The sequence below is a fragment of the Aquipseudomonas ullengensis genome, from assembly GCF_014174475.1.
Taxonomy (GTDB): Bacteria; Pseudomonadota; Gammaproteobacteria; order Pseudomonadales; family Pseudomonadaceae; genus Aquipseudomonas; species Aquipseudomonas ullengensis.
This window is the reverse complement of record NZ_JACJUD010000002.1, coordinates 706266-761229: the sequence shown is the minus strand read 5'-3', so window position 1 is coordinate 761229 and position 54964 is coordinate 706266. Positions and strand designations below refer to the sequence as shown.

The window sequence follows — 54964 nt, the reverse complement described above, 5'->3', positions numbered from 1 at the left end:
ATGCCCCCGCATTGGGCGCAACGCGGCGGCAACGGGCGCAGCAGGTGCGCCGCCAACTCAGAGTCTTCAGCGCCGCAAGACTGGCAGTACAGCGGCGCCAACTCGCCATGGATCTCGATCAGACGCTCCACCGGCGAGCCGGCCTGGCGGTGATAGCCGTCGATGTTCTGTGTCAGTACCCAGCAGCCGGGTTTACGCCGCTGCAGTTCTGCGATGGCCGCGTGCCCGGCATTCGGCTGCGCGCCCAGGCAGGCCTTGCCCAGTTCGGCCAGGTACTTCCAGCACAACGCCGGATCACGCTGCAGCATCGGCCCGGACAGTGCCGCTTCGATCGGCAAACCTTCCGCCGTCAGGCCGTTGTACAGGCCGCCAAGGCCACGGTAAGTCGGCAGGCCGGAGTCGGCCGACAGTCCGGCGCCGGTGATGATCAGGATGCGCTCGGCCTGCTGGATGGCCTGGGCGACCTTGAGGATGTCGCTGCTCACGCCTGAATCTCCGTAGGAGCGAGCTCTGCTCGCGAATGGATCCATGCACCGCCGCTTCGCGAGCAGAGCTCGCTCCTACCGGGCTGCGTTAGTGATTGACCGTATGCGCCAGCATCACCGACAGCTGGCACAGCGGCCGGCCGCTCTGTTGGTGCCAATGGTTGAACGCAACCTGCACGGCCGCCAGGTCCTTGAGGCTGGTGGGTGCCTTGTCGATGATTTCCTGGGCCTTGAGCGCGGCGACCATGTCGTCGGTGGGAATAAAGGTGTCCTTGCCGATCATCCGCAGCAAGCGCGGCGCAGACAGACCACCAAGCTGGCTGCCGTGTTTGGCCAGGTACTTCCACAGGCCGACGATATCGGTCACCGGCCAGTCGGCGATCAAGGCGCCGAAGCTGCCCTTGTCCTTCTGCACATCCAGCACGAACTGCGCGTTGCGCGGCACACTCTTGAGCTTGCCCAGGTGGCGAATGATGCGGGCGTCCTGCATCAGCCGCTCGAGGTGCTCGGCGCTCATCAGTGCGACCTTCTCGGGAACGAAGCCGAAGAACACTTCTTCGAATGCCAGCCACTTGGCGTCCACCAGGCTGTGCTTGAGGCCGGCACGGAATACTCGCAGGGCAATCAGCGACAAGTAGCGGTCATCGCTCAGACTGCGCAGCGCGGCGTCGCTCTTGACCTGCGGCAGGCGGGCTTCCAGGGCGGCAGCCGAACCGAAACGGTTCAAGCAATACTCATGGAGCCATTGGTAGTCACGCATGCACGGTCCTTATCAATACGCCCTGCCCGGCCATTGGCACGAGCAAGGCAAACGGGATCAGAGGCTCATCACGTCGAGGAAGCGCGGCGTGGCGCTGTCGTCGATCTTCAGGCTCTGAAAGTCGAACAAATCGCGGTCGGCCAGTTGCGAGGGCACCACGTTCTGCAGGGCACGGAACATGATCTCGGTACGCCCCGGCGACTTGCGCTCCCATTCCAGCAGCATCTCCTTGACCACCTGGCGCTGCAGGTTTTCCTGCGAGCCACAGAGGTTGCACGGGATGATCGGGAACTCCTTGAGTTCGGAATAGGCCTCGATGTCCTTCTCGCTGCAGTAGGCCAACGGGCGGATCACCACGTTGCGACCGTCGTCGGAGAGCAGCTTGGGCGGCATGGCCTTCAGCGTGCCGCCGTAGAACATGTTGAGGAAGAAGGTTTCCAGGATGTCGTCGCGGTGGTGACCAAGGGCCATCTTGGTCGCGCCGATTTCGTCAGCGTAGGTATACAGGGTGCCGCGGCGCAGGCGCGAGCACAGCGAGCAGGTGGTCTTGCCTTCCGGGATCTTCTCCTTGACCACCGAGTAGGTGTCCTTCTCGATCACGTGGTACTGCACGCCGATCGACTCCAGGTAGGCCGGCAATATGTGCTCGGGGAAGCCTGGCTGCTTCTGGTCCATGTTCACCGCGACGATCTCGAACTGGATCGGCGCGACCTTCTGCAGGTACAGGAGGATGTCGAGCATGGTGTAGCTGTCTTTGCCGCCGGACAGGCAGACCATCACCTTGTCGCCGTTCTCGATCATGTTGAAGTCGGTGACGGCTTCGCCGGCCAGGCGGCGCAGGCGCTTCTGCAGTTTGTTCTGGTTGACCGAAAGGCTGGAAGACATGGTGCTTGGAAATCCGGTGAAGGGCGAAAAGCTGGCTATTTTACGCACAAAGCCGGCGCGCGGCAGCCCGTGATAGGCTCTTTGGATGAACGACCTCAACCCCGCCCTCGACCTTGCCGAGCAATTGCATGAACTGCTGCGCGAAGCGCCCGCCGGCATCAGCGAATTTCACCTGATCCAGCAGCTCAAGGCCCGCCACTCCACGCATATCCCGCATCTGGAGCTGGCCGACAAGCTGGTGCTGTTCCGCACTCACTTCCTGTTATTCAACGCCCTGTATGTGTTGCGCGATCGCCTCTGGCAGCAACAGAGCGCGCACCTGGAAATCGGCCCGCTGTGCGTGCAGCTGCAACTCTGGCGCCCCGGCAGCAATGCCCTGGCCGAACACGATCCGTTGCGTGACTACTATCTCAATCTGCAACATTTGCGCGAGACCACCGAAGACGATGTGGAAAAGCTGCTGGCCAGCTTCTGGACCCGCATGCAGGGCGGCGATGAGAAACGCGCCGCCCTCGAACTCTTCGAGCTGAACGGCGACCAGCCGCTCAATCTCGCCACCATCAAGCTGCGCTACCGGCAACTGGTGAGCCAGCACCACCCGGATCGGGGCGGCAGCACCAGCCGCCTGCAATCGATCAACCTGGCCATGGAAATACTGCAGCGTTATTACGGATAAGCTGTAGAGAGCAATTCGCTCTAAAGCCACGGCTCACGCGGGCTCCAGCCTTCTCCTATACTGCGGCATACGGTCGCAGTGATTCGGCCTGCACCCGGCCCCGCTGACCATGCGGGCCGGGCGTTACGCTCGGGGGCGATCGACAATAACAAGAGGAGGTGTCTGCATGATCCACCACGTTTGGGGGCTCTTCACCCATCCCGATCAAGAGTGGCAGGAAATCCGTGGCGAGGAGGAATCCATCAGCCACATGTACCTGACCCACGTTCTGATTCTCGCGGCAATCCCTGCGCTCTGCGCCTTCTTTGGCACCACGGAAGTGGGCTGGAGGATCGGCGACGGCGAGGCGGTGAAACTCACCGCCAGCAGTGCATTGCAAATGACCATCATGTCCTACCTGGCGATGCTAGCCGGCATTGCCGTGATGGGCGCGTTCATCCACTGGATGGCCCGTACCTACGACTCCAGCCCGACCCTGACCCAGTGCGTGGTGTTCGCGGCCTATACCGCCACTCCGCTGTTCATCGGCGGCCTTTCAGCGCTCTATCCGAGCCTGTGGCTGGCCATGTTCGTCGGTACCGCGGCGATCTGTTACACGGTTTACCTGCTCTACGCCGGTATCCCGACCTTCATGAACATCCCGCAGGACGAAGGCTTCATGTTCTCCAGTTCGATCCTGGCCGTAGGCCTGGTGGTGCTGGTGGCGATGATTGCCACTTCGGTCATCCTGTGGGGCATGGGTGTAGGTCCCGTCTACACCAGCTGAATTTCCCGGCCTGCCGCCCTTTATGAAGCCGCCAATTGGCGGCTTTTTTATGCCTGAAGGGAAAATAACCTGAACCCCATGCCCGCAACCCCGCCTCTAAATGTGAAGCCGGCGCAGCTACGTCGCCCGATACCGCTTTTGCATAGAGAGGAGAATTGCCATGGCTCCGCACTTCGTGACCCTGTTTACCCGACCGGACGATGCCTGGCACCAGATCCGCTCGGAAGAAGAGCACAACAGCGCCCACTACCTCGGCCACCTGTTCCTGCTCGCCCTGATCCCGGCCGTCAGCCTGTTCATTGGAACGACAGAAGTCGGCTGGAGCCTGGCGGAGAATGAACAGGTTACCCTCGACACCCGCAGTGCCCTGCTGCTCAGCATCACGGTGTATCTCACCGGCCTGCTCGGCACGTTAATCATGGGCGGATTCATTCGCTGGCTGTCGCGTACCTTCGATGCCCGCCCGACGTTCAACCAGTGCATAGGCTTCGCCGCCTACACCGCCACACCGCTGTTTCTCTCCGGGCTCGCCGCCCTTTATCCCAGCCGCTGGCTAGCCGTAGCCGTGCTAGGGGCGGCCTGTGCGTACTCGACTTTTCTGCTGTTCGTTGGCCTGCCGACATTCATGCGCCTGCGCCAGGAGCAAGCCATGGTCTATTCCGGCTCCGTGTGGGCAATCGGCGTGCTGGTACTGGTTACCCTGCTTGTTTCGGCGATTCTGCACTGGCAGTTCTATATGCAGCCGACCTATAAACGCACGCCTAGTGCCGACCAGAGCTACCCGACGCACGAGGAACGACCTTCGGTTGAGCGGCAGCAGGAACAACGTGAGTGATACGACCAGCGGTGCGTTTGGCCGGCCCGGTGAATGCGGCATAATCTGCCGCTTCCCGGAGGAGCCGAATGCCCGAGTTGCTCAATACCCGTGTCGAAGCCTGCTACCAACTGGCGGAAGACTTCTTCAAACGCCGTTTCCCCCGTCCCGAAGTCAGCTTCAAGCTGCGCGGGCAGAAAGCCGGGGTGGCGCATCTGACCGAAAACCTGCTGCGCTTCAACCCCAAGCTGTACGCGGAAAATCGCGAGCACTTCCTCAAGCAGACAGTGGCCCACGAAGTGGCGCACCTGATCGCCCACCAGATGTTCGGCGGGCGCATTCAGCCCCACGGCGAGGAATGGCAGTTGATCATGCGTGGCGTCTACGAGCTGCCGCCGGATCGCTGCCACACCTATGACGTGGGCCGGCGCAAGAGCACGCGCTTCCTATACCTGTGCCAGTGCCCAAGCGGCGAGTTCCCCTTCTCCGCCCAGCGTCATCGCCTGGTAGCCCAGGGCCGTCGCTATTTCTGCCGGCGCTGCCGCGCCACCCTGGTATTCAGCGGCGAACAACGCGTCGAGTAAACCCGCGCTCGCTCCTACAGGCCTCGGCGCTAGCCCAGCGCCTTGCTGGCCTTCAACTCGGCAATCTGCGCCTCGCTGAAACCCAGCTCACCCAACACCTCGACACTGTGAGCCCCCACGGCTGAACCAACATGCCGCGGCGGCTCCACCCCATCTGAGAAGCGGATCGGGCAAGCGATCTGCGCCTGCGCCGGGCGGCCTTCGCGCGGCACGTCAGTGACCACGCCACGGGCCTTGAGCTGCGGGTGCTGCACGGCTTCAGCCAGGCTGAGCACCGGTTCGATACAGGCATCCACCGCCGCGAAGCGCTGCTGCCATTCGGTCAGATCGTGCTTCTCGATCTCGATCTCGATCTCGCGCTTGAGCGCCGCCTGCTCCTCCGGCTTCGGCGAAAGACCCCGCGCTGCCAGCTCCGGGCGCCCGATCACCGCGCAGAACTGCTGCATGAACTGCGGCTCCAGGCTGCCCACCGACAGCCAGCGGCCATCGCGGGTGCGGTAGTAGTCGTAGAAACTGCCGCCATTGAGCACCTGGTTCTCCATACCCGGTTCCACCCCGGCAGCCAGGTAACCGGCCCCGGCCATACCGTGCAGGCTGAACGCACAGTCGGTCATGCTGATGTCCACGTGCTGCCCCAGGCCTGTGCTCTGTCGGGCGATCACCGCGGCCAGCAAGCCGATTACCCCATGCAGGGAGCCCCCCGCGATATCCGCCAGTTGCACGCCCAGTGGTAACGGACCGCTGTCGCGGCGACCGGTGTAGCTGGCCACACCGGCCAGGGCCAGGTAATTGAGGTCATGCCCGGCGCGGTCCTTGTACGGCCCGGTCTGCCCGTAGCCGGTAATGGAGACGTAGATCAGTCGCGGGTTGATCGCCTTGAGCGCCTCGTAGCCGAGGCCGAGTTTTTCCATCACCCCAGGACGGAACTGCTCCAGCACGATGTCGTACTGCGCCACCAGCTTGTGCACCACCTCCAGCGACTCTGGACGCTTGAGATCGAGGGCGATGGAGCGCTTGTTGCGGTTGAGGTAGGCATGACTGGCCGACACCCCATCGACATGCGGTGGCAGCACACGCACCAGATCCATGCGCGTCGGCGACTCGACCCGCAGCACCTCGGCGCCCATGTCGGCAAGCAGCAACGAGGCGAACGGCCCCGGCAGCAGGGTAGAAAAGTCGAGAACCTTAAGTGAGGACAACGGGCCTTTCATTCATACACCTCTTCTAAGTCGACGAATCCGGCAAGTGCTATTTCAATCTTCCCAGTGCAGCGACTGACCGGCTGGCAAGGTGCCGATCAATTCGGCATAGCGGCTTTCCAGGACATTGCGACGGATCTTCATGGTCGGCGTCATGCAGCCGTTGTCCACCGTCCAGGCCTCGCGCACCAGCACCAGATGGCTCAGTCGTTCATGCGCCTGCAACTCGCCATTGAGCTGAGCCAGGCTGGCCTGCAGGTCCGCAGCGATTCGCTCGCGGGGCTGGGCGCGGGCGGCCGGAGACAGTTCGATCAGCGCCAACGGCTGGTCGAGGTTGCTGCCCATCAGGCAGACCTGCTCGACCCAAGTGTTCTTGGCGATCTCGCCCTCGATCGGCGCCGGCGCCACGTACTTGCCCTTGCTGGTCTTGAAGATGTCCTTGACCCGCCCGGTGATGCGCAGGTAACCGTCGCCATCCACCTCGCCCTTGTCGCCGGTGTGCAGCCAGCCATCGGCCAGGGCCTGAGTGGTGAGCTCCGGCTCGCGGTAATAGCCCTGCATCAGGGTCGGGCCACGGAACAGCACTTCGCCGTTGTCGGCGATGCGCAGCTCCAGGCTCGGCATCGGCCGGCCAACGCTGCCGAAGCGCACCTGCCCTGGCCGATTGAAGGTGCCGTAGGCAAAGTTTTCGGTCATGCCGTAGCCCTCGCAGATCACCAGGCCAAGGCGTCGATACCACTCCAGCAGCCCCGGCGAAATCGCCGCCGCGCCGGAGACCAGAATACGTGCCCGATCCAGCCCCAGGCCGCGCTTGATCTTGCGCGCCAGCAGCCCGCCCAACAGCGGAATACGCAGCAACAGGTCGAGTTTGCGTTGCGGCAAGCGCTCCAGCACGCCCTGCTGGAAGCGCGTCCACAGCCGCGGCACGGAGAAGAACACCGTCGGGCGGATGTGCTGCAGATCGCTGGCGAAGGTCTCCAGCGACTCGACAAAGGCCACCTGGGCGCCGCTGTACAGGCTGTTCATCTCCACCAGGAAGCGCTCGGCGGCATGGGATAGCGGCAGGAAGGAAAAGAACTGGTCCGCCTCACCGATGCGCAACTCCGCGCACGAGCTGGCGGCGGCGCAAGCCATTGCCTGGGCGGAGAGCATCACGCCCTTGGGCTGGCCGGTAGTGCCGGAGGTATAGAGGATGCTCAGCAGTTCATCCGCCTGCTGCACGTGCGGCGACTGCAGCGGTGTGTGGGCCTGCAATTCGTGCCACTGGTAATCCGCACGCAGGGTCGGATACGGCATGGCGATGCGCAGCACCTGCGGACCGATGCCGGCCTCGAGCTTGGCCGGCTCATCCAGCTTGCCGAGGATGATCGCCTTGCAGGCCGCATGTTCCAGCACATAGGCGATGCTCTCCGCCGACTGCAACGGATAGAGCGGCACGCTGACCAGCCCGGCCATCATGATCGCCAGGTCGCTGATCAACCATTCCGCACAATTCTTCGCCAGCAATGCCACGCGATCGCCCGGCGCGCAGCCCAGGCTCTGCAGTGCCGTGGCCAGGCGCCGTGCCTGGTCGTCGACTTGCTGCCAGGTGAAGTCATGCCAGGCTCCGGACACGGGTTGGCGCAGCCAGACGCGGTCGGGGCACTGGGCAACCCAGTGGTGGAAACGTTGCAACGGCAGTTGTTCGGTCATGCGGGGCTCTCGTTCTTGTTATGGGGGCGTAGAGCTGCAGCTTGAAAGTACGTCGTGCATTGTTGTGGGGAGCCAGGCTTTCGATGGTGCATCGCGGCCTCAACGCCTTGGGCGGGTCCTTAACGGCACTGGCCTCAGCCATCCGTTGCTGCCGTGCTGAACGACAGGGCGCAACTCCCTCTCTGGCGACCCCGTCAGGTTAGGCAGCCCTCCGCCGCGTCTCAATGACCCAAGCGCTCGGCGCCATTGACCCAATCGCCCAGCGCGCGTCAGGCAATACGGTTATCGCGCAGGAAGGCCTGGAGGTAGTCGATGAATGCCACCACCTTGCCCGTGGCACGGCGGTAGCTGGGGTACACCGCGAGAATGTGCGGGCCGAAGGCATCCGGGTCGATCTGGTAGTCGGCCATCACCTGCACCAGCCGGCCATCTGCCAGGTACGGCGCAGCGCTCCACAACGGCGTGTGCAGCACCCCGCCGCCAGCCAGGGCCGCGGCCAGCAGCAGGTCATAGTTATCGCTCTCCAGGCGCGGCACGCGCGGATGCGGCAAACCGATGCGCTGGCCATCGCGCTCCACCCACCAGATGCCGCGATCCAATGCCGGGTGCTGGTACATCAACCAGTCGTGCTCGTTGATCGTCTCCGGGCCCAGCGGCAGCGGCTGCCGCGCCAGGTAAGCCGGGCTGACGCACAGGGCAATGCGGTTCTGCCCCACCACCCGGGCGATCAGCCCCGGCATATCGCTGCGGCCTTCGCGCAGAGCCAGGTCATAGCCGCTTTCCACCAGATCGACGAACGAGTCGTTCAAATCCACGCGCAACTTGATCTGCGGGTAGTGGGCCAGAAAGCCGGCACACACTTCATCGAGAAAGGCACGCCCGTAAGCCAGCGGCGCGGTGATGCGCAGGTTGCCGTGCAGGCCATGCTGCAACTGGCCGATTTCCTCGCTCACCTCATGCAGGCGCTGCAACACCTGGCGCGCGGTTTCCAGGTAGAGCTTGCCGGCCTCGGTGAGCACCGTGCGCCGGGTGCTGCGCTCGAACAGGCGCGAGCCGAGTTCGGCTTCAAGATGGCTGACTGCCTTGGTCAGTGCTGAGGGCGTCTTGCCCAACTGCTCGGCCGCACGACTGAAACTGCCGTGCTCAGCCGTGGCGACAAACATGTTCAGGGCACCGAGCTTGTCCATTGCAATCTTTCCAATCAGGCAAAAGGGTTTTGCGCAGCGTGACCGTTCTGCCAGCTCAGCACAATCGCTAGTCTCGCCCCCAGATCAATAAAAACAAGGGGCTCATAATGAAAAAGTTCATCCCGAACCTGTTGGCAACAGCAATCGCTTTTTCCTCAATGGAAGCCATGGCCGCCGCCGATCTGGTGCTGATCAATGGCAAGGTGTTCACCGCCGAAACCGGCCAAGCGTTGCAGCAGGCGGTAGCGGTCGAAGACGGCAAGATCCTCAAGGTCGGTAGCAATGCCGAGATCAAGGCACTCGCCGACACCTCCACCCAGGTGGTCGACCTGGCCGGCAAGGTGCTCATGCCGGGGATGATCGACGCACACAGCCACCCGATCATGGGCGCCCTCGACAGCATGGGCTCCACCCTGCTGGATGAAGTCAAACCGCTGCCCGAGCTGGAGCAGTGGATCCTGGCCGAAGACAAGGCCGGGCGTGCGCGCCGCGCCGATGTGATCAGCATTGCCGGGGTCAGCTCGGCGTACTGGGAGAAGAGCCGCGAGCTCGGTCAGCTGTTCAATCAGGGCCGCTGGGCCGCGCAGCCGCTGGTGCTTAATGGCATCGACGGGCATACCGGCTGGGCCAACAACGCCATGCTCAAGCGCCTGAAGATCGACGCCACGCTGGTCAAGAGCCTGCCGGAGAAAGAGCGCAACTACATTGGCCATGAGGCCGATTTCACCCCCACCGGCTACCTTGCCGAAAACGGCTGGGACCGCGTGCGCAGCCAGCTGCCGGAAGTCAGCGAAGAAACCATGCTGGAAGCCACCCGCCAGGCGGTGAAGATCAACAACCAGGTCGGCATCACCGCCTGGATGGACGCCGCCTCCAACGCCGGCAGCGAAGATTCGGTGTTCGAGCTGCGTCCGACCGAGCAGAGCGTCGGCGTACTACCGCTCTACCGCAAGCTGGCGGAGCTGGGTGAGCTGAATGTCCACGTCGCCGCCCTGCTGATCGCCTACCCGCAAAGCAAGCCGGCCGACCTGGAGGCCCAGGCCAAGGTCATGCAGCAGTTCAAGGGCGTGCCCAACCTGACCTTCCCCGGCCTGAAGATCTTTGCCGACGGCATCCTCGAATTCCCCGGGCAAAGCGCCGCCGTGCTGGAGCCGTACAAGAACAGCCAGAAGAAAGGCGAACTGCTGATCGACCCGGCGAACTTCGGCAAGCTGGTTGCTGCAGCGGAACAGCGCAACTGGATCATGCATGTGCATGCAGTTGGCGACCGCGCCGTGCGGGAAGCACTGAATGGCTTTGAGTATGCCCGCACGCTCAACCCGAAACCGATGGCGCACAGCATCGGCCATATCCAGCTGATCGACCCGCAGGACTTCCCGCGCTTCAAGCAGCTCGGCGTGATTGCCGACATGCAGCTGCTCTGGGCCACTGCCGAGTCCTACACCGAGGAGCTGGTCAAGCCGTACATCAATGCATCCGCCTACCGCTACATGTACCCCGCGCAATCCCTGCACAAGGCCGGCGCGGTGATTGCCGGTGGCAGCGACTGGCCGGTATCGAGCCCCAACCCGTGGAATGCAATCGCCCAGGCCAGCACCCGCGAAGGCCCGCTCGGCGTGCTCAACAGCACCGAGAGCATCGACCGCGAGAGCATGTTTCTGGCCTACACCATCAACGCCGCCAAGGCCCTGCGCCTGGAGCAGCAAATCGGCTCGCTGGCGCCCGGCAAACAGGCCGACCTGATCGTCCTCGACCGCGACGTGTTTACGGTCAACGACGCCGAGCTGTTCGACACCCAGGTGCTGCAGACCTACTTCGCTGGCAAGCCGGTGTACCAGGCCTCCGCTACCCCTGACGTCGCCCAAGCACAATAACAACAACCCGCCGCCTGCCTGTCTGCGCCTGTTCCCTGGGCGCAGCGGCCGGCTGTGCCTGCATCACTGCCGAACAACAACCACAACTAAGGCTCTTCCATGCGCACACCTCAACGCCTCGCCCTGGCCATCGCCGCCCTGACCTGCAGCCTGCAGGCCAGCGCCATCGAACTGAACGACCAGTTTTCCCTGATCATCACCCCCGCACTGACCAGCGATTTCCGCACCAACGGTATCTCACAGACCCTGGGCGACCCCGCCGCCCAGCTCAACGTGATGCTCAGCCATGTCAGTGGCGCCTACCTCGGCGCCTGGACCAGCAACGTCGAATACGGCTACGACTGGGAAAACGACGACGACTACGGTACCCGCCAGGAAGTCGATTACTACGCCGGCTACTACTGGCAGATCACCGATGACGTCAGCCTGGACGGTTACTACAACAAGTTCACCTACCCGGGTGAAAGCCAGTTCAATGGCGCCGACATCTACCTGACCCTGAACGCCTACAGCTTCTTCATCGGCGGCAAGCACTCGGCCGGCTCCGATGAAACCCAGTTCACCAGCTACGTCGGCTACCGCACCGAGCTGCCGCTGGAGTTCGGCCTGGAGCTGCGCTATGAGAACGTCGACCAGAAGGACGACGTGTTCTTCAATGCCGACTACACCAAGGCCAGCCAGGATTACAACGACTGGGAGGTCAAGCTGACCCGCGAGCTGTTCGGCGCCAGCTGGAGCCTGAGCTACGTTGACACCGACCTGTCGGATGCCGAGTGCGCCAGCTTCAGCGGTTATGACGACCTCTGCTCTGCCGGTGCGATCGCCAGCGTCAGCAAGACGTTCTAACGGTTTGCCACGCGTCAGGCGGGTGAGCCTCAGTGGAGCTCACCCCGCTCTGCCGCGCGCCAACACCACGCTGTGTTCAGGCCCGGCGCGGCAGTCCTGTCACAGCCAACTGTATGGTCGATTTGAAAGTCAGCTGCGGATTGCGTCACCCGGCGGGTAGCGTAATCTGACGCCCTGTTTACTGCCGTGCTGCCCTATGAAACCCGCCGACCTGCTACGCCTGCTGCTACTCGCCGCCATCTGGGGCGCCAGCTTCCTGTTCATGCGCATCGTCGTACCGGTGCTGGGCAGCCTGCCTACCGCCTTCTTCCGCGCCAGCCTCGGTGCCCTCGGCCTGCTGGCCATTCTTCTGGTGCTGCGCCCGATGTGGGACTTTCGCGGCAAGTTCAAGGCCTGCCTGGTGCTCGGCATGATCAACGCCGGTCTGCCCTCGGTGATGTACTGCCTGGCCGCCGTGGTGCTGCCGGCCGGCTACTCCTCCATTTTCAACGCCACCACGCCCTTGATGGGGGTGCTGATCGGCGCGCTGTTCTTCAGTGAGTCCATGACTCCGAGCAAGGCCGCCGGTGTCGCCATCGGCCTGTTTGGCGTGGCGGTGTTGACCCGCACCGGCCCGGTGGCCTTTGACCTGCCGCTGCTGCTGGGCGCCGCAGCCTGCCTGGTGGCGACCATCTGCTATGGCTTCGCCGGCTTCCTGACACGTAGCTGGATCGGCCCGCTGGGGCTGGATAACCGCCTGGTCGCTTTTGCCAGCCTGGTTGGCGCCAGCCTGTTCCAGCTGCCACTGCTGGCCGGCAGCCTGGCCTGGAAGATGCCAACTAACTGGGGCGGTACTGAGGTGTGGCTGTCGCTGGTCGCCCTGGGCCTGGTCTGCACGGCCTACGCCTATGTCCTGTACTTCCGCCTGCTGACCGATATCGGCCCGATCAAGGCCTCCACCACCACCTTCCTGATTCCACCCTTCGGCGTACTGTGGGGCGCGCTGCTGCTGGATGAGCCACTGAGTTGGGCCTACCTGCCGGGTTGCCTGTTGATCGGCGTGGCGCTGTGGCTGGTAGTACGCCCGAGCAGCCCGGCACCCGCCCCGGCCAAGGCCTGAGCCCGGGAAAAAGCCGCCCTCAGGCGGCTTTCGTGCATTCGTAGCCCGGACTTCAGTCCGGGGGCATCTCCCCGGACTGAAGTCCGGGCTACGGCTAAAACCCTTCTATTGCTGCAGCTCGCTCTCGGTGAACAGGTCACTGAACAACATGCTCGACAGGTAGCGCTCGCCGGAGTCCGGCAGGATCACCACGATGGTCTTGCCCTGCATCTCCGGTTTCTCGGCCATGCGCACCGCCGCCGCCATCGCCGCGCCGCAGGAAATCCCGCAGAGAATGCCCTCCTCCTGCATCAGCCGCAGGGCCATGGCCTTGGCTTCGTCGTCGCTGACCAGCTCGACGCGGTCGACGATGGACAGGTCGAGGTTGTTCGGCACGAAGCCGGCGCCGATGCCCTGGATCTTGTGCGGGCTGGGCTTGACCTCGTCGCCGGCCATGGTTTGGCTGATCACCGGCGAACCGATGGGCTCAACCGCCACCGACAAGATCGGCTTGTGCCGGGTGTTCTTGATGTAGCGCGAAATACCGGTGATGGTGCCCCCGGTGCCGACGCCCGCAACCAGCACGTCCACCGCACCGTCGGTGTCGTTCCAGATTTCCGGGCCGGTGGTTTTCTCGTGGATCGCCGGGTTGGCCGGGTTGTCGAACTGCTGCGGCTGGAAGTACTTGGCCGGATCGGCACTGGCAATCTCGTTGGCCTTCTCAATGGCGCCCTTCATGCCCTTGGCTGGCTCGGTCAGCACCAGTTCGGCACCCAGTGCCTTGAGCACCTTGCGCCGCTCCAGGCTCATCGACGCCGGCATGGTCAGAATCAGCTTGTAGCCACGCGCGGCAGCGACAAAGGCCAGGCCGATGCCGGTGTTACCGGAGGTCGGCTCGACCAGGGTCATGCCCGGTTTGAGCACGCCGCGCGCCTCGGCATCCCAGATCATGTTGGCGCCGATCCGGCATTTGACCGAGTAGCCCGGGTTGCGCCCTTCGGTCTTGGCCAGGATGGTCACGCCCTTGGGGCCCAGGCGGTTGATCTGCACCAGCGGCGTGTTGCCGATGGATTGCGCGTTGTCTGCGTAGATGCGGCTCATGGCGTGGTGTCCTTGTCGATACACGAGCCCGTCAGCCTATGCCGCAAGGCCCGGATCGTCCAGCCGCAGACAAGTCGAACTCTGCAGACCACCCGGCAGTCCATCATGCACACGTGCACAAAACGGACGCCCCGATGAAACGCCGCTACAGCTTGCCGCTAGGGACCCTGCTCAGCCTCGTCCTGCTTCTGCTGGCGTTGCATATCGCCCTCCCCTATGTGATCCGCAACTACCTGAATGACGCCCTCGCCGACATGGGCGAGTACCGCGGGCACATTATCGATGTCGACCTCGCCTGGTGGCGCGGCGCTTACCGGATCAACGGTCTGCAGATTGTCAAAGCCGACGGGCAGGTACCCGTGCCCCTGCTGGACGCACCCTCCATCGACTTGGCGGTGAGCTGGAGTTCGCTGTGGAACGAACACGGCATCGTCGCGCGGGTCATCTTCGAGCGCCCGCAGGTCAACTTCGTCGACGGTGGCGCCAGCGCCGACAGCTCGCAAAGCGGTGCTGGGGTGGACTGGCGCGAGCAGTTGAACAAGCTGCTGCCAATCACCCTCAACGAACTGCGGGTGGTCGACGGGCGTCTCGGCTTCCACAACTTCAACTCCACCCCGCCGGTAGATATAGAGGCCACGCAGGTCAATGCCAGCCTCTACAACCTGACCAATGTGGCCGATGCCGCCGGGGAGCGCGTGGCGCGCTTCGAGGGCCGCGCGCAGTTGCTCGGCCACGCACCGCTGGAAGCCACCGCATCCTTCGACCCGTACCAGAACTTCGAGGACTTCGAGTTCCGCCTGCGCGCCACCGGCATCGAACTGCGCCAGCTCAACGACTTCTCCGCCGCCTATGGCAAGTTCGACTTCAATGCCGGCCACGGCGACGTGGTGATCGAGGCCAACGCGGAAAACGGCCAGCTCAGCGGCTATATCAAGCCGCTGCTGCGTGATGTCGACGTGTTCAACTGGCAGCAGGACGTGGAGAACGACAACAAGGGCTTCTTCCGCTCGATCTGGGAAGCGCTGGTCGGCGGTGGCGAAACCGCTCTGAAGAATCAGGGCAAGGACCAGTTCGCCACGCGCGTCGAGCTCAGTGGCAGCGTCCACCAGCAGGATGTCAGCGGCCTGCAAGCGTTTCTCTCGATCCTGCGCAATGCGTTTATCCAGGCCTTCAACACCCGATTCGAGAACACCCCTCCGGCGCAATAAGCCGCTGCGCACGCCTAGAACGCCATCCATCGCCCCGTGACCCGTCATTCAGTGACTGAATGCCCCGTCTGCGTTCACAGCCTGGCAGAGCGCGCGGTATAGTCGGTTTTTGCGTCTCTACAGCGCCGGGCACGCAGTACCGGAGCGTTACCGTTCGAGGATTACACGATGAAGTTCGAAGGCACCCAGTCCTACGTCGCCACCGACGACCTGAAGCTCGCGGTCAACGCCGCCATCACCCTGCAGCGTCCCCTGCTGGTCAAGGGCGAGCCGGGTACCGGCAAGACCATGCTCGCCGAGCAACTGGCCGAGTCCTTCGGCGCCAAGCTGATCACCTGGCACATCAAGTCCACCACCAAGGCCCACCAGGGCCTGTACGAGTACGACGCGGTCAGCCGCCTGCGTGACTCGCAGCTGGACTCGGACAAGGTCCACGACGTGCGCAACTACATCAAGAAAGGCAAGCTGTGGGAGGCCTTCGAGTCCGAAGAGCGCGTCATCCTGCTGATCGACGAGATCGACAAGGCCGACATCGAGTTCCCCAACGACCTGCTGCAAGAACTCGACAAGATGGAGTTCTACGTTTACGAGACCAACGAGACGATCAAGGCCAAGCAGCGCCCGATCATCATCATTACCTCGAACAACGAGAAGGAACTGCCGGACGCCTTCCTGCGCCGCTGCTTCTTCCACTACATCGCCTTCCCCGACCGCAGCACCCTGCAGAAGATCGTCGACGTGCACTACCCGAACATCAGCAACTCGCTGGTGGCCGAGGCGTTGGACGTGTTCTTCGACGTGCGCAAGGTCCCGGGCCTGAAGAAGAAGCCCTCCACCAGCGAACTGGTCGACTGGCTCAAGCTGCTGATGGCCGACAACATCGGCGAAGCCGTGCTGCGCGAGCGTGATCCGACCAAGGCCATCCCGCCACTGGCCGGCGCCCTGGTGAAGAACGAGCAGGATGTGCAGTTGCTCGAGCGCCTGGCCTTCATGAGCCGCCGCGCGGGCCGCTGAGGCTTTTCTCCCCTCTCCTCCTGGGAGAGGGGCCGGGGGTGAGGGCTGCACCCAGCAACTGCGAGCTGCCTGCACCCCTCACCCTAACCCTCTCCCAAAGGGAGAGGGGACTGTCCGAGTATTCCTAGAGGTCCGCAGCCATGCTGCTCAACCTGTTCAATGAAATGCGTGCAGCCAAGGTGCCGGTCTCGGTGCGCGAGCTGCTCGACCTGATCAATGCGCTGAAACAGCACGTGATCTTCGCCGACATGGACGAGTTCTATTTCCTCGCCCGTACGGTGATGGTCAAGGACGAGCGCCACTTCGACAAGTTCGACCGCGCCTTCGCCGCCTACTTCAAGGGCCTGGAGAAGCTCGACGACTTCCTCGAGGCGATGATTCCCGAAGACTGGCTGCGCAAGGAATTCGAGAAGCACCTGACCGACGAAGAACGTGCGCAGATCCAGTCCCTCGGCGGCCTGGACAAGCTGATCGAGGAGTTCAAGAAGCGTCTCGAAGAGCAGAAGGAACGCCACGCCGGCGGCAACAAGTGGATCGGCACCGGCGGCACCAGCCCGTTCGGTTCCGGCGGCTACAACCCGGAAGGCGTGCGTGTCGGCGACGCCGGCAAGCGCCAGGGCAAGGCGGTCAAGGTCTGGGACCAGCGCGAGTACAAGAACCTCGACGACCAGGTCGAACTGGGCACGCGCAACATCAAGGTCGCCCTGCGCCGCCTGCGCAAGTTCGCCCGTGAAGGCGCGGCGGACGAGTTCGACCTCGGCGGCACCATCGACCACACCGCCAAAGACGGCGGCCTACTCAACATCCAGATGCGCCCGGAACGGCGCAACACGGTGAAGTTGCTGCTGCTGTTCGATATCGGCGGCTCGATGGACGCGCACATCAAGGTCTGCGAAGAGCTGTTCTCGGCGTGCAAGACCGAGTTCAAGCACCTCGAGTACTTCTACTTCCACAACTTCGTCTACGAATCGGTGTGGAAGAACAACCTGCGCCGCACCAGCGAACGCTTCTCCACCCTCGACCTGCTGCACAAGTACGGCGCCGACTACAAAGTGATCTTCGTCGGCGATGCCGCCATGGCGCCCTACGAAATCACCCAGGCCGGCGGCAGTGTCGAACACTGGAACGAGGAAGCCGGCTACGTGTGGATGAAGCGCTTCATGGACAAGTACAAGAAACTCATCTGGATCAACCCCTACCCCAAGGACGCCTGGAGCTACACCTCGTCGACCAACATCGTGCGCGAGCTGATCAACGACCAGATGCACCCGTTGACCCTGCGCGGATTGGAAGAAGGCATGCGCTTCCTCACCAAGTAGGACCAGCCGTGGGAGCGAGCAGCGCTCGACCCTACACAGCAAAACGCCGCTGCTCCGGAAGGAGCAGCGGCGTTTTCGTTTGCGGCGTTGCCGGCACCTTGCATTCAAGGCGTTGCTGGCGTGTCGCCCTCGGCTCCCGCGTCCACCTCGTGCCAACTGCTGTCCGGATCGAAGCGGGTCATTTGCTCAGCGAGTTTGGCGCTGTCCGGTCCCAGGTCCTTTTCGAATACCTGGCCGTCATGGCTGACCATGAAACTCATCACGCCACTGTCGTCATAACTGGCCGGCCAGGCGATCAGGGCAAAACCACGGCTCATGTTGTCACCGAGTTTGTAGTCGTAAGCACCGCCAGGCGCGGAAGGTCCCTGGGCCGTGAGGATGCGGTAGTGATAGCCATGCCAGGTCCCGTCGGGCAGGTCGTCACCAAACAGCGGGCCCAGCGGGCTTTCCTCGAGACCTGGCTCTTCTGCCCAGTACAGCCCATCGTACTGGCCGTCGCTGCTGATGAACTGCTGCGCGTACTCGAGTACGCCGTCGCCATCGCGATCGACCTCGGCGTAATCCATCTGCGCATCGTGATAAGCCAGCGCCGCCTGCACAGCAGCCAGCTCGTTGCGGCCAATGCGCCGCACCCGAACTTCCTCGCCACCCGCCTTGGTATCGAATACCCAGCCCTCCTTGCCCTTGACCAGTGGTAGGGGGAAGGTCCAGGGCGTATTGCCGACCACCAGGGCCGCATGTCCGGTAGCCGCAGTCTCTATCGCATGTTTCTCGCGATAGAGAGCCAGGAAGGCATCGACATCCACACGTTCGACGTCATCGGTCGGGATATAGGTTTGCCAGTCCGCGCCCAGCAGGGCGTTGAGGCGCTCGTCATCTGCCTTTTCAGTACCCAGCGCGGCCACCAGCGCCTCGGCGGCGGCCTCCGCGGTGGGATAAGCCTGCTGCGCCTGGACAAGCTGACTCAGCGCCAGCAGCAACAGCATCGGGATAACACGCAATCCAGCCATCATGAGGGTTCTCCTGTCAGCGCCGGCGGGCGCCGCCTCGGGAAGCACGTTGCACGGTATGGCCGCCACTGCGCGCCGCTTGGGGTCGGCTGGCTGCAATCTGGCTGGCTTGGCCGCGATTGATTTGCGCGCGCGACTGCGAAGGGTTGCGGGCACCAGCAAAAGCATTGTCACGCGTACGCGGGGTGCTGGCGTGCTGCTGACGCACCTGTTGGCGGACCTGCGGATTGCTTGATGCACGTGGGCGGGCCTGGGCAGCACGGGTCGAGGCCTGGGCGCGCTGGCGTACCTGCGAATCGCGGTTGAGATCACGGGTTGCCGCCTGCGCTCGATCACGGGCCTGATCTCGATTGACATCATGCGTCGCCCCCTGCAACCGCTCGCGGGCCTGCGGGTTCTGGCCGAGCTCGCGGGTCGCCGCCTGGGCGCGCTCACGGGCCTGGCTGTTGTTGAGCGCCGGCGCCTCGATGCCACGTTGCTGCAGGGACTCACGAGCCCGCGCGCGCTCGTCACTGCGCTGCACATCGCGGCCACGGAACGCATCGCGCTGCTCGCTGCCAGGCAGGCGCTGGTTGTATTGCTGGCGACTGGCCCGGTCCCGGTAAGGCACACCGTCGCGGTGGACCGAGTTGTGCTTCCAGTTGTTCTGGTTGGCGTTGAGCTGCCGGTTGACGTTGAGGTTGTTGTAACGGTTGACGTCGATATCGACATCGCCATGCCCCCAGTCGCAATCGCCCCACAGCGAATCAACGATCGCCACACCCGCTGCGAAGCCCAGGCCGGTAGCCAGCGCGTTGCCGAAGGCGTAGCCGGGTGGCGGCGGGTAGTACGCCGGTGGATAGGACGGGTAGGCCCAGGTGCCGTAAACCACGCTCGGGTTGTAGCTGGGCACATAGACGACCTGCGGCTGGGTCGGCTCGATGATGATGGTCTGCGGTGCGGGCTGCTGCACCACGGTCGTCCCGGCCGGAGCAGGTGCGGGCTCGGCGGGCTGCTCTGTCACGCGCTGCTGCTCGTTGGATTCGAGATGACCAGAGTCCTTGGCCTGACGACGCAGGCGCTGAACCGAATCCATCACGGCGTCGGGCTGGGCGAGGAAGGCATCGCCTACTTTCTGCACCCAGGCAGGGTCTTGTCCAAGAGTCGCCAATGCCGCTGGGAAGGCCACCAGCGACTGCACGCTCGGGTCCCAGGGCTGATCTGCCACCTGGCGTACGGCCGCGTCGCCACTGCTGTCCGGATGCTCCATGGACCAGCTCGCGGCGTCGGCCACATCGCCCGGGTAGGTGGTCGCCATCAATACCTGGGCCAGCAGCGAATCCGGATACAAGGCCAGCGGCGCCAACATCTGGTCCAGTTCCTCCGGTTTGAATACGGCTTCGCTAGCGGCCGTAGGGGCGGAGGCAGGTGCTGGGTCTGGCGCAGCAGCCGTGGCTGGAGCAGTCGCCACAGAGGCCGTGGGCGAGGCCTGCGCCTGGGCTGGATCCTTTTCATCCGAACAACTGGCCAGAGCCAACGCGGCCAACAGGATTGTGTAGCGGTGACAAACACGCATGACGCTTCTCCCTGGGAAGAAAAGCGGGTTGAGGCCAGAGCCACGCGATTGTCGTTAGCGCGGCCAGGCCCGGAAGTCATACGCCGGTCGACAAGAGGACACGGCGATCTGACTCAGCCTAGTCAATCCGCTCTACTTTGCAGGTTTGCCTGTGACGAATAGCGGCCTGCCGCCATTATTTCGCTCACGCGTGAATGGCCAATAGGCAGTGCCGCCCGATCAGCGCCAGTGGCGTTTCTCGTAGGCAATGGTCTTGTGCTTACGGCCATAACCCAGGGTCCAGCCCAGGCCGACGAAGACCAGTTCCACCAGCCAGGCCAGCAGCAGCGCACAGCCAATGCCCCAGGCGATGGCCTGCGGGGCGAGGAGAATCTGGTAGCTGTAGGCGTCGTAGGTTTCCTGCAACAAGGCCTGGTCCGCGTCGCTCGCCAGGTGCCAGACCTGCGCATACCAGGGCCCTTGCATGGCCAGCCATTCGGCCTCCATCAGGCTGTTGCGCTCGACCAGGTGGGCGATGCTGTCGGCGTCGCTGCGCATCACGTCATCAGTGCTGGCGCGATAGTGGGCGACCAGGGCATTGAGGTCGCCGGCGAAGAACTGCCGGGCGGTCTGGCGAAAGCCCAGCAGGCTCTGTTCCGACTCATCGCGATGGGCCGTCACGCGCTTGCTGTAGTCGTCGATGAAACCCGGCACCTGTACGCCAATCAACAGGCCCAGCGCAAACATGGCCAGGCGCAGATAACTTCTGAACATCGTGCTATTCCCCTGTCTGTCCGTGGGCGATGCATTCACCGCGGCGCCACAGGCTCCATTCACCTGGTCGCAGCAGGTTCCAGGACTCGTTGTCGGTCAACGGTTCGGTGGCGATCACCGTCACCACGTCGTTGGGGGTGGTTTCCGCCTGGAAATCCACCATCACATCGGCATCTTTCAAGCGTGCCGGGCCAAACGGCGCGCGGCGGGTAATCTGCGCCAGCTTGGTCGAGCAGTAACAGAACAGCCAGTCGCCGTTGCTCAGCAGGCAGTTGAACACGCCTTTGCGGCGAAACTCCTGGGCGGCACGAATCAGCACCGGCAGCAGCACCTGCACCCCCACCGGCTCGGGGAAAGCGGTGCGCACCCGGTTGAGCAACTCGCAGAACGCCGCTTCGCTGTCGGTATCGCCCACCGGGCGGTAGAAGGAAAACTGCGGCGCGAAGTCGGCCAACTGGCCGTTGTGGGCGAAGCACCAGTTGCGCCCCCACAGCTCGCGCACAAACGGGTGGGTATTGGACAGGCAGACCTTGCCAACATTGGCCTGGCGGATATGGCCGATCACCGTCTCGCTCTTGATCGGGTAGCGCTGCACCAGCCGCGCCACCTCTGAGTCGACGCTGGCCGAGGGGTCCTGGAACAGGCGCAGACCGCGCCCTTCATAGAAGGCGATGCCCCAGCCGTCACGGTGCGGGCCGGTGCCGCCACCGCGCTGCATCAGCCCGGTGAAACTGAAAACGATGTCCGTGGGGACGTTGGCGCTCATGCCGAGCAATTCACACATGGTTCAGGACTCTCGTTGCAGGGCGCTACGCAGCATCTCGGCTTCACGCGCCAGGCGTGCATCCAGACGCCTGCGCGCCTGCGGCAGGAAACGGGTGAGGATACGCCAGCACAGCGCCATCAGGTCGCCACGCCGGCGGGGCAGCAGGTGCAGATGCAGGTGCGGCACATGCTGGTTGGCCACCGGGCCATCGTTGAGCAGCAGGTTGATGCCCTGCACACCCGGATCGCTGGCGTACAGCACGCGACTCATGCGCGCCGCCAGCGCCAGCAAGGCATCGCGGGCCGGGTTAGGCAGATCGGCCAGGAACGGGGCATGGCCACGCGCGACGATCAACAGATGCGCCGGGCGCAGCGGGAAGATATCCAGCAGCACCAGGAAATGTTCGTCTTCATGGATCGTATGCGCCGGCAGATGGCCGTCGGCAATGGCACAGAACACGCAGCTCATGGGCTCTCCTGTCACAAGCGGCCATGCTGAACGCACAGCCTCTGGCGTGCAACTAGAGGCGCGGCTCGATGCGCAGGCGCCGGTCGCCATTGGCATCCATGCGGGTATCGGCGTCTGGGCGGGACTCGCGGGCCATCATCTCGCGCAGGGTCGGCTCGTCTTCCTCGACAGCCGGGCCCCGCGGGCCACGGCGTTCGTTCCACCAGCGCTCCACCGGCCAGCGCAAGCCGGCGAACGCCAGCCATATGGCAAAGGCGATCAGGCCATAAATGGCCAGGTCAGCCACCGCACGCCAGGCGTTGTTGCCGACCTTGAACAGCACATCCAGGGCGGTGATGGCGATGGCAGGAGCGAACAGCTCCTTACCCGGGTCGACGATGGTCGGCGTCAGCAGCAGCACGGCAACCAGCACACGCAGCGGCTCGCGCAGCCAGCGCCACATCCACTTCGTCATGTGACACCACACCAGCAGGCAGCCGAGAGCGGAAACGGCATACACGCCCCAGGCAAGCAGATAGTCTTGTTCAGTCATGCGAGTTCATGGCTAGGCCGGCAAATGGGCGCTTATCATAACGGCTTTTCCGCGCCCCGGCGCCCCTGCTATCGCCTCCCCCGTTCCCCTTCGAGATCACTCAACAATGCCCAACGCCCCGATTGCTCGCCGTGAAGCCGCCGCCGACCCCTACCACTGGCTGGAGCAGCGCGATGCCACCGAGGTACTGGAGCACCTGAAAGCAGAAAACGCCTACCTCGAGGAGCAACTGGCCGGGCAGAGCGAACTGCGCGAGGCGCTGTTCCAGGAGATCAAGGGCCGTATCCGCGAGACCGACCTGTCGCTGCCCAGCCCCTGGGGGCCGTGGCTGTACTACCAGCGCACCACCGCCGGCGACGAATACCCGCGCCACTACCGCTGCCCGCGCCCGGCCGATGGCAGCCTGAGCGTGGACGAAAGCGCCGAGCAGTTGCTGCTCGACCCCAACGCGCTGGCCGGCGATGACTTCTTCTCGCTGGGCGCCTTCACCGTCAGCCCGGACCACCGCCTGCTCGGCTACAGCCTGGACACCTCCGGCGACGAGATCTACCAGTTGTTCGTCAAGGACTTGGACAGCGGCGCCATCAGCACCCTGCCCTTCGACGATTGCGACGGCAGCCTGACCTGGGCCAACGACAGCCTTACGCTGTTCTTCACCACCCTCGACGACACCCACCGCCCGCACCAGCTGCACCGCCACCGCTTGGGCGAAGACCACGCGACGCTGGTCTTCGAGGAACAGGACGGGCGTTTCTTCCTCAGTTGCTACCGCTCCAGCTCCGAGCGCCAACTGGTCCTGCTGCTGGGCAGCAAGACCACCAGCGAAGCCTGGATCCTCGACGCCGAGCAGCCCGACGGCGCCTTCACCTGCCTGGCGCCGCGCGAAGAAAACCACGAATACTACGTCGACCACGGCCAGCTGGACGGGACTTGGGCCTGGCTGATCCGCAGCAACCAGAGCGGCATCAACTTCGCCCTGTACGCGGTCAAGGGCGAGCAGGTGCCGACTCGCGCACACTGGCAGGCGCTGATCGCCCACGACCCGCAACGCATGCTCGAAGGCGTCACCCTCAACCGCGATGCCTTCATACTCAGCCTGCGGGTCGGCGGCCTGCCGGTTATCGAAGTACACCCCCAGGGCGGTACGGCCTATCCCGTGCAACTGCCGGACGCGGCCTACAGCCTGTATGTGCAGGACAGTCTGGAGTTCCACAGCGCCACCATCCGCCTGCGCTACGAGGCGCTCAATCGCCCGGCGCAGGTACGCCAGCTGGAGCTGGCCACGGGCGCACAGCAGGTGCTCAAGCAGACACCGGTAGAAGGCCCGTTCGATGCCGACGCTTACGAAAGCCGCCGCCTCTGGGCCACCGCAGGTGACGGTACCCAGGTGCCGATTAGCCTGGTGGCGCGCCGCGACGTGCTCGCTTCCAGCACACCCGCCCCGCTCTACCTGTATGGCTACGGTGCCTATGGCGAAAGCCTCGACCCCTGGTTTTCCCACGCCCGCCTGAGCCTGCTGGAGCGTGGTTTCGTCTTCGCCATCGCCCATGTGCGCGGCGGCGGCGAACTGGGTGAGGCCTGGTATCGCGCCGGCAAGCTGGAACACAAGCACAACAGCTTTGGCGACTTCATCGCCTGCGCCGAACACCTGATCGTCACCGGCCACACCTCGCCCCAGCAACTCGCCATCAGCGGTGGCAGCGCCGGCGGCCTGTTGATCGGCGCCGTGCTCAACCAGAGCCCCGCGCTGTTCGCCGCTGCCATTGCCGAAGTGCCCTTCGTCGATGTGCTCAACACCATGCAGAACCCCGACCTGCCACTGACCGTCACCGAGTACGACGAATGGGGCGACCCGAACCAGCCCGACGTCTACGAGCGCATCAAGGGTTATGCGCCGTACGAGAACGTCAGCGCCCAGGCCTATCCGGCGATCCTCGCCGTAGCCGGCTTCAACGACAGTCGCGTGCAGTATTGGGAAGCCGCCAAATGGGTGGCCAAGCTTCGCGCCACCCGTACCGACAGCAACCTGCTGCTGCTCAAGACCGACCTCGGCGCCGGCCATGGCGGCATGAGCGGCCGTTACCAGGCGCTCAAGGATGTAGCACTGGAATACGCCTTCCTGCTCAAGGTACTCGGCCTGGTCTGAGACCTGCTCAAAGCAAGGCGGGGCTTGGCAGCGCCTGGCCACCGCCTTATGGTTCGTCGGCACATCACCTGATCTGCAAAAGGATTTACCGCGTGCTCAGATCCCTGCTTGCCCTTGCATTGTGTTGCTCGGTCCTGGCCGCACAGGCCCAGGTCTATACGTGGGTCGACGCCAACGGGCAGAAACACTACGGCAACATGCCGCCCACGCCGGAGCAGCCGATCGAGGCCGTTGAAATCCGCGCGACCTCGCCTGGCAGCGCCCCAGCTGCCCCGGTTGCCGCCCCCGAAGCCGAACCCCAGGCAGCTAGCCCCAACCCGGAAAGCACCGAACAAAGCGCCAGCCAAGCCCCCTCGTCGCAGAAAATGTGCAGCGACGCACTGCGCTGGACGGCCTCGGACATCCCCAATCTCCAGGAAATCGGTCGCGAACGTCGGCGCCAAGGCAAGATCAGCCAAAGTCAGTACCAGAAGGCGATGAGCGCGCTCGACCAGGTCAAAACCACGGTCACCATGCCCAACTGCCTGGCCAGTAGCGGCGATGATCGACGCCAATTCGAATGCCTGTCCCAGGGCCTGGGCATTGCCGTGTGCTCCGGCGCCCTGAGTGAGGCGCTGAACAAGCTCTGACCCTTCGCAAGAAAAGGACGTCCCCATGCAAAATCTGCTCTACCGCTGGCTGCTCCTGGTAGGCCTCGGCCATGTCGGGCTCGGCGTCATGCTGGCCTTCACCGCCCAACTGGCAATCGCCGAGCCCTACTTCAACTACCTGTATGCCAGCTTCGGCATCAGCCCACCGCCTGCCGCCGAATACCAGAGCCTGCTGACCACGATGGTGCGCCTGTTCGGCCCTACAGTGGCCAGTTGGGGGCTGCTGTTCAGCGTGCTGGTGTACCTCTACCGCGAGCAGGGCCATCGCGTGATAAAACCGACCCTGTTCGCCGCGCTGCTGCTCTGGTGCGTGCTGGATAGCGGCATATCCGCTTCTTTCGGCATCTACGCCCATGCGTACCTGAATGCCGCCGCAGCCTTGTCGATAGCCATACCCCTGCTATTTCTCAAACCGATCCGAACTACCGCCATCGCACCCGAGGCCCTCCGCTACAGCAGCTCAAAGCAGCTAAGAATTCTACTGACGGGAGGAACCGGTTTTATCGGTCACCCGCTAAGCATCGCGCTTAGCCAGGCTGGTCACGAAGTATTGATCCTCACCCGTGGGAAAATCCCTGCGTCCAGCCAACTGGCCGGACGCATCAGTTACCTGAGTGACCTCGACCAGATTGCCAGTCATGAGCGCATCGACTGCATCATCAATTTGGCTGGAGAGCCGTTGGCACACGGACGCTGGACCCCACAGAGGAAAGCCACCTTTCTGAGTAGCCGTCTGCAGGTAACCGATGCCCTGCTTCGCCTGGTCGAACGCCTGCAACAAAAGCCCGAGGTGCTGCTGAACGCCTCGGCGGTGGGCTTTTACGGCCACCAGCACGATCAACGACTGAATGAGCAGGCAGCACCCGTAGACTGCTTCTCTCATCAACTCTGCCAGCAGTGGGAGCACGCCGCGCTGAACTTTGAGACACAAGGAGTGCGTGTCTGCCTGCTGCGTATTGGCATAGTGCTGGGCAGGAACGGAGGCCCACTGCAGGAGCTGAGGAGTTCTTTCGACTTGGGCCTGGCCACCCGACTGGGCAACGGCCGCCAGTGGATGCCGTGGATTCACCTGCAGGATGTACTGGACACCTGCGCGTTCCTGCTTACCCGACCGGATCTGACTGGCGCCTTCAATGTCACGGCCCCCGAGCCAGTGCAACAAGCGACATTCAGTCATGCTCTGGGTAAGCAGTTAGCCTGCCTGCCAATAAGCCTGCCTGTTCCGGCAAAACTGCTGCGTTTACTTGTGGGAGAAATGGCCGATGAAATCCTACTCAGCGGCCAGCGAGTGGTGCCACGCAAACTGCTGGATAGCGGCTACCAGTTCGCCTACCCCGATCTGTCGAAAGCTCTGAAAGAGTTGACGGCCTAATCCAGCCTGTAAGGCAGCGGAAAGAACAACGCCCGCGCAGACAAGTCCGAGCGGGCGTTTTTAAAGCGCGAGCGCTTACAGCATGTGGTTCTTCTTGAACTGCTGAATGGTCGCTTCCGGGCGCCCTTCTTCCTTCTGCAGGCCGTAGATCACCGTCTTGCCGTCCGGGCCGCCGCCGATGTCGGTGTAGCGGAAGATCGGCTCGCCCAGCTTGATCATCTCGACCATGTCGCCGTAGCGCTTGAACACGTAGATGGCGCCGTCCTGGCGCACTTCGCCATAAAAGGGCGAAGCCGGTGGCTGGGCCACCTTGAGGAAGCGGTAGGCGGAAATCTTGTCCAGCGCCTTGCCCTCGTCCTCGGCGCGCAGGACCAGAATCTGCTCCTGGCCAGTGGCCGCCTTCTCTTCCAGGGTACGCATCACCGGCGCCGTGCCGGTGGCCAGGTAGTCCTTGAACACCTGATAGTCGTCGAACACCAACACCTGGGTCTCGGTGCGAACCTGGTACCAATCCTCGTTGTTCGGCGCTACCGGCTTGGCGACTTGCATCGGCGCGGCGCAACCGGCGAGGGTCGCGGCCAGAATGGCGAACGACAAGGGTTTGAGAAGGGACATGGCAACTCCTGATGGCTGTTGTAGTGGCCAGGCACGTTGCCGCAGTCGAATGACCGGGGAATGAAGATTAAATGGCAGTTGCGTGACAACCCTGAACGGATGCGACCGGCGCGAGTTTTCAGCGATCCGGCGAGGGTGACTTCAGGTTCTCCGCCGGGTGTTGAATATTGCGCCGCTGCTCTTCCAGCTGCGGCAGCGGCTGGTCTTTCGGCAATGGGGCCGGTGTATTCATCGGCCGGGGCTGGGCCGGGTTGTTCAACAGCGGCGGACGGTTACCACTGCCCAACGGGCGTACCTGCGGCTGCCCATAAGGCTGCGGCGTGGCGGTGCCGGGCGAGCCGCTGGCCGGCGCCACCGGAACACGCAGCAGCTCGGCCGCCGATAAGCTGCCTGTCGACAACAGGCCCAGCAACAGTGCGAACACAGGGAAATTACGCATGGCGGGCTCCAGTTACGTGGGCTTTGGCTTTATTCTGGCAGCATCGGAACCATCGCGTTCGCCACCCGACCACAGGTCCAGCCATGAGCACCAGCACCAACAGCCGTTTCCTCTCCGCCAAGGCCGAGGAGGACTACCGGCAGAAAGCCCTGAAGATGTACCCGCACGTATGCGGCCGTTGCGCCCGCGAGTTCAGCGGCAAGCGCCTGAGCGAGCTGACCGTGCACCACCGCGACCACAACCATGGCAACAACCCGCAGGACGGCTCCAACTGGGAGTTGCTGTGCCTGTTCTGCCACGACAACGAACACTCGCGCTACACCGACCAGCAGTACTTCGCCGAAGGCTCTACCGCCAGCCCGCAAGCGGCCAAGTCCACCTACAAGGCTTTCGGTGACCTGGCCAGCCTGCTGAAAAAGGACTAATGGCAGGCACTGCGCCGGGTGCGGCCGTATAATCGCCGTCTTTTTGCGCGAGCGTTACCGTGGCCAACAAACGATATAGCTGCATCGGCCTGTTCAACCCCAAGTCACCGGAGAATGTCGGCTCGATCATGCGGGCCGCCGGCTGCTATGGCGTCAGTTCGGTGTTCTACACCGGCACCCGCTATGACCGCGCCAAGGACTTCATCACCGACACCAAGAAGGTCCATCAGGACATTCCGCTGATCAATATCGATGATCTGCGCCGCATCGTGCCGCTGGGCTGTACGCCGGTGGCGGTGGAGCTGGTGGAAGGCGCGCGGTCGCTGCCCAGCTACACCCATCCGGACCGGGCGCTGTACATCTTCGGCCCGGAAGACGGCTCGCTGGACAAGGAAATCCGCGACTGGTGCGGCGAGGAAGTGGTCTACATCCCCACCAATGGCTGCATGAACCTGGCCGCGACGGTCAACGTAGTGCTCTACGACCGCCTGGCCAAAGGCAACAACACCCGCTCAGGGCCGCAGTTCTAGTCGAGCTTCAGCAGGTCGCTGTCGAGCACTTCCGAGGCGCGGCCCATGACGTTCTCGCTGACTTCGATGAAGTCCTTGGTGCTGACCTTGTCCATGCGCATCAGGCCACGGGTGACGTCATCCAGGGAGTGCTGGTTGTTGGTGGTCTTGCGGATCTCGCGATCCAGGTCCTGCAGCAGGATTACCGCGCGCGCAGTGACCGGCCCGGTGGATTCCTCGGTGCGCAGGCTCGGCACCGACTTGCCCCAACTGCTGAGCTTCTTGCGGATCGTCTGGTAGCGGTCCTCGCTCATGCCACCGGAGCGGCGCATCAGCTCGATGGCGTAGTACTCGGCTATGCCTTCGCTGATCCAGTCGCTCTTGTTGGTGTCCTTGATCCGGCTGAACACATGCACCAGCTCGTGCACCAGGGAACTGGTGCCGTTCTCGCTGACCAACGGCCGCTCGCTTTGCATGAACAGCGAGTTCGGTGCCGAAAGGCCGCCGCGCCACATCGGGTCGCCGGCGCCGACGATCAGCAGTTTGGCCGGATCACGCGGGAATACCGCCTGGGCCTCGGGCCAGATGAAGGTCAGCAGGGTCAGAATGTCCATTCGACGCAGGCCCTCGCCGACGGGCGCGGCCACGGTCACGTCGGTATCGCCCAGTTTGGCGCGACGGCTGCCGATCTTGCCGGCGAGCATCCAGCCGGTCGGGCGGTCGAACTTGCGCGACGGATTGTCGATACGGAAGCGGTTCTCGCCAATGCGCGGCCAACCGGTTTCAACGCCCTTCCAGCCCTTGGGCAGGTCGAACTGCAGACGCGAGACCAGCTCGACATCATCGTCCTTGACCATACGCGCACTGGGTACCAGGTCATCGCCGCGAAACAGCGCCCAGTCCGGGGTCATGCGGGCGTCAAAGCTGCCGGATTTGCGCGGATGGCTGATGCGTACGCGGTAGGTCAGGGTCGACTTGCCCTTGCCGGGTAGCCAGGAGCCCTTCTCTTCACCGTCCTGTTGCCAGCTGCCATCGGCCTTGAAGTCGCTGAAATAGCCCTTGTCACCCAGATCGAAGGTCAGGCTGCGCACGCCATCGGCCTTTTCCAGGGTCAGGCTGACTTCGGCCTGATCGCTCTCGGGGAGAAAACGCACCAAGTAGTCCAGGTCGACCTTCTTGGCCGCCCAGGCCGGGGCACAGAGGCTCAGCAGGGCAATCGAGGTGAGCAGCTTCTTGAGTGGCAAAGGCATCGGGGGCTCCATGCAAAAACGGATGTCCAGGTATGACCGGAACTCGGCCAGAAAGCTCAACCTGCGCGAAAAATCAGGTAATCCTCCCAGTCATCTTCGGCCACGCTGTTTTCGCTCAGCATGCGTCCGGACTGGGAAATACGCTCGTGGTGCACCGCATCACGATCACCACACACCAAGTGGTGCCAGAGCGGCAGGTCCTTGCCTTCGCTGACCAGGCGGTAGCCGCAGGTTGGCGGGAGCCACTGGAACTGATCGGCCTGCGCTGGGGTGAGCTGGATGCAGTCTGGCACCTGGGCGCGGCGGTTGCTGTAGTCGCTGCACTGGCAGGTCTTGAGGTCCAGCAGTTTGCAGGCAATGCGCGTGTAATAGACGCTGCCGTCATCCTCGTCTTCGAGTTTCTGCAGGCAGCACAGGCCGCAGCCGTCGCACAGCGACTCCCACTCGTCCTGATCGAGCTGGGCGAGGGTTTTGCGTTTCCAGAAGGGTTCGACTTTGGCGGCCATGACTCGGATTTTAGATTGCGACGCGGAAAAGGCCGGCAGTCTAGCCCCAAGGCCGGTAGCGGCCAAGCATTGGCGACTGGTGGTTAGTAGCCGCGGGCGAAGTCCACCTGCCCGCGCAGCGCCTGGCCCTGCTGGTAACGCTGCAGGTTGTCGAGGAACAACTCCGCCATCGCTGCCGGGTCGGTCGGCGCCGAGCTGTGCCCGGTCAGTAGCAGGTGCGGTGCGTCCCAAAACGGATGCCCTGGTGGCAGCGGCTCCTGGCGGCACACGTCGATCACCGCGCCCGCCAGTTGCCCCCGGTTCAGCGCCGCCACCAGATCCGCGTCGACCACCGCCACGCCGCGCCCGGCGTTGATCAGCAGCGCATGTGGCTGCATCCGGGCGAACAGCGCGGCGTCGTAGATATCTCGGGTCGCCGGGGTATCTGGCAGCAGGTTGACCAGGCAATCGGCCCAGCCGGCCAGTTCGCCCAGATCGCTCATGCCACGCACCTCGGCGAAAGGCGCGATGGCTCTCGGCTCACGGGCGATGCCGCGCAACTCGATGCCAAACGGGGCGAGCAGCTGCGCCACCTGCTGGCCGATATCGCCGGCACCGACGATCAACACCTTGGTGCCGCGCAGGCTTGCCGATGGCGTGCCATCCCAGTGCTGTTCGACCTGGCAGGCCAGGCGCGCCAGCAATTGCCGACGATGCGCCAGCAGGTAGGTGAGCACGTATTCGGCCATGACCTGGCCAAAGATGCCGACCGCGCGAGTCAACGGGTAGTCCTGCGGCAGACCAGCACCAAGGAGCGGCGTGATGCCGGCCCAGGTGGACTGCAACCAGGCCGGCTTGAACCCGGCACGCAGCAGGGGCATCAGCAGATCCGGCTGGCCCAGCCAGACCGGGCACTGCCCCGCTACGTCGAGCAGCTCACACGAATCAGCCGCCGCAATCAGCTGCAAGTCCGGCCGCGCGGCCCGCAGCAGGTCGGCGTAGCGGGCGTGAGCCTGTTCGGCGAGCAGGACGCGCATCAGACCGGGTCGTTACGACGCAGCAGTTCTTCCGGCAGGTGCTCGATGTAGTCATCTTCCGGCGGCGGCATCTGCAGGTGATAACCCTGGTTCTCGAGGTTCTCCAGCACCTTGTGGATGTCCTCGCGGGCCAGTGGCTTCTCCGGGGTCAGGACCAGGCTGAAAGCCAGCTGCGGCGCGCCAAAAGCGGCCAGCAGCGCCTCGGGTACGCGCTTGAGCTCATCGCTCTTGAGCACGTAGAGGTACATCTCGTTCTTGCGGGGACTGCGGTAGATCGAACAGATTTTCTTCATGTCAGTTTTCCAGGGCGGCCAGCAAGGCCTCGCCCATCAATTCACGACGCCAGCCACGCAGGTTGTCCGGCAGTTGATAAGGGCCGTCCGGATAACCGCTTTTGAGCAGGGCTTCGAGGGATTTCTTGCGCAGCATCAGCTCCGGGGCGATCTGCAAACGTTCGGCCTCGCGCTGACCGACCGCACGCAACTGCTTGAGCAACGCGGTGGACTCCAGCGGCAAGGGCAGCGGCAGCGATTCAGGCCACCGCTCCGGCGGCAATGAGCCGGCATCCTTGATCAGCGCCAGCAGGGTTTCGCCATCCTGGCGCACGGTTTTCGGGTGCATCTCTTCGATGCGGGCCAGGGCCACCAGGTTGTCCGGCTGGGTCTTCGCCAGCGGCCACAACGAGTGCTCACGGATGATGCGGTTACGCGGCTGATTGCGTGCCCGGGCCTGACGCTCACGCCAGGCGCACAGCGCGCGCATCACCGCCAGTTGCTGGCGCGAGAGCTTCCAGGCCAGCTTGGCGTCGCGGTACAGTTCGTCCGGATCGGTTTCGCGGCGCAGGTTGGCGACCAGTTCGGCGCCGTCTTCCAGCACCCAGGCGTGCTTGTCCGCACCCAGCTTGGGTTGCAGGCGTTGGTACACCTCGGCCAGGTGCAGGGCATCTTCGGCGGCGTAGCTGATTTGGGTCGGTGACAACGGGCGCTGCAGCCAGTCGGAGCGGGTCTCGCCCTTGGGCAGTTCGATGCCGAGGACTTCCTGCACCAGGCGCGAATAGCCCATGGAGAAGCCCAGGTTGAGGTAGCCGGCGGCCAACTGGGTGTCGAACAGCGGAGCTGGCAGGCTGCCGGTCAGGCGCGAGAAGACTTCGAGGTCTTCGCTGCAGGCATGTAGCACCTTGACCACCGCCGGATCTTCCAGCAATGCGGCAAAGGGCGCCCAGTCGCTGATAGTCAGCGGATCGACCAGAAACGCGCGCTGGCCATCCCCCACCTGCAGCAGGCCGGCGATCGGATAAAAGGTGTCGACCCGCATGAACTCGGTGTCGAGGGCAACGAACGGCAGACGCTGCCAATCCGCGCAATGACGCGCCAGGCTGGCGTCGTCGAGGATCCATTGAATATCGATAGCCACGCGGCACTCCTTTGGCAATGCCGCGCAGTATATATGCCCAGCGCGCAGGCCGGGCGTTTGAGCGGCCACTCAGGCACGATCGCTCACCCGCCCGGACCGGCACCGGCGCCCTCAGAACTCCTGCACGGTGGGACGCAGCACCACTTCACTGATGTCCACATCCGCCGGCTGCTCGATGGCATAGGCGATGGCGCGGGCCACCGAGCTGGCCGGTATAGCCTGTTTGTAGAACTCGTTGACGTTGTGCGACGAGGCCTCGTCCGAGCTGCCGTGCTTGAGTTCGGAATCCACCGCACCGGGGGAAATGAGGGTGACCCGGATGCTGCCGCCCACTTCGTGGCGTAGCCCTTCGCTGATCGCCCGCACGGCGAACTTGGTGCCGCTGTACACCGTACCGCCCGGCGAGAACACCTTGATCCCGGCCACCGAGGCGATATTGATGATCTGCCCGCTGCCCTGCTTCTGCATCTGCGGCAACACGGCGGCAATGCCGTAGAGCACGCCCTTGATGTTGATGTCGATCATCCGGTCCCACTCATCGATGCGCGCCTGCGCCATCGGCGCGATGGCCATGAACCCCGAGTTGTTGACCATCACGTCGATGCGGCCGTAGTGGGCGATGGCGGCATCGGCCAGGGCCTGCACCTGCGCCTGCACGCTGACATCGGTGGTCACCGCCAGCGCATCACCGCCAGCAGCGCGAATTTCTGCGGCGATGGCCTCCAGACGCTCGGTGCGCCGGGCGGCCAGCACCACCCTGGCGCCCAGGGCGGCCAGATGGCGTGCGGTACTTTCGCCCAGGCCGCTGCTGGCACCGGTGATCACTACAACTTTGTCGCTGATGTTGTTGCTCATGGTCTGCTCCCGAATCACGTTGGCAATGGCAGAGATGTTCTGCGTGGGGCGCAGTATGGAAAAGGGCTTTAGTGAAATGAATGGAATAGATAGGATTTATGAATTCCATAAACAGGAACAAAGGAGTCGCAATGCTCCATCGCACCGAGCTACTACGCATCTTCTGCTGCGCCGCCGAATCCGCCAGCTTTCGCGAAGCGGCCAATCGCCTGGGTATTTCACCCCAGGCCGTGACCCGCGCCGTGCAGGAGCTGGAAGCACAGTTCGGCGAGCCGTTGTTCCACCGCAGCACGCGACAGGTACGCATCACCGCGTTTGGCGAACAGCTCGCGGCAGAAGCCCGCCCGGCCCTGGGCAGCGTCGAGCAGCTGTTCCAGCGCCACAGCCGGGAACAGCGCCAGGACCTGGCCGGCAGCGTGCGTATCACCGCACCGCACTCGCTCGGGCGCAATGTTCTGGTGCCGCTGCTGGCACCGCTGCTGCGCGAGTACCCGCAGATCAAGCTGGATCTGCGCCTCAGCGAGCTGATCGCCGACAGCGTCGACGAGCGCATCGACATCGGCGTGCGCATCGGCTTCGTCCGCGACCGTAGCTACATCGCCCGGGTTATCGCGCCGATCCGCCTGCAGGTGGTGGCCGCGCCTGCCCTGCTGCAACAACACGGCATGCCGGACAACGTGCAAGCGCTGCAGGACCTGCCGCTGTCCGCCCTGGTCGACCACAACACCGGGCGCATCTGGCCCTGGTATTTCGCCGATCAGCAACAGTTCGTGCCCGGCCAGCCTGCCTTCACCACCGATGACCAGGAAAGCGAATGCGCCGCCGCCCTCGCCGGTCTGTGCGTCGCCCAGTTGCCCGATTACCTGGTGACCGAACACCTGGCCAGCGGCAGGCTGCAGGCGGTGCTCGGTGATGCCGCCCCGGAGCCCTTCGAGTTGTTTATCTACCGCCCACAACGTGGCCCCGTAGCGGCCCGCGTACGCCTGGTTTATGACCACCTATTCCAGCAGCTTGGGGCAGCGCTATCGGCGCTGTGAAACGCTACACTGCCGCCCACCTCCAACAGGGAAGAACAACAAGATGAAGAAACTTCTCGGCCTGCTGGCCATCGTGATTGCTGGCGCCGCCGGCTTCCTCGCCCTCACCCCAAGCCCCATCGACCCGCTGGCCTGGCAAGCCCCGCCCGCGCCACTGCTGACCGGCGTACTGGAGCCCAACGACACCCTGATGAAGGCCGAACTGCTCGGCCAGGGCCAGATTCACGGGCCGGAAGACAGCGCCGTGGATGCCCAGGGCAATGTCTACGCCGGCCTGCATGACGGGCGCATCGTGCGCATCGGCGTCGACGGCAAGATCGATACCCTCGCCGCCACCGGTGGCCGCCCACTGGGCATGGACTTCGACGCCCAGGGCAACCTGATCGTCGCCGACGCCTACAAGGGCCTGCTGCGCATCAACCCGCAAGGGCAGATCGAGGTGCTCGCCACCGAGGCCGATGGCGTGCCGTTCGCCTTCACCGACGACGTGGATATCGCCAGCGACGGGCGCATCTACTTCAGCGACGCCTCCAGCAAGTTCAACCAGCCGGACTACCTGCTCGACCTGCTCGAAGGCCGCCCTTACGGCCGTCTGCTGCGCTATGACCCGGCCACCGGCAAGACCGAGACGCTACTCAAGGACCTGTACTTCGCCAACGGCGTGGCGCTGTCGCAGCACGAGGACTTCGTGCTGGTCAACGAGACCTACCGCTACCGCATCACCCGCTACTGGCTGAAAGGTGACAAGGCCGGCAGCCACGACATCTTTATCGACAACCTGCCGGGCATGCCGGACAACATCCAGGGTGATCGCGCCGGCACCTTCTGGGTGGCCCTGCCCACCCCGCGCAAGGCCGACGCCGACTTCCTGCAAAACCAGCCGTGGCTCAAGGCGCAGATGGCCAAGCTGCCGCGCTCGATGTGGCCGAAGCCGAAGGACTATGGTTTTGCCATCGCCCTCAACGAGCAGGGCCAGATCGTGCAGAGCCTGCATGACGCCAGCGGCACGCACCTGCGCATGGTCACCTCGGCCAAGCCGGTGGGCGACTTCCTGTACTTCGGCAGTCTGGACAACGACCGGATCGGCAAGCTGAAGATCCGCTGAACCGCTGTGTAATGAAAAAGCCCGCCAATTGGCGGGCTTTTTTGTGGGTCACGGGCTTTGTAGGAGCTAGCTTGCTGGCGATCCCCTGGCAGCTCGCTGATCGCCAGCAAGCTGGCTCCTACAGCAAATCGACGATCAAACCGCCTGGGCCTGCATGCGACCACGAGCAGGCGCGACACGCGGCTGCTCACCCAGCAGCCCCTGCATGCGGGCACGGGTCTCGCCCATCAGCTCAGGCAACTGCTCCACGCTGTAACGGCTGGCGTCGATGGGCTCGCCCACATGCAGTTGCACGGGCAAGCCCAGGTTGAAGCGCCAGGTACGCGCCGGCAGTACCTCGTGGATGCCGCGAAAGGCAATCGGCACGATCAGCGCATTGGTATCCAGGGCCAGGTGGAAGCAGCCCTTCTTGAACGGCAGCAATTGGCCGTCCCGCGAGCGCGTGCCTTCCGGCGCGGCCCACAGCACGATGCCGCTTTCCATCATGCGCTGCGCGCACTCCAGGTCCTTGCGCGCCTGTTGCGGGTTGCGCCGGTCCACCGAGGGAAACTCCGCCGCGCGCAGCGTCGAGCCGAACAGCGGGATAGTGAACAGCTCCTTCTTGCCCAACATGCGAATCGAGCCCGGCAGCATGGCGAAGCTGGCCGGGATGTCGTAATGGCTGGCGTGGCTGCTGAGCAGGATGTAACGGCGCCCGTCAGTGAAGTCTGGCAACGCGCCATGCACACTCAGGCGCATGCGCACCAGGCGCAGCAACAGGGCCGACCAGCGCCGCGTATAGCGGTCGATATCGGCCCGGCGCAAGCGCCCACACGCGGCGCGCGCAAGGATCAGGAGGCAGAAGAACAGGGTGACCAGGGCGGATCCGAGGATCACGCCGACACGGCGGGCCAGGTTGGCGCTTTCAATGGCAGGCTGCAGGCTCAGCATGGTTACTTCCTCACATGGCGCCCGCTTCGGCCAGGCCGGGGGCGCTTCTGGTTAGTGCCGCGCGACGAACTGCGCGGCTGTCCTTATGATGTCCGTAGTCTGTTAGTCGACACAGGAGTTCCCATGCCCTTCGCCCAATTACTCAGCGCCGACGCACTGCACGCCCGCCTCAACGCGCCCGGTCTGGTGCTGCTCGACTGTCGCTTCGCCCTCGATGCGCCAACCTATGGCTCACGCAGCTACGCCGAAGCGCATATTCCCGGCGCCCAGTTCGCCGACCTGGAGCACGACCTGTCCGGCCCGATACACAAGGGCGTGACCGGCCGCCATCCGCTGCCGGCGGTAGACGAATTGCTGGACAAGCTGCGCAGCTGGGGCATCAACCAGGACTCCACCGTGGTGCTGTACGACGATGGTCCCGGCGCTTTCGCCGCGCGCGCCTGGTGGCTGCTGGCCTGGCTGGGCAAACGCGAAGGCGTGTACCTGCTCGATGGCGGCCTCAAGGCCTGGAAGGATGCCGGCCTGCCGCTGAACGACAGCCAACCGACTGTTGCCCCCGGCAACTTCGCCGGCCAGGCGGATGCCAACCTGCTGCTGGATGCGGCGCAGTTGCAGGCACGCCTGGGCAGCACGGACCTGACCCTGCTCGATGCCCGCGCCCTGCCGCGCTTTCGTGGCGACGTAGAACCGCTCGATCCGGTTGCCGGGCACATCCCCGGCGCGCAGTGCGCGGTGTTCACCGACAACCTCGACAGCGACGGGCGCTTTCTGCCGGCTGCACAGCTGCGTCAGCGCTTCGACGCCCTGCGTGGAAACAAACCTGTGGAGTCGCTGGTGGCCTATTGCGGTTCCGGCGTCACCGCCTGCCACAACCTGTTCGCCCTGAGCCTGTCCGGCTATCCGCTGGCGCCGCTATATGCCGGCTCGTGGAGCGAATGGATCACCGACCCGGCGCGCCCGGTGGCGACTGGCGACTGAGCGCTCTACGTAGGGTGGATCACGCTTGATCGATCCGCCCTACGCCCGCTCCGCGCCCTGTAGGAGCCAGCTTGCTGGCGATCAGAACCTTAGTCAGCGTTGCGCAAACGCCGAGGCGTCAGCCCCAGGTAGCGGCGCATCGCCGTGGTCAGCGCGCTCTGGCTGGAGAAACCGCACTCCTCGGCAATCCGCACCAGCGGCAGCGGGCTTTCGCGCAGCAGGCGCGCGGCGCGGTCGAGGCGGGTCTTGAGCAGGTACTGGTGCGGCGTCAGGCCCATGCTGTCCTTGAACTGCGCATGGAAATGGCTGGGACTGAGGCAGGCCACCTGGGCCAACTCGATCACCGTGATGCGCCGCGCCAGGTGTTCGCCGATGTAGTTGTCCAGGCGCTCGACATCCAGCGCGCCACTCGATCTCGCCGCCTGCTCACCGAACAGACGCAGGTGCAGCGCCCGCAACAAGACACCGCCCAAGGCACGCGCCAGGTGTGGATCACTGCCATAGCGGGCCAGCTCGGCACCGGCGTAGCTCAGCAGATTCTGGAAGTCTGCATCCAGCGCCGGGTAGCGCGGGCTTTCGAACAGCTGGGCCAGCAGGCTCAGGTCTTCGGCCGAGGTGTCCTGCTCATCCAGATCGAGGATCAGCATGCGGTTTTCACCCACGCCAGCGAACTGGTGTTCGGCATCGCCCGGCACCAGGCAGGCGCGCATGCGACAGACCTCGCCGCCGTTGCCGTTGACCTCGAATTCCGCACGCCCAGCCAGCGACATCACCAACTGGTGGTAATTGTGGGCATGTTCGTGGGCCTGGTTGTCCAGGCGCATCAGGCGGGCTTTGAGCATGGTCGGCTACGGGCTGAAGGCAGGCGGCACTTTAACCAGTCGGACAACTACGCGGCAATGTGCGCGGACAGGCGGCAACCCACAGCCCGGTTCTGCCCCCAGCGCCCGTGGCCCGGACCCTGCAGGCCCCAGGCTGCGCCCAGATGCTGGCCGCCGAGCCATAACGGTATTGAAAAGCCGCCAGCACCGCCCCATCTAGAAAACACGACCGGTTCATCCAGCAAGGGCAGCCATGAGCGAGCAGGACAATTCCGCAGAATTCATCGAGGCCCAGGCCAACCGCCTGGCCCTTCCTCATCAATCGTTGCCGGACAAGCTTTACGTCATCCCGATCCACAATCGCCCGTTCTTCCCGGCCCAAGTGCTGCCGGTGATCGTCAACGAGGAACACTGGGCGGAAACCCTGGAGCTGGTGAGCAACACCGAGCACCACAGCATGGCGCTGTTCTACGTCGACCAGCCGGTGACCGACCCGCGCCACTTCGATACTGACAGCCTGCCGACACACGGCACCCTGGTGAAGATCCACCAGGCCAGCCGCGTCGACGGCAAACTGCAATTCGTCGCCCAGGGCCTGCAGCGGGTGAAGATCCGTGGCTGGCTGAAACGCCATCGCCCGCCCTACCTGGCCGAAGTCGAATACCCGCAGAACGCCGATGACAGCCGCGACGAGGTCAAGGCCTACGGCATGGCGCTGATCAACGCGATCAAGGAGCTGCTGCCGCTCAACCCGCTTTACAGCGAAGAGCTGAAGAACTACCTCAACCGCTTCAGCCCCAACCAGCCCTCGCCGCTGACCGACTTCGCCGCCGCGCTGACCACCGCCAGCCCGCGTGAGTTGCAGGACGTGCTGGATACGGTGCCAATCCTCAAGCGCATGGAGAAAGTGTTGCCCATGCTGCGCAAGGAGGTCGAGGTCGCCCGCCTGCAGAACGAGCTGTCGGCCGAGGTCAACCGCAAGATCGGCGAGCACCAGCGCGAGTTCTTCCTCAAGGAACAGCTGAAGATCATCCAGCAGGAGCTGGGCATCACCAAGGACGACCGCAGCGCCGACGCCGACGAGTTTCGCGCGCGCCTGCAGGGTCGCACGCTGCCGCCGCAGGCACAGAAGCGCATCGACGAGGAACTGACCAAGCTGTCGATCCTGGAAACCGGCTCGCCGGAATACGCCGTCACCCGCAATTACCTGGACTGGGCCAGCAGCGTGCCGTGGGGCACCCTTGGTGACGACAAGCTCGACCTCAAGCACGCGCGACAGGTGCTCGACGCGCAGCACGCCGGCCTCGACGACGTGAAGAGCCGCATCCTCGAATTCCTCGCCGTCGGCGCCTTCAAGGGCGAGATCGCTGGCTCCATCGTGCTGCTGGTCGGCCCGCCGGGCGTGGGCAAGACCAGCATCGGCAAGTCCATCGCCGAATCCCTCGGCCGGCCGTTCTACCGTTTCAGCGTCGGCGGCATGCGCGACGAGGCGGAGATCAAGGGCCACCGGCGCACCTACATCGGCGCCATGCCCGGCAAGCTGGTGCAGGCGCTGAAGGAAGTCGAGGTGATGAACCCGGTGATCATGCTCGACGAGATCGACAAGATGGGCAGCAGCTTCCAGGGCGACCCGGCCTCGGCGCTGCTGGAAACTCTCGACCCGGAGCAGAACGTCGAATTCCTCGACCACTATCTGGACCTGCGCCTGGACCTGTCCAAGGTGCTGTTCGTCTGCACCGCCAACACCCTGGATTCGATCCCCGGCCCGCTGCTCGACCGCATGGAAGTGATCCGCCTATCCGGCTACATCACCGAGGAAAAACTGGCCATCGCCAAGCGCCACCTGTGGCCCAAGCAGCTGGAAAAAGCCGGCGTGCCGAAGAACCGCCTGAGTATCAGCGATGCCGCCCTGCGGTTGGTGATCGAGGGTTACGCCCGCGAGGCCGGCGTGCGCCAGTTGGAGAAGCAACTCGGCAAGCTGGTGCGCAAGGTGGTGGTCAAGCTGCTGGAGGACCCGCAGGCGAAGATCAAGATCGCGCCCAAGGACCTGGAGAGCTACCTGGGCATGCCGCATTTCCGCACCGAGCAGGTGCTTTCCGGTGTCGGCGTGATCACCGGCCTGGCCTGGACCAGTATGGGCGGCGCCACGCTGCCGATCGAGGCCACGCGCATCCACACGCTGAACCGCGGCTTCAAGCTCACCGGTCAGCTTGGCGAGGTGATGAAGGAATCGGCGGAGATCGCCTACAGCTACATCAGCTCCCACCTGAAAACCTTCAAGGGCGACCCCACCTTCTTCGACCAGGCCTTCGTTCACCTGCACGTACCCGATGGCGCCACGCCCAAGGACGGCCCCAGCGCCGGCGTGACCATGGCCAGCGCCCTGCTCTCCCTCGCTCGCAACCAGGCACCGAAGAAAGGCGTGGCGATGACCGGCGAGCTGTCGCTGACCGGCCAGGTGATGCCCATTGGCGGCGTGCGCGAGAAAGTCATCGCGGCGCGCCGGCAGAAGATTTACGAGCTGATCCTGCCGGAAGCCAACCGCGGCGACTTCACCGAGCTGCCGGACTACCTCAAGGAAGGCCTCACCGTGCACTTCGCCAAGCGCTTCGCCGATGTCGCCAAGGTGCTGTTCGGCTAAGTGCCAGATGTAGGGTGGATGACGCTCTGTTCATCCACCAATCACTCCGCTCGGTGGATCGGTGAAGCGTGATCCACCCTACGTGGTTACCCCGCAGATCGTTCCCACGCTCCGCGTGGGAGCACGCCAGATGGATTTGCCGTGCCCGTGAACGTAGGGCGGGTGAAACCCGCGATTGAGCCACGCGGGCCTTCCCCCTACGGACGCGAACTCCCCCCTGCCACTCGGCAACCGCTATGCTGCAGGGGTTTTCGATTGACCGGAGCCTGTCATGAAGTACGCCCAACGCCTGCTGCTACCCTGCGCCATCGCCCTGCTGGCTGCCTGTGCCCAACACCCCACCAGCGTGACCGTGGAAGAGAAACAGCTGGGCAAGTGCCCGGTGGAATTGCGCAACGGCCAGACCCTGGTGGTGAGCCTGCCAAGCAACCCGACCACAGGCTTTCGCTGGGTCGTCGCTGATACCGCACCCGCGGTGCTGCGCAGCCTTGGCCCGGAGGTCTACACCACCCCGGAAGACGCTGGCCTGGTGGGCAGCGCGGGGAAATCCACCTGGCGCTACCAGGCCTATCAGGCCGGCCAGGCACGCCTGCTGATGCAGTACCAGCGCCCGTGGGAAGCTGGCGTGGCGCCCGCCAAGACCATCGATTGCCAGATCGAGGTGGAATAACCAACCCCGCGCCTGACGCCATCGGCCACTGGACTTGGCGCGCATCGTCCGGCCGGGCACGCGCCGCACGGGAATAATGGGCGCAAAAAGAGAGCCCACCCCATGCGCATCCTGCTGCCCCTGCTTGCCCTTACCGGCATTGTTCTGATGATCATCGGCCGCGCTGTCGGCCCCGAGTGGCTGTGCCTGCTGGGCAAGCCGCTGCCCATCGTCGCGCTGCTGTTGTGGCTGCGTCAGGCTCCGGCCGGGCCGTATCGATTGTGGATTGCCTGTGGCCTGGCGCTGTCGATGCTCGGTGACCTGCTGCTGGAGTGGCCAGCCGACCTGTTCGCCTTCGGCCTCGGCGCCTTTCTGCTGGCCCACCTCGCCTACCTGGTCGCCTACCTCGGCAGCAGCCGGCGCCTGGCACCTGGCGCCCTGCTGCTGGCGGTCGTCGTCAGCGGCAGCATGTTCAGCGTGCTGGCCAGTGCCGGCCTGGGCGGCTTGCTGGTACCCGTGGCGTTCTACAGCCTGGCCATCGGCTGCATGCTGTGGCGGGCACTGGCGCGCCTTGGCGACACAGCGATTACCCGGCAGTCGGCCTGGCTGGCGGCGATCGGGGCGCTGCTGTTCGTGCTCTCGGACAGCCTGATCGGCATCAACCGCTTCGTCCTGCCGTTCGAGGGCGCCGGTGTGGCCATCCTGCTCAGCTACTGGCTCGGCCAGTTCGGCATCGCCGCCTCAGCCATGCGCCACGCGCCTCAACTGGATGCCAGCGTCGCGTCACCCGCCTCGCTGCGATAGATGCACAGGCGGTTCCGCCCGGCATGCTTGGCCTGGTAAAGCGCAGTGTCAGCGGCATGCAGCAACACATCCGCCTGCTCGCCGTCAGCAGGGAACCAGGCCAGCCCCAGGGAAATGCTCACCGGCCCGAGTGGCTGGCCGCCATAGCGAATCTGCAGGCGGGTGACCGATAGGCGCAGGGTTTCGCAGCGCTCGATGGCGTCTTCGCGGCTGATTTCCGGCAGCACCAGGGCAAACTCTTCCCCGCCGTAGCGGCAGGCCAGGTCGCTGGTGCGCACGTTGCGCTTCATCTCGATGGCCAGGTGGCGCAGCACCAGGTCGCCAGCCTCGTGGCCGAAGGTGTCGTTGAAGCGCTTGAAGTGGTCGACATCCAGCAGCACCACCGCCACCGGCAGCTGCTTGCGTGAAGCGCGCAGCAGCTCGCGGCGCAGGGTCTCGTCGAGGAAGCGGCGGTTGTGCAGGCCGGTCAGGGCATCCACCAGTGACTGCTGACGCAGGCTGTCGCGCAAGCTGAGGTTGGAAATTCCCAACGCAACTTGCTCGGCGAACGTCTCGGCCAGGTCCTGATCGACCATCGGCTGACCCAGCAAGGTCAGCACCCCCAGCGGCTCGCCTTGCGCCATCAGCGGCACGCACAGATAGCCTTGCGGCGCCTGTGCACTGCCATGCAAGTGCGGGCACAGCAGGTCCTTGCTGGCATCCTTGACCTCGTGGCTCTGCCCGCGACGAATGGCCCAGCACGCCTGCGGCTCGAACATCTCGTGTTCTTCCTGGTTACCCCCCCAGCCCAGCACCCGTTCCAGCACATCGCGCGAGGGGTGATAGAGATACAGGCAGCCACTGTTCAGCGGGAACAGCTGCGCGGCAAAGCAATCGATGATCTGGTAGCACTCGTCGAACTGGTTGCTCAGGTGCATGGCGCGCCCGAGGCGATTGAGCAGGGAAATCTCGCGGTTGCGCAGCTCGACCCGCTGCATGCCGCTGGAAAGCTGGTCGCTAAGGCCCTGCAGATTGCGCTGCACCTGGCGCCCTTCGTGCAGGGCCTGGAAGGTGAAGTAAAACAGCAGGCCGATCATGATCAGGTCGACCACCGTCATCGACACCAGCAGCACCATGCGCAGCCGTTCATGGGCGCGCAACTTCTGCTCGAGCACCAGCATGCGCTGCTCCAGCACCACCAACACTTCGCCCGCCAGGGAGCGCACATGGTCCATCAATTGTTTGCCGTGGCCCTGGCTGATCAGATCGCTGGCGGCCTGCAAGCCCTGGTCACGGCGCAACTGGATAACCGTGGAAAAGTACGTGCGCTGCTCGTCGATCCGCGGCTCCAGGCGCTGCAGCACTGCACTCAGCGCGGCATCGTGGCGCAAGTCCTGCTTGAGCACCTTGAGCGTCTTGTCCACCTCGCCGTAGCCCTGGTACAGCGGGGTAAGGAAGTCCTCGCGCCCGGTAATAATGAATCCGCGCTGCCCGGTCTCGCCATCCTTGAGCGCCGACAGCAGTTGCTGCAGGTTGCTGTGCAAACGCTCCTGCTCCTCGTACTCGCCCAGCAGCAGTGCGACTTCGCGGGTCGTAAAGAACGGCGCGAGAAGGTTCACGCTAAGCAGGACGATCACCAGCACGAAACCGGTCTTCAGGCGCTTTGAGGCTCTCATGGCAATACTCGGTGCATGGGCTCGCTTCTCCAACCAGCTTAAACCCGGATCGCACTTTGCGTGGAACAACCACCGCCCGACGCTCAACAGCCACTGTCTCACCGGTGAAACGGCATGCTCGCGATAAATCGTCTATAGAGAGAAAGCGGACCTCACAGGAGAAGACGATGAAGGGCATCATGTGGTCGATTGCAGTGATCACGGCAAGTCTGTTGTGCGGTTGTGGCAGCCTGCTGCCCAGCGAGCAGGCCGAGGCGCAATCGCCCTTCAACGACTACCTCGATGCGGAAATCCGCTACTCCCAGGCCCAGCCCGGCAAGACCAGCCGCTCCGAACTGTTCGCCCTGGGCTTCGACCCGCTGACCCAGGGCAACGGCAAGATGCTCTCGTTCATCGACATCCGCCTGATGTTCGTCCAGGCCAACATCCCCATCAGCTACCTGCCCGACGGCCTGGTGCAATGCCTGGAGGCCAAGGACCGCTGCATCGGCTATGCCTTCGAGTTCAACAAGACCGACACCCAGCGCACCGGCAGCTTCTGGGCCGACGTGATGAACTTTCGCAAACAGCGCGAACTGAAGGGCTGGGCGTTCCGTGCGGTGTTCGTGCTGGTCGACGACACCCTGGTGCACAAGGTCAGCAACGGTGAACCGAACATCCGCCGCAACGAGGTCAAGCGCAACCCGCTAGGCCCGCTGCAGGGCGCCGGCGAGTTCTTTTCCGACCAGTTGAAGTGAGGGGATTTGGGCCGCGCCGCTCACTTCGCTAGAATGCCGGCCTTTCCGCCCCGACGACGCCACCGTGAAACAGACACCCGACCGCCTCTTCTCCCAGCCCCTCGAACAGGTGCCGGACTTCGCCTTCAACGAAGACGTGGTCAAGGTCTTCCCGGACATGATCAAGCGCTCGGTGCCGGGCTACCCGACCATCGTCGAGAACCTCGGCGTGCTCGCTGCGCAGTTCGCCCAGCCCAACTCGGTGCTGTATGACCTCGGCAGCTCCCTCGGCGCAGTGACCCAGGCCCTGCGCCGACACGTAAAAGCCGAAGGTTGCCGGGTGATCGCCATCGACAACTCCCACGCCATGGTCGAGCGCTGCCGCGAATACCTGCATGCCCAGGATTCGATGTTCCAGGAACTGCTACCGGTCGAGGTGATGGAGGGCGACATCCTGGCCCTGGAATTCCAGCCGACCTCGCTGGTGGCCCTGAACTTCACCCTGCAGTTCATTGCCCCGGAGCAGCGCCCGGCCCTGCTCCAGCACATCCGCCAGGCCCTGTTGCCGGGTGGCGCGCTGATCCTCTCGGAAAAGATTCGCTTCGAAGACCACATCGAGCACGAGCTGCTCGGTGACCTGCACGTCGCCTTCAAGCGCGCCAATGGCTACAGCGACCTGGAAATTGCCCAGAAACGCAGTGCCATCGAGAACGTGATGAAACCCGACAGCCTGGAACAGCACCGCGAACGCCTGCTGGCCGCCGGTTTCAGCAAGGTCGTGCCGTGGTTCCAATGCATCAACTTCGCCTCGCTGATTGCCCTGCCATGATTGCCCACCTCGACCTCGACACCCTGCAACAACGCCTGGCCGGCAGCCCGCTGCAAGACTGGGCTGCCGACCTGCCAGCCCAGATCGACGCCAAGATGGCGGTCGGCCATGGCGACCTGCAACGCTGGTTCGCCGCCGTACAGGCGCTACCCAACCTCGACGTGAGCAAGCAGGACCTGCGCGACGCCCTGCTGCTGGACGGCGCCTGCGACGACGCCACCCGCGCCGCGCTGAAAACCGCGCTGCAGGGCCTGATTCCCTGGCGCAAAGGCCCGTTCGAGCTGTTCGGCGTGCACATCGACACCGAATGGCGCTCGGACTGGAAATGGTCACGGGTCGCTCCGCACCTGGATCTGAAGAACAAACGCATCCTCGATGTCGGCTGCGGCAACGGCTACTACCTGTGGCGCATGCTCGGCGCCGGCGCCGGCTGCGTGGTGGGCGTCGACCCCAACTGGCTGTTCCTCAACCAGTTCCTTGCCCTCAAGCACTTCCTCCCCGACCTGCCGGCCTGGCACCTGCCGCTGGCCCTGGAAGAACTGCCGGCCAAGCTGGAAGGCTTCGACACGGTGTTTTCCATGGGCGTGCTGTATCACCGCCGCTCGCCCATCGACCACCTGCTGGAGCTCAAGGACTGCCTGCTCAAGGGCGGCGAGCTGGTGCTGGAAACCCTGGTGGTAGAAGGCGATGCGCAGCAGGTGCTGATGCCCGAAGACCGCTACGCGATGATGCGCAACGTATGGTTCCTGCCGTCGGTACCGGCGCTGGAGCTGTGGCTGCGCCGCGCCGGTTTCGTCGACGTGCGGTGCGTGGATGTCTCCACCACCAGCATCGAAGAACAGCGCGCCACCGACTGGATGCGTTTCCAGTCGCTGCCCGACTTCCTCGACCCGGCCGACCACACCCGCACCCTCGAAGGCCTGCCGGCGCCCACCCGCGCCGTACTGGTGGCCCGCAAGCCGTAACACGCGGGCGCCGCTGGGCTCAACCGCCGGCCATGCCAGGCTGCGATGCGCATCGCGATGCGAACCGCAGCACGACGCTGGGGGTCTACCGCTTGAGTGCACCGGCCTGGCAGGCCAGTGCTAAGGTGCAAGCACCCCACACAAGGAGAACACCATGCCCTGGTATGCCTGGCTGATCATCGCCCTGGCCCTCGGTTCGATCGTCGGCGGCCTGCTTCTGTTGCGCGACAGTGCGCAGAAGCTGCCGCTGAGCGAGGAGCAGCTCAAACGCATCCACGAGCGTAATCTGGAGCAAGACGCCAAAGATGCGGAAAACCGCTAGGAACCTGCGCTCCGCAAAACTGACAAGGATGTTCGATGGCCCCGCTGCACCTGCGCCTGCTGCTCCCGGTACTGGCCCTAGGCCTGGGGGTGGCGTTCGGCTTTATCTCCCCGCTCGGCCTGGCCCTGGCCGGCGTCTATATCGCCTGGATACTGCTGGCTGAAGAAGCGCTGCCGCACTGGCTGTGGTGGTCAATCGGCCTGATCGGCAGCATTGCCCTGGCGGCCCACCAATTGCCCGGTTTCAGCGCCACGGCCTTTGGCCCTGCGCAGCAATTCAGCGCGGATGCCATGCCGGTGACCCTACGCCTGTCGTGGGACAAGCTGCTGGTCGGCCTGACCTTGCTTGCCTGGTGGCTGGGCCGCGCACCGGAGCCGGCACGCCAGCCACGCCTGCTACTGGCGGTGATAGCGCTGACCCTGCTGCTAGTGCCCCTGCTGGCCTTGGCACTGGGGCTGGTGAGCTGGCAAGTGAAATGGCCCGAACAGCTCTGGCTATGGCTGGGCCTGAACCTGGGCGTGGCCGTACTGGCCGAGGAGTTGCTGTTTCGCGCCTGGCTGCAACCCGTGCTGGTGCGCCGCCTAGGCGCCTGGCCGGGCGTGCTGCTGACCGCCGCGTTGTTCGGCGCCGCGCATCTGCCGTTCAGCCCGCTGTTCGCCCTGGTCGCGGCGCTGGCGGGCCTGGGTTACGGCCTGGCGTTCCACCTGAGCGGGCGCTTATGGCCGGCGCTGCTCCTGCACGGCGCGGTCAATCTGCTGCATGTTTTGCTGCTGAGCTACCCGCTACGCGTGGCGTGACCGTGATCGCGTAAGGCGTGAAGATCCGCGTCAGCTCGCCATCGTCGCGCAGCTCCTGGAGCAACTGGCGAAAGCGCTCGGCGCTGATGGGGGCCTGCGGACGCAGGATCGCGTAATGCCGGTAGACCTGGTCAACCCAGGTAGAGATCAGCAATTGCGTCTCCACCTGCGGATGCTCGCGCAGGTATGCGCCCAGCCAGGAACGGGTGATCGGTGCTGCATCGGCCCGCCCGCGTAGAACCAGGTTGAGGGTGCTTTCGTTGGAATAGGTAATTTGCGCCTTGAAGTTGCGCGCCAGCCATTCGGGGTCATTGTTGAAGCCGGCGAAACCGTAGTGGTAGCCGTTGAGCAGCGCCAGGTGCTTGTCCTGCAGGTTGTCGAAATAGCCTTGCGTGCGCCCCGGCTGGGCACGGGCGATGAACACTTCGCTGTCCTCCAGGCCCATATCGATGCGCGTACCGGCAATGCCCTGCCAGTTCCAATCGGGGTTCTCGAAGATGGCGATGTCGAAACGACCGTTCTGGAAGTCATCGAAGCGACGATTCAGCGAGGTAGGCCGCAAGTCGAACTGGTAGTCGCCCTGAATCCGGTTGAGCGAGTCGACCAGCTCGGCCAACAGGCCGCGCTGCTTGCCCTGCTCCGGCTTGACCACATAAGGGGGGAATTGCACGGCAGCAATCAGCACCCGCTGCGCCGCCACGACCGGCACGCTGGTGCCGAGGCTCAGCACCAGCAGCAGTACGCCCAGACAACCCTGTCCAATGCGCTGCATATTGACCTCATAGACAACTTATCAACTGTGCCGAGCCTAGCTCAGCTCGCTACAGCTGCATAGGGTCCGCGCGCTCCTGTTCGCCCTGCTGCGACAACTCCAGGAAGTAGCGTTGCAGCAAGGCCTGCAGTGCGCCGCGGCTCTTGAGCCCGGCAAACAGCGCGCTCAGCTGCTGGGCATTGATCGGCCCGGACGGGCGCAGCAAGGCATGGTGGTGATACACCTGATCGATGCGCTGCGATACCAGCAGTTGACGTTGCTCAGTGGGATGTTGCTGCTGATAGATGCGCAGGTAGGAACGCGGGATCACGCTGAGGTCGGCGCGATCATGCAGCAGCATCAGCAGGTTGCTCTCGTGGGAATAGGTGAGCACCGCGTTGAAGCGGCTCGAGAGAAACGTCTGGTCGGCATTGAACCCGGCAAAACCGTAGTGATAGCCAGCGTACAGGGCCATGCGCTTGCCGCGCAGACTGTCGAAGTACGCCTGGGTACGCCCTGGCGCCGAGCGCGCGACATAGACTTCGGCGTCGGCCACCTGCAGGTCGTACTGCTCAAGGTGGATGCCCTTCCAGCCCCAGTCCGGCGATTCGAAGAGAATCAGGTCGTAGCGTTCCTGGATAAGGTCGCGGTAACGCCGCGTCACCGAGGTTGGCACCAGGTCGAAATGGTAGTCCTGCTGGGCCTGATTCAACTCGGCCAGCAGATCCGGCAGCAGGCCTGTGGGTGTGGCGCTTTCCGGTTTCAGGACGTAGGGCGGGAAATGATAGGCACCAACCCGCACCGCCTGCGTCGCCGACACCAGCGGCACGACGCACAGCCCTAGAAGCAGCAGGCAGCAGTTAATAAGCACGCGCAGCACGAGCACCTCGGACAGGCTAGGAAACAGGGCACGACAGCCGTTGCTGCGACACATCCCTGTCAGGGCCGCTACTCCATCACCTCGCCTGGCAAGAGGATGGACCAGCCCCCGCAACCACTCCTGACCAAACAGCCACGTTTGCAGCCTAGCCTACGAACCTGTTCACGATCTTTTGGACTAGAGCCAGACGAGAAAAAAACAGACGAGGACGCGGAGTTTACGAGCTGTAAATGAGCAGGCCGAGCCTGTTTTTAACGCAGTATGGCCGACGGCCAGGAGATCCTGGCCAGGTTCTAATCCAATCAACCTTCCTTGATCACTAGCGTCAGCGCCTGCTCGGCCAGCTCATCGAGGCTCATCTTGCCGTCCTGGCGAAACCAGGTGGTGCTCCAGCTCAGCGCCCCGGTGAGGAAGCGCCGCAGGATGAACGGATCGCCTTTGACGTAGCCCGCAGCACGCGCCTCGCCGAGCACGTCCAGCCAGATCTGCTCGTAGGTGTCGCGCAGCGCGAGGATGTGCGCACGGCCTTCCTCGGACAGCGAGCGCCATTCGTAGACCAGCACGGCCATGGCCTCGCCAGTGCCACCCATGATCGACTGCAGCTCGCAGCGGATCAGCGCCAGCACCCGCTCGCGCAGGTTGGCCGCATCGGCCAGCGCGGCATGCATCAGCGCGGTGTTGTAGCGCACGGTTTCTTCCATCACCGAGCGCAGGATTTCGTCCTTGCTCTTGAAGTGGTGAAAGATGCTGCCGGACTGGATGCCCACAGCGCCGGCCAAATCGCGCACCGTGGTGCGCTCGTAGCCCTTGCTGCGGAACAGGTGGGCGGCAGTCTGCAGCAGCTTGCCGCGCGGGCTGTCCGGGTCAGTGACCTGGCCCTCGCTGACCAGCTTTTGCATCACTGCACGGGCCTTGTGATCGTCCAAGCTCGTTTTCTCCGCAACGGAAAAGGGGGCGGCACGCCAGAACCTGCGTGCCCTGGAAACCAATGGGCGAAATTTACGGGGCGCCGGCCACCCAAGCAAGCGCTTGGCTAAAAAGTTGCGTCCGGGACTTTAAAACCAAGCGCTTGCTTGGTAATGTCTCTCCACCTTCTGGCGTTGATGGAATAACCATAATGAGCAAGACCATCCGCATCGGCTGCGCCTCCGCGTTCTGGGGCGACACCTCCACAGCCGCCGCCCAGCTTGTCCGTGGAACCGAGTTGGATTACCTGGTATTCGACTACCTGGCCGAGATCACCATGTCGATCATGGCCGGCGCGCGCATGAAGAAGCCGGACGAAGGCTTCGCCACCGATTTCGTCGAGGTGCTTGCCCCGCTGCTGCAGGACATCGCCGCGAAGAACATCCGCGTCATCAGCAACGCCGGCGGGGTCAACCCGCAGGCCTGCGCCAACGCCCTGGCCGCTGCCTGCGCCAAGGCCGGGGTCGACCTGAAGATCGCCGTGCTGCATGGCGACAACCTGCAACCCAAACTCGGCGAACTGGCCAAGGCCGGCACCACGGAGATGTTCAGTGGCGCGCCGCTGCCGCCGATGTGCGTATCGGTCAACGCCTACCTCGGCGCGCCGGGCATCGTCGAAGCACTGAAGCTCGGCGCCGACATCGTTATCACCGGCCGCGTGGTCGACAGCGCAGTAGTCAGCGCCGCCCTGGTGCATGAGTTCGGCTGGAGCTGGAACGACTACGACAAGCTGGCCCAGGCCGCGCTGGCCGGGCACATCATCGAATGTGGCGCACAGTGCACCGGCGGCAACTTCACCGACTGGCGCGACGTGCCGGACTACGAGCACATCGGCTTCCCGGTGGTGGAAGTCAGCGCCGACTCAAGCTTCATCGTCGCCAAGCCTGCCGGCAGCGGCGGCCTGGTCACGCCCTTCACCGTCGGCGAGCAGATGCTCTACGAAATCGGCGACCCGCGCGCCTACTACCTGCCCGACGTGATCTGCGACTTCACCCAGGTCAGCCTGAGCCAGGCCGGCCAGGATCAAGTCCATGTGCAGGGCGCCAGGGGCCTGCCGCCGACCGACCAGTACAAGGTCAGCGCCACCTACCCGGAAGGCTTCCGCTGCACCGCCAGTTGCCTGATCGCCGGCATCGACGCTGTGGCCAAGGCTGAACGGGTCAGCCAGGCGATCATCACCAAGACCGAGGAAATCTTCGCCGAACGCGGCTGGGGCCCCTACCGCGAGGTGCATATCGAACTGCTCGGCGCCGAAGCCACCTACGGCCCGCGCGGCCAACGCCAGGACACCCGCGAAGTGGTGATCAAGCTGGCCGTGCGCCACGCCAAGAAGGAGGCGCTGATCCTGTTCTCCCGCGAGATCGCCCAGGCCGCCACCGGCATGGCGCCGGGGCTGACCGGTATCGTCGGCGGTCGGCCGACCGTTTACCCGGTGATCCGCCTGTTCTCCTTCCTCGCCGACAAAGGCAACTGCAGCCTGGAGGTCAGCCTCGGCGACCAGCGCCAGCCGGTCGCCCTGCCGCAGCTGGATGCCTTCGATCCGCAGCAACTGGCCATCGCCGCCGAGCCGCCGCAACCCGAGGGTGAAGCGGATACCAGCGTGCCGCTGATCAAGCTGGCCGTGGCGCGCTCCGGTGACAAAGGCAACCACAGCAATATTGGTGTGATGGCCAGAAAGCCCGAGTACCTGGCGTGGATCGCCGCTGCGCTGAGCGAAGCCGCTGTGGCCGAATGGTTCAGCCATACGCTGGACGCCCAGACGGGCAAGGTCAGCCGCTGGCACCTGCCGGCCAGCCACAGCCTCAATTTCCTGCTGGAAAACGCCCTGGGCGGCGGCGGCGTGGCCAGCCTGCGCATCGACCCGCAAGGCAAGGCCTTCGCCCAGCAGTTGCTGGAGTTCCCGGTGCCGGTGCCCAAGGTCCTAGCGGACCAACTGAATGGCTAACCATCCCGTCGTCCTCGCGAAGGCGGGGACCCAGCGGGCCGGCTCGGTGATGCGCCCGCCCCTGGATTCCCGCCTTCGCGGGAATGACGGAGTGTTGATCACATGGGACGCAGAGCGCCCCCGGAGCGGTTCCCACGCAGAGCGTGGGGACCATCGAACAGATAGAGCCGAAGGACAACAACAATGAGCTACGACTCAGTCTTCAAACCCGGCCTGTTCAGCGGCCAGACCATCCTGGTCACCGGTGGCGGCAGCGGCATCGGCCGCTGCGTGGCCCACGAGCTAGCCCACCTCGGCGCCCATGTAGTGCTGGTCGGACGCAAGCTGGAGAAGCTGGAAAAGACCACCGGCGAAATCGCCGAGGACGGTGGCAGCGCCAGCTTTGCCGTGTGCGACATCCGCGAGGAAGAAGCGGTCAAGACGATGGTCAAGGCGGTGGTCGCCGAGCGCGGGCCGATCCATCACCTGGTCAACAACGCCGGCGGCCAGTTCCCCGCGCCGCTGGTGTCGATCAACCAGAAAGGCTTCGAAACGGTGGTGCGCACCAACCTGGTCGGCGGCTTCCTGATTGCCCGTGAAGTGTTCAGCCAGAGCATGAGCAAGACCGGCGGCAGCATCGTCAACATGCTCGCCGACATGTGGGGCGGTATGCCCGGTATGGGCCACTCCGGTGCCGCCCGCGCCGGCATGGAAAACTTCACCAAGACCGCCGCCTACGAGTGGGGGCACGCCGGCGTGCGAGTGAACGCCGTGGCGCCGGGCTGGATCGCCTCCAGCGGCATGGACACCTACCCCGAATCGATGAAGAACATGATCCGCAACCTCAAGGACCACGTGCCGCTGCAGCGCATCGGCACCGAGTCGGAAGTGGCAGCGGCCATCGTCTTCCTGCTCTCCCCCGGCGCCAACTTCATCAGCGGCAACACCATTCGCATCGACGGCGCCGCCAGCCAGGGCACCCGTGCCTGGACGCTGGGCAAGGCTTCGAGCCGTGAGTCCTACAACGGCTTCCATCGTGCTTACGTGCCCGATGTACTGAAAGACCAGGGAGAGTGATGCGATGCCGGTGATCCAATCCGAACTCGACGTCCACGGCGACAGCTTCGCGCAAAACCGCGAGGCCATGCTGGCGACCATCGCCAGCTTCCGCGACGTCGAACAGAAGGTCCTCGACAAGGCCGCCGAGGCCAAGCCCAAGTTCATCAAGCGTGGCCAGTTGCTGCCGCGCGAGCGCATCAACCTGCTGCTCGATTCCGGCGCGCCGTTCCTCGAACTGGCCTCGCTGGCCGGTTACAAGCTGCACGACGACAAGGACGGCACCCAGGCCGGCGGCGGCATCATCGCCGGCATCGGCTACGTGGCTGGCGTGCGCTGCCTGGTGATCGCCAACAACAGCGCGATCAAGGGCGGCACCATCTCGCCCAGCGGGCTGAAGAAGTCCCTGCGCCTGCAGCAGATTGCCTTCGAGAACAAACTGCCGGTGATCACCCTGGCCGAGAGCGGCGGCGCCAACCTCAACTACGCCGCCGACATCTTCGTCGAGGGCGCCCGTGGCTTCGCCAACCAGGCGCGCATGTCGGCCATGGGTCTTCCGCAGATCACCGTGGTGCACGGTTCTAGCACCGCTGGCGGCGCGTACCAGCCGGGCCTGTCCGATTACGTGGTGGTGGTGCGCGGCAAGGCCAAGATGTTTCTCGCCGGCCCGCCGCTGCTGAAAGCCGCCACCGGTGAAGTGGCCACCGACGAGGAACTGGGTGGCGCCGAGATGCACGCCCAGGTCGCCGGCACTGCCGAGTACCTGGCCGAGAACGACGCCGATGGCGTGCGCATCGCCCGCGAGATCACCGGCCTGTTGCCGTGGAATGCACAATTGCCCGCTCGTGAAAAACGCACCTGGAACGAGCCGCTGTACCCGGCCGAAGAGCTGCTCGGCATCGTCCCGTCCGACGCCAAGAAGCCCTACGACGTGCGCGAGATCATCGCCCGCATCGCCGACGGCTCGCAGTTCCTCGACTTCAAGAACGAGTTCGACAGCCAGACCGTTTGCGGCCACCTGGCCATCGAGGGCCAGCCCTGCGGCTTTATCGGCAACAACGGGCCGATCACCCCGAGAGGGGCTGCGAAAGCGGCGCAATTTATCCAGCTGTGCGAGCAGAGCAACACGCCGATCCTGTTCTTCCACAACACCACCGGCTTCATGGTCGGTACCGAGTCCGAGCAGAACGGCGTGATCAAGCACGGCTCCAAGCTGATCCAGGCGGTGGCCAACTGCACGGTGCCAAAGCTGACCATCGTCGTCGGTGGTTCCTACGGCGCCGGCAACTACGCCATGTGCGGTCGTGGCCTCGACCCGCGCTTCATCTTTGCCTGGCCTAACAGCAAGACCGCTGTCATGGGCGGCGCGC

At 64.2% G+C, this 54964-nt stretch carries 56 protein-coding genes (2 of these 56 only partly in view); 29 read left to right on the top strand and 27 right to left on the bottom strand.

Translation table 11 applies throughout. The features are described 5' to 3' along the window. The 3 genes from H3H51_RS08900 to ttcA form a co-directional block, all read right to left on the bottom strand. Window positions 1-485, bottom strand: the 5' portion of a protein-coding gene (locus H3H51_RS08900) for an NAD-dependent deacylase (protein ID WP_328803641.1). Its footprint begins 283 nt before the window's first position; 485 of the gene's 768 nt are visible here — the first part of the coding sequence; its start codon is at window positions 483-485; the stop codon falls past the left edge of the window. 88 nt (window positions 486-573) lie between these two features. Beyond that, complete coding sequence (locus H3H51_RS08895; RefSeq protein WP_183088680.1) at window positions 574-1245, bottom strand: DNA-3-methyladenine glycosylase I; 672 nt, start codon at window positions 1243-1245, stop codon at window positions 574-576. 57 nt (window positions 1246-1302) lie between these two features. Next, window positions 1303-2130: a tRNA 2-thiocytidine(32) synthetase TtcA gene (ttcA, locus tag H3H51_RS08890; RefSeq protein ID WP_183088679.1), complete on the bottom strand. Its 828-nt coding sequence runs from the start codon at window positions 2128-2130 to the stop codon at window positions 1303-1305. Between the two features lie 85 nt (window positions 2131-2215). On the opposite strand from ttcA, the gene H3H51_RS08885 reads away from it, so the two are divergent. The 4 genes from H3H51_RS08885 to H3H51_RS08870 all read left to right on the top strand — a co-directional run bounded on the left by H3H51_RS08885 (window position 2216) and on the right by H3H51_RS08870 (window position 4970). After that, window positions 2216-2806, top strand: a complete 591-nt coding sequence (locus H3H51_RS08885) for a DNA-J related domain-containing protein (protein ID WP_183088678.1) — start codon at window positions 2216-2218, stop codon at window positions 2804-2806. A gap of 166 nt (window positions 2807-2972) precedes the next feature. Beyond that, window positions 2973-3572, top strand: a complete 600-nt coding sequence (locus tag H3H51_RS08880) for a Yip1 family protein (protein WP_183088677.1) — start codon at window positions 2973-2975, stop codon at window positions 3570-3572. Between the two features lie 160 nt (window positions 3573-3732). Continuing rightward, window positions 3733-4407 carry a Yip1 family protein gene (locus tag H3H51_RS08875; protein ID WP_183088676.1) on the top strand — a complete coding sequence of 225 codons (675 nt, stop codon included), beginning with the start codon at window positions 3733-3735 and terminating at the stop codon, window positions 4405-4407. Window positions 4408-4475: 68 nt separating this feature from the next. Continuing rightward, window positions 4476-4970: a SprT family zinc-dependent metalloprotease gene (locus H3H51_RS08870; RefSeq protein WP_183088675.1), complete on the top strand. Its 495-nt coding sequence runs from the start codon at window positions 4476-4478 to the stop codon at window positions 4968-4970. A gap of 29 nt (window positions 4971-4999) precedes the next feature. Here H3H51_RS08870 and H3H51_RS08865 read toward each other — a convergent pair whose 3' ends face one another. From H3H51_RS08865 to H3H51_RS08855, 3 genes are all read right to left on the bottom strand, one after another. Beyond that, window positions 5000-6181 (bottom strand): CaiB/BaiF CoA transferase family protein, encoded by a 1182-nt coding sequence (locus tag H3H51_RS08865; RefSeq protein ID WP_183088674.1) that lies wholly within the window; start codon window positions 6179-6181, stop codon window positions 5000-5002. Window positions 6182-6223: 42 nt separating this feature from the next. Then, window positions 6224-7861 carry an AMP-binding protein gene (locus H3H51_RS08860; protein WP_183088673.1) on the bottom strand — a complete coding sequence of 546 codons (1638 nt, stop codon included), beginning with the start codon at window positions 7859-7861 and terminating at the stop codon, window positions 6224-6226. A gap of 269 nt (window positions 7862-8130) precedes the next feature. After that, window positions 8131-9048 carry a LysR family transcriptional regulator gene (locus tag H3H51_RS08855; RefSeq protein ID WP_183088672.1) on the bottom strand — a complete coding sequence of 306 codons (918 nt, stop codon included), beginning with the start codon at window positions 9046-9048 and terminating at the stop codon, window positions 8131-8133. Window positions 9049-9155: 107 nt separating this feature from the next. On the opposite strand from H3H51_RS08855, the gene H3H51_RS08850 reads away from it, so the two are divergent. The 3 genes from H3H51_RS08850 (at window position 9156) to H3H51_RS08840 (ending at window position 12867) form a co-directional block, all read left to right on the top strand. Further along, window positions 9156-10922, top strand: coding sequence for an amidohydrolase (locus tag H3H51_RS08850; RefSeq protein WP_183088671.1), 1767 nt, complete (start codon window positions 9156-9158; stop codon window positions 10920-10922). 99 nt (window positions 10923-11021) lie between these two features. Next, entirely contained in the window at window positions 11022-11768 is a 747-nt protein-coding gene (locus H3H51_RS08845) for a TorF family putative porin (RefSeq protein ID WP_183088670.1), read from the top strand. Between the two features lie 196 nt (window positions 11769-11964). Continuing rightward, entirely contained in the window at window positions 11965-12867 is a 903-nt protein-coding gene (locus H3H51_RS08840) for a DMT family transporter (RefSeq protein WP_183088669.1), read from the top strand. A gap of 105 nt (window positions 12868-12972) precedes the next feature. On the opposite strand, the gene cysK is transcribed toward H3H51_RS08840, so the two are convergent. Next, on the bottom strand, window positions 12973-13947 hold the full coding sequence (gene cysK / locus H3H51_RS08835; RefSeq protein ID WP_183088668.1) for a cysteine synthase A: 975 nt from the start codon (window positions 13945-13947) through the stop codon (window positions 12973-12975). 134 nt (window positions 13948-14081) lie between these two features. Here cysK and H3H51_RS08830 point away from each other — a divergent pair, with 134 nt between their 5' ends. The 3 genes from H3H51_RS08830 (at window position 14082) to H3H51_RS08820 (ending at window position 17488) form a co-directional block, all read left to right on the top strand. Beyond that, window positions 14082-15155, top strand: a complete 1074-nt coding sequence (locus H3H51_RS08830) for a DUF748 domain-containing protein (protein ID WP_183088667.1) — start codon at window positions 14082-14084, stop codon at window positions 15153-15155. Window positions 15156-15323: 168 nt separating this feature from the next. Continuing rightward, window positions 15324-16169, top strand: coding sequence for an AAA family ATPase (locus H3H51_RS08825; protein WP_183088666.1), 846 nt, complete (start codon window positions 15324-15326; stop codon window positions 16167-16169). 140 nt (window positions 16170-16309) lie between these two features. After that, complete coding sequence (locus H3H51_RS08820; RefSeq protein ID WP_183088665.1) at window positions 16310-17488, top strand: vWA domain-containing protein; 1179 nt, start codon at window positions 16310-16312, stop codon at window positions 17486-17488. A gap of 104 nt (window positions 17489-17592) precedes the next feature. Here the strand turns inward: H3H51_RS08820 and H3H51_RS08815 are convergent, their stop codons facing one another. The 6 genes from H3H51_RS08815 to H3H51_RS08790 all read right to left on the bottom strand — a co-directional run bounded on the left by H3H51_RS08815 (window position 17593) and on the right by H3H51_RS08790 (window position 22572). Continuing rightward, complete coding sequence (locus H3H51_RS08815; RefSeq protein ID WP_407926474.1) at window positions 17593-18501, bottom strand: DUF2950 domain-containing protein; 909 nt, start codon at window positions 18499-18501, stop codon at window positions 17593-17595. Between the two features lie 13 nt (window positions 18502-18514). Then, window positions 18515-19846, bottom strand: coding sequence for a DUF3300 domain-containing protein (locus tag H3H51_RS08810; RefSeq protein WP_235981317.1), 1332 nt, complete (start codon window positions 19844-19846; stop codon window positions 18515-18517). Window positions 19847-20272: 426 nt separating this feature from the next. Next, window positions 20273-20806: a DUF2937 family protein gene (locus H3H51_RS08805; protein WP_183088663.1), complete on the bottom strand. Its 534-nt coding sequence runs from the start codon at window positions 20804-20806 to the stop codon at window positions 20273-20275. A gap of 4 nt (window positions 20807-20810) precedes the next feature. Further along, on the bottom strand, window positions 20811-21590 hold the full coding sequence (locus H3H51_RS08800) for a class II glutamine amidotransferase (protein WP_183088662.1): 780 nt from the start codon (window positions 21588-21590) through the stop codon (window positions 20811-20813). Window positions 21591-21593: 3 nt separating this feature from the next. Continuing rightward, window positions 21594-22040 (bottom strand): HIT family protein, encoded by a 447-nt coding sequence (locus H3H51_RS08795; RefSeq protein ID WP_183088661.1) that lies wholly within the window; start codon window positions 22038-22040, stop codon window positions 21594-21596. Between the two features lie 52 nt (window positions 22041-22092). Continuing rightward, window positions 22093-22572 (bottom strand): MFS transporter, encoded by a 480-nt coding sequence (locus H3H51_RS08790; protein ID WP_183088660.1) that lies wholly within the window; start codon window positions 22570-22572, stop codon window positions 22093-22095. 106 nt (window positions 22573-22678) lie between these two features. Here H3H51_RS08790 and H3H51_RS08785 point away from each other — a divergent pair, with 106 nt between their 5' ends. The 3 genes from H3H51_RS08785 to H3H51_RS08775 all read left to right on the top strand — a co-directional run bounded on the left by H3H51_RS08785 (window position 22679) and on the right by H3H51_RS08775 (window position 26740). Then, a complete protein-coding gene (locus tag H3H51_RS08785; RefSeq protein ID WP_183088659.1) occupies window positions 22679-24718 on the top strand; it encodes a S9 family peptidase in 2040 nt (679 codons plus the stop codon). 92 nt (window positions 24719-24810) lie between these two features. Then, complete coding sequence (locus H3H51_RS08780; protein WP_183088658.1) at window positions 24811-25347, top strand: DUF4124 domain-containing protein; 537 nt, start codon at window positions 24811-24813, stop codon at window positions 25345-25347. 25 nt (window positions 25348-25372) lie between these two features. Beyond that, entirely contained in the window at window positions 25373-26740 is a 1368-nt protein-coding gene (locus H3H51_RS08775) for a TIGR01777 family oxidoreductase (protein WP_220790899.1), read from the top strand. Between the two features lie 75 nt (window positions 26741-26815). Here H3H51_RS08775 and H3H51_RS08770 read toward each other — a convergent pair whose 3' ends face one another. Both H3H51_RS08770 and H3H51_RS08765 read right to left on the bottom strand, forming a co-directional pair. Next, window positions 26816-27355, bottom strand: a complete 540-nt coding sequence (locus H3H51_RS08770; RefSeq protein WP_183088657.1) for a hypothetical protein — start codon at window positions 27353-27355, stop codon at window positions 26816-26818. A gap of 118 nt (window positions 27356-27473) precedes the next feature. Beyond that, the gene (locus H3H51_RS08765; protein ID WP_183088656.1) at window positions 27474-27794 is read right to left on the bottom strand and encodes a hypothetical protein; all 321 of its coding nucleotides are present in this window, start codon (window positions 27792-27794) and stop codon (window positions 27474-27476) included. Window positions 27795-27877: 83 nt separating this feature from the next. Between H3H51_RS08765 and H3H51_RS08760 the strand changes: the two genes are divergently transcribed. Both H3H51_RS08760 and H3H51_RS08755 read left to right on the top strand, forming a co-directional pair. Beyond that, the gene (locus H3H51_RS08760; RefSeq protein ID WP_183088655.1) at window positions 27878-28219 is read left to right on the top strand and encodes a YajD family HNH nuclease; all 342 of its coding nucleotides are present in this window, start codon (window positions 27878-27880) and stop codon (window positions 28217-28219) included. 59 nt (window positions 28220-28278) lie between these two features. Further along, entirely contained in the window at window positions 28279-28749 is a 471-nt protein-coding gene (locus H3H51_RS08755) for an RNA methyltransferase (protein WP_183088654.1), read from the top strand. On the opposite strand, the gene H3H51_RS08750 is transcribed toward H3H51_RS08755, so the two are convergent. The 6 genes from H3H51_RS08750 to H3H51_RS08725 all read right to left on the bottom strand — a co-directional run bounded on the left by H3H51_RS08750 (window position 28746) and on the right by H3H51_RS08725 (window position 33768). Beyond that, entirely contained in the window at window positions 28746-29978 is a 1233-nt protein-coding gene (locus tag H3H51_RS08750; RefSeq protein ID WP_183088653.1) for a hypothetical protein, read from the bottom strand. The genes H3H51_RS08755 and H3H51_RS08750 overlap by 4 nt on opposite strands. A 56-nt stretch (window positions 29979-30034) precedes the next feature. Next, complete coding sequence (locus H3H51_RS08745; protein WP_183088652.1) at window positions 30035-30484, bottom strand: YcgN family cysteine cluster protein; 450 nt, start codon at window positions 30482-30484, stop codon at window positions 30035-30037. An 83-nt stretch (window positions 30485-30567) separates the two neighbouring features. Then, complete coding sequence (locus tag H3H51_RS08740) at window positions 30568-31500, bottom strand: D-2-hydroxyacid dehydrogenase (protein ID WP_183088651.1); 933 nt, start codon at window positions 31498-31500, stop codon at window positions 30568-30570. Further along, complete coding sequence (locus tag H3H51_RS08735) at window positions 31500-31793, bottom strand: YcgL domain-containing protein (RefSeq protein WP_183088650.1); 294 nt, start codon at window positions 31791-31793, stop codon at window positions 31500-31502. Before H3H51_RS08735 ends, H3H51_RS08740 begins: the two co-directional genes overlap by 1 nt. Window position 31794: 1 nt before the next feature. Beyond that, complete coding sequence (gene rnd, locus H3H51_RS08730; RefSeq protein ID WP_183088649.1) at window positions 31795-32913, bottom strand: ribonuclease D; 1119 nt, start codon at window positions 32911-32913, stop codon at window positions 31795-31797. A gap of 111 nt (window positions 32914-33024) precedes the next feature. Continuing rightward, a complete protein-coding gene (locus H3H51_RS08725) occupies window positions 33025-33768 on the bottom strand; it encodes an SDR family oxidoreductase (protein WP_183088648.1) in 744 nt (247 codons plus the stop codon). A gap of 131 nt (window positions 33769-33899) precedes the next feature. On the opposite strand from H3H51_RS08725, the gene H3H51_RS08720 reads away from it, so the two are divergent. After that, window positions 33900-34805 (top strand): LysR family transcriptional regulator, encoded by a 906-nt coding sequence (locus H3H51_RS08720; RefSeq protein WP_183088647.1) that lies wholly within the window; start codon window positions 33900-33902, stop codon window positions 34803-34805. A gap of 43 nt (window positions 34806-34848) precedes the next feature. Continuing rightward, window positions 34849-35910, top strand: coding sequence for an SMP-30/gluconolactonase/LRE family protein (locus H3H51_RS08715; RefSeq protein ID WP_183088646.1), 1062 nt, complete (start codon window positions 34849-34851; stop codon window positions 35908-35910). Window positions 35911-36045: 135 nt separating this feature from the next. Here H3H51_RS08715 and H3H51_RS08710 read toward each other — a convergent pair whose 3' ends face one another. Then, window positions 36046-36840: a lysophospholipid acyltransferase family protein gene (locus H3H51_RS08710; protein ID WP_183088645.1), complete on the bottom strand. Its 795-nt coding sequence runs from the start codon at window positions 36838-36840 to the stop codon at window positions 36046-36048. Window positions 36841-36963: 123 nt separating this feature from the next. On the opposite strand from H3H51_RS08710, the gene H3H51_RS08705 reads away from it, so the two are divergent. Beyond that, the gene (locus H3H51_RS08705) at window positions 36964-37818 is read left to right on the top strand and encodes a sulfurtransferase (RefSeq protein WP_183088644.1); all 855 of its coding nucleotides are present in this window, start codon (window positions 36964-36966) and stop codon (window positions 37816-37818) included. A gap of 89 nt (window positions 37819-37907) precedes the next feature. Here H3H51_RS08705 and H3H51_RS08700 read toward each other — a convergent pair whose 3' ends face one another. Continuing rightward, window positions 37908-38660 carry an AraC family transcriptional regulator gene (locus H3H51_RS08700; protein ID WP_183088643.1) on the bottom strand — a complete coding sequence of 251 codons (753 nt, stop codon included), beginning with the start codon at window positions 38658-38660 and terminating at the stop codon, window positions 37908-37910. A 232-nt stretch (window positions 38661-38892) separates the two neighbouring features. On the opposite strand from H3H51_RS08700, the gene lon reads away from it, so the two are divergent. The 3 genes from lon to H3H51_RS08685 all read left to right on the top strand — a co-directional run bounded on the left by lon (window position 38893) and on the right by H3H51_RS08685 (window position 42733). Beyond that, a complete protein-coding gene (gene lon / locus H3H51_RS08695; RefSeq protein ID WP_183088642.1) occupies window positions 38893-41280 on the top strand; it encodes an endopeptidase La in 2388 nt (795 codons plus the stop codon). Window positions 41281-41551: 271 nt separating this feature from the next. Continuing rightward, window positions 41552-41950 carry a protease inhibitor I42 family protein gene (locus H3H51_RS08690; protein ID WP_183088641.1) on the top strand — a complete coding sequence of 133 codons (399 nt, stop codon included), beginning with the start codon at window positions 41552-41554 and terminating at the stop codon, window positions 41948-41950. Between the two features lie 102 nt (window positions 41951-42052). Beyond that, window positions 42053-42733 (top strand): lysoplasmalogenase, encoded by a 681-nt coding sequence (locus H3H51_RS08685; protein WP_183088640.1) that lies wholly within the window; start codon window positions 42053-42055, stop codon window positions 42731-42733. Here H3H51_RS08685 and H3H51_RS08680 read toward each other — a convergent pair. Then, window positions 42691-44388 carry a diguanylate cyclase gene (locus tag H3H51_RS08680; protein ID WP_183088639.1) on the bottom strand — a complete coding sequence of 566 codons (1698 nt, stop codon included), beginning with the start codon at window positions 44386-44388 and terminating at the stop codon, window positions 42691-42693. The two genes, H3H51_RS08685 and H3H51_RS08680, sit on opposite strands and share 43 nt — an antisense overlap. Before the next feature lie 167 nt (window positions 44389-44555). Between H3H51_RS08680 and H3H51_RS08675 the strand changes: the two genes are divergently transcribed. The 5 genes from H3H51_RS08675 to H3H51_RS08655 all read left to right on the top strand — a co-directional run bounded on the left by H3H51_RS08675 (window position 44556) and on the right by H3H51_RS08655 (window position 48017). Beyond that, window positions 44556-45125 carry a hypothetical protein gene (locus H3H51_RS08675; RefSeq protein ID WP_183088638.1) on the top strand — a complete coding sequence of 190 codons (570 nt, stop codon included), beginning with the start codon at window positions 44556-44558 and terminating at the stop codon, window positions 45123-45125. A gap of 64 nt (window positions 45126-45189) precedes the next feature. Then, window positions 45190-45933, top strand: coding sequence for a carboxy-S-adenosyl-L-methionine synthase CmoA (cmoA, locus tag H3H51_RS08670; RefSeq protein WP_183088637.1), 744 nt, complete (start codon window positions 45190-45192; stop codon window positions 45931-45933). Further along, a complete protein-coding gene (gene cmoB / locus H3H51_RS08665) occupies window positions 45930-46898 on the top strand; it encodes a tRNA 5-methoxyuridine(34)/uridine 5-oxyacetic acid(34) synthase CmoB (protein ID WP_183088636.1) in 969 nt (322 codons plus the stop codon). The genes cmoA and cmoB overlap by 4 nt, the downstream gene beginning before the upstream one ends. A gap of 154 nt (window positions 46899-47052) precedes the next feature. Then, window positions 47053-47220, top strand: coding sequence for a DUF2897 family protein (locus H3H51_RS08660; RefSeq protein WP_183088635.1), 168 nt, complete (start codon window positions 47053-47055; stop codon window positions 47218-47220). Window positions 47221-47255: 35 nt separating this feature from the next. Then, window positions 47256-48017, top strand: coding sequence for a CPBP family intramembrane glutamic endopeptidase (locus H3H51_RS08655; protein WP_183088634.1), 762 nt, complete (start codon window positions 47256-47258; stop codon window positions 48015-48017). Here H3H51_RS08655 and H3H51_RS08650 read toward each other — a convergent pair. From H3H51_RS08650 to H3H51_RS08640, 3 genes are all read right to left on the bottom strand, one after another. Further along, entirely contained in the window at window positions 47968-48789 is an 822-nt protein-coding gene (locus H3H51_RS08650; RefSeq protein WP_183088633.1) for a substrate-binding periplasmic protein, read from the bottom strand. The two genes, H3H51_RS08655 and H3H51_RS08650, sit on opposite strands and share 50 nt — an antisense overlap. Window positions 48790-48838: 49 nt before the next feature. Then, window positions 48839-49639, bottom strand: coding sequence for a substrate-binding periplasmic protein (locus H3H51_RS08645; RefSeq protein WP_328803639.1), 801 nt, complete (start codon window positions 49637-49639; stop codon window positions 48839-48841). A 311-nt stretch (window positions 49640-49950) separates the two neighbouring features. Next, the gene (locus tag H3H51_RS08640; protein WP_183088632.1) at window positions 49951-50574 is read right to left on the bottom strand and encodes a TetR/AcrR family transcriptional regulator; all 624 of its coding nucleotides are present in this window, start codon (window positions 50572-50574) and stop codon (window positions 49951-49953) included. 191 nt (window positions 50575-50765) lie between these two features. Between H3H51_RS08640 and H3H51_RS08635 the strand changes: the two genes are divergently transcribed. From H3H51_RS08635 to atuC, 3 genes are all read left to right on the top strand, one after another. Further along, the gene (locus H3H51_RS08635) at window positions 50766-52559 is read left to right on the top strand and encodes an acyclic terpene utilization AtuA family protein (protein WP_183088631.1); all 1794 of its coding nucleotides are present in this window, start codon (window positions 50766-50768) and stop codon (window positions 52557-52559) included. A 183-nt stretch (window positions 52560-52742) separates the two neighbouring features. Then, window positions 52743-53615, top strand: coding sequence for an SDR family oxidoreductase (locus H3H51_RS08630; protein ID WP_183088630.1), 873 nt, complete (start codon window positions 52743-52745; stop codon window positions 53613-53615). Between the two features lie 4 nt (window positions 53616-53619). Beyond that, on the top strand, window positions 53620-54964 hold the 5' portion of the coding sequence (atuC, locus tag H3H51_RS08625) for a geranyl-CoA carboxylase subunit beta (protein ID WP_183088629.1). Its footprint extends 272 nt past the window's final position; only the first 1345 of its 1617 coding nucleotides appear in the window; the start codon lies at window positions 53620-53622; its stop codon lies off the right edge, out of view.

What these genes read in the sequence shown, in the direction of transcription:
- H3H51_RS08775 (WP_220790899.1), top strand. Translation starts at nt 25,373, where the DNA reads ATGCAAAATCTGCTCTACCGCTGGCTGCTCCTGGTAGGCCTCGGCCAT.
- H3H51_RS08845 (WP_183088670.1), top strand. Translation starts at nt 11,022, where the DNA reads ATGCGCACACCTCAACGCCTCGCCCTGGCCATCGCCGCCCTGACCTGC.
- H3H51_RS08635 (WP_183088631.1), top strand. Translation starts at nt 50,766, where the DNA reads ATGAGCAAGACCATCCGCATCGGCTGCGCCTCCGCGTTCTGGGGCGAC.
- H3H51_RS08820 (WP_183088665.1), top strand. Translation starts at nt 16,310, where the DNA reads ATGCTGCTCAACCTGTTCAATGAAATGCGTGCAGCCAAGGTGCCGGTC.
- H3H51_RS08815 (WP_407926474.1), bottom strand. Translation starts at nt 18,501, where the DNA reads ATGATGGCTGGATTGCGTGTTATCCCGATGCTGTTGCTGCTGGCGCTG.
- H3H51_RS08685 (WP_183088640.1), top strand. Translation starts at nt 42,053, where the DNA reads ATGCGCATCCTGCTGCCCCTGCTTGCCCTTACCGGCATTGTTCTGATG.
- H3H51_RS08765 (WP_183088656.1), bottom strand. Translation starts at nt 27,794, where the DNA reads ATGCGTAATTTCCCTGTGTTCGCACTGTTGCTGGGCCTGTTGTCGACA.
- cmoB (WP_183088636.1), top strand. Translation starts at nt 45,930, where the DNA reads ATGATTGCCCACCTCGACCTCGACACCCTGCAACAACGCCTGGCCGGC.
- H3H51_RS08840 (WP_183088669.1), top strand. Translation starts at nt 11,965, where the DNA reads ATGAAACCCGCCGACCTGCTACGCCTGCTGCTACTCGCCGCCATCTGG.
- H3H51_RS08785 (WP_183088659.1), top strand. Translation starts at nt 22,679, where the DNA reads ATGCCCAACGCCCCGATTGCTCGCCGTGAAGCCGCCGCCGACCCCTAC.
- H3H51_RS08855 (WP_183088672.1), bottom strand. Translation starts at nt 9,048, where the DNA reads ATGGACAAGCTCGGTGCCCTGAACATGTTTGTCGCCACGGCTGAGCAC.
- ttcA (WP_183088679.1), bottom strand. Translation starts at nt 2,130, where the DNA reads ATGTCTTCCAGCCTTTCGGTCAACCAGAACAAACTGCAGAAGCGCCTG.
- H3H51_RS08705 (WP_183088644.1), top strand. Translation starts at nt 36,964, where the DNA reads ATGCCCTTCGCCCAATTACTCAGCGCCGACGCACTGCACGCCCGCCTC.
- H3H51_RS08740 (WP_183088651.1), bottom strand. Translation starts at nt 31,500, where the DNA reads ATGCGCGTCCTGCTCGCCGAACAGGCTCACGCCCGCTACGCCGACCTG.
- H3H51_RS08810 (WP_235981317.1), bottom strand. Translation starts at nt 19,846, where the DNA reads ATGTTGGCGCCGCTGGCCTTGTATCCGGATTCGCTGCTGGCCCAGGTA.
- H3H51_RS08715 (WP_183088646.1), top strand. Translation starts at nt 34,849, where the DNA reads ATGAAGAAACTTCTCGGCCTGCTGGCCATCGTGATTGCTGGCGCCGCC.
- H3H51_RS08745 (WP_183088652.1), bottom strand. Translation starts at nt 30,484, where the DNA reads ATGGCCGCCAAAGTCGAACCCTTCTGGAAACGCAAAACCCTCGCCCAG.
- H3H51_RS08710 (WP_183088645.1), bottom strand. Translation starts at nt 36,840, where the DNA reads ATGCTGAGCCTGCAGCCTGCCATTGAAAGCGCCAACCTGGCCCGCCGT.
- H3H51_RS08750 (WP_183088653.1), bottom strand. Translation starts at nt 29,978, where the DNA reads ATGCCTTTGCCACTCAAGAAGCTGCTCACCTCGATTGCCCTGCTGAGC.
- H3H51_RS08825 (WP_183088666.1), top strand. Translation starts at nt 15,324, where the DNA reads ATGAAGTTCGAAGGCACCCAGTCCTACGTCGCCACCGACGACCTGAAG.
- H3H51_RS08760 (WP_183088655.1), top strand. Translation starts at nt 27,878, where the DNA reads ATGAGCACCAGCACCAACAGCCGTTTCCTCTCCGCCAAGGCCGAGGAG.
- H3H51_RS08690 (WP_183088641.1), top strand. Translation starts at nt 41,552, where the DNA reads ATGAAGTACGCCCAACGCCTGCTGCTACCCTGCGCCATCGCCCTGCTG.
- H3H51_RS08735 (WP_183088650.1), bottom strand. Translation starts at nt 31,793, where the DNA reads ATGAAGAAAATCTGTTCGATCTACCGCAGTCCCCGCAAGAACGAGATG.
- H3H51_RS08830 (WP_183088667.1), top strand. Translation starts at nt 14,082, where the DNA reads ATGAAACGCCGCTACAGCTTGCCGCTAGGGACCCTGCTCAGCCTCGTC.
- H3H51_RS08770 (WP_183088657.1), bottom strand. Translation starts at nt 27,355, where the DNA reads ATGTCCCTTCTCAAACCCTTGTCGTTCGCCATTCTGGCCGCGACCCTC.
- H3H51_RS08790 (WP_183088660.1), bottom strand. Translation starts at nt 22,572, where the DNA reads ATGACTGAACAAGACTATCTGCTTGCCTGGGGCGTGTATGCCGTTTCC.
- H3H51_RS08805 (WP_183088663.1), bottom strand. Translation starts at nt 20,806, where the DNA reads ATGTTCAGAAGTTATCTGCGCCTGGCCATGTTTGCGCTGGGCCTGTTG.
- H3H51_RS08860 (WP_183088673.1), bottom strand. Translation starts at nt 7,861, where the DNA reads ATGACCGAACAACTGCCGTTGCAACGTTTCCACCACTGGGTTGCCCAG.
- H3H51_RS08850 (WP_183088671.1), top strand. Translation starts at nt 9,156, where the DNA reads ATGAAAAAGTTCATCCCGAACCTGTTGGCAACAGCAATCGCTTTTTCC.
- lon (WP_183088642.1), top strand. Translation starts at nt 38,893, where the DNA reads ATGAGCGAGCAGGACAATTCCGCAGAATTCATCGAGGCCCAGGCCAAC.
- H3H51_RS08885 (WP_183088678.1), top strand. Translation starts at nt 2,216, where the DNA reads ATGAACGACCTCAACCCCGCCCTCGACCTTGCCGAGCAATTGCATGAA.
- H3H51_RS08720 (WP_183088647.1), top strand. Translation starts at nt 33,900, where the DNA reads ATGCTCCATCGCACCGAGCTACTACGCATCTTCTGCTGCGCCGCCGAA.
- H3H51_RS08870 (WP_183088675.1), top strand. Translation starts at nt 4,476, where the DNA reads ATGCCCGAGTTGCTCAATACCCGTGTCGAAGCCTGCTACCAACTGGCG.
- H3H51_RS08880 (WP_183088677.1), top strand. Translation starts at nt 2,973, where the DNA reads ATGATCCACCACGTTTGGGGGCTCTTCACCCATCCCGATCAAGAGTGG.
- H3H51_RS08700 (WP_183088643.1), bottom strand. Translation starts at nt 38,660, where the DNA reads ATGCTCAAAGCCCGCCTGATGCGCCTGGACAACCAGGCCCACGAACAT.
- H3H51_RS08680 (WP_183088639.1), bottom strand. Translation starts at nt 44,388, where the DNA reads ATGAGAGCCTCAAAGCGCCTGAAGACCGGTTTCGTGCTGGTGATCGTC.
- H3H51_RS08630 (WP_183088630.1), top strand. Translation starts at nt 52,743, where the DNA reads ATGAGCTACGACTCAGTCTTCAAACCCGGCCTGTTCAGCGGCCAGACC.
- H3H51_RS08725 (WP_183088648.1), bottom strand. Translation starts at nt 33,768, where the DNA reads ATGAGCAACAACATCAGCGACAAAGTTGTAGTGATCACCGGTGCCAGC.
- cysK (WP_183088668.1), bottom strand. Translation starts at nt 13,947, where the DNA reads ATGAGCCGCATCTACGCAGACAACGCGCAATCCATCGGCAACACGCCG.
- H3H51_RS08660 (WP_183088635.1), top strand. Translation starts at nt 47,053, where the DNA reads ATGCCCTGGTATGCCTGGCTGATCATCGCCCTGGCCCTCGGTTCGATC.
- H3H51_RS08875 (WP_183088676.1), top strand. Translation starts at nt 3,733, where the DNA reads ATGGCTCCGCACTTCGTGACCCTGTTTACCCGACCGGACGATGCCTGG.
- H3H51_RS08650 (WP_183088633.1), bottom strand. Translation starts at nt 48,789, where the DNA reads ATGCAGCGCATTGGACAGGGTTGTCTGGGCGTACTGCTGCTGGTGCTG.
- H3H51_RS08895 (WP_183088680.1), bottom strand. Translation starts at nt 1,245, where the DNA reads ATGCGTGACTACCAATGGCTCCATGAGTATTGCTTGAACCGTTTCGGT.
- H3H51_RS08655 (WP_183088634.1), top strand. Translation starts at nt 47,256, where the DNA reads ATGGCCCCGCTGCACCTGCGCCTGCTGCTCCCGGTACTGGCCCTAGGC.
- H3H51_RS08675 (WP_183088638.1), top strand. Translation starts at nt 44,556, where the DNA reads ATGAAGGGCATCATGTGGTCGATTGCAGTGATCACGGCAAGTCTGTTG.
- H3H51_RS08795 (WP_183088661.1), bottom strand. Translation starts at nt 22,040, where the DNA reads ATGAGCTGCGTGTTCTGTGCCATTGCCGACGGCCATCTGCCGGCGCAT.
- H3H51_RS08865 (WP_183088674.1), bottom strand. Translation starts at nt 6,181, where the DNA reads ATGAAAGGCCCGTTGTCCTCACTTAAGGTTCTCGACTTTTCTACCCTG.
- H3H51_RS08800 (WP_183088662.1), bottom strand. Translation starts at nt 21,590, where the DNA reads ATGTGTGAATTGCTCGGCATGAGCGCCAACGTCCCCACGGACATCGTT.